At 72.9% G+C, this 53,696-nt stretch carries 55 protein-coding genes and 3 pseudogenes (1 of these 58 running past the window's edge); 30 read left to right on the top strand and 28 right to left on the bottom strand.

The window, feature by feature from the left end:
• Positions 1 to 9 precede the first annotated feature (9 nt).
• From ACWDX7_RS09705 to ACWDX7_RS09720, 4 genes and pseudogenes are all read left to right on the top strand, one after another.
• Entirely contained in the window at positions 10 to 231 is a 222-nt protein-coding gene (locus tag ACWDX7_RS09705; protein ID WP_451490808.1) for a hypothetical protein, read from the top strand.
• Positions 232 to 388: 157 nt separating this feature from the next.
• Positions 389 to 1,684: a TerD family protein gene (locus tag ACWDX7_RS09710; RefSeq protein ID WP_451490911.1), complete on the top strand. Its 1,296-nt coding sequence runs from the start codon at positions 389 to 391 to the stop codon at positions 1,682 to 1,684.
• A gap of 198 nt (positions 1,685 to 1,882) precedes the next feature.
• Positions 1,883 to 3,569 (top strand): annotated as a pseudogene (abc-f, locus tag ACWDX7_RS09715) (ribosomal protection-like ABC-F family protein).
• A 351-nt stretch (positions 3,570 to 3,920) separates the two neighbouring features.
• The gene (locus tag ACWDX7_RS09720; RefSeq protein WP_451490807.1) at positions 3,921 to 7,172 is read left to right on the top strand and encodes a TIM-barrel domain-containing protein; all 3,252 of its coding nucleotides are present in this window, start codon (positions 3,921 to 3,923) and stop codon (positions 7,170 to 7,172) included.
• A 161-nt stretch (positions 7,173 to 7,333) separates the two neighbouring features.
• Here the strand turns inward: ACWDX7_RS09720 and ACWDX7_RS09725 are convergent, their stop codons facing one another.
• A complete protein-coding gene (locus ACWDX7_RS09725) occupies positions 7,334 to 7,864 on the bottom strand; it encodes a DUF6817 domain-containing protein (RefSeq protein WP_451490806.1) in 531 nt (176 codons plus the stop codon).
• Positions 7,865 to 8,046: 182 nt separating this feature from the next.
• On the opposite strand from ACWDX7_RS09725, the gene ACWDX7_RS09730 reads away from it, so the two are divergent.
• A complete protein-coding gene (locus ACWDX7_RS09730; RefSeq protein ID WP_451490805.1) occupies positions 8,047 to 8,988 on the top strand; it encodes a LysR family transcriptional regulator in 942 nt (313 codons plus the stop codon).
• Positions 8,989 to 9,202: 214 nt separating this feature from the next.
• Here ACWDX7_RS09730 and ACWDX7_RS09735 read toward each other — a convergent pair whose 3' ends face one another.
• Entirely contained in the window at positions 9,203 to 9,688 is a 486-nt protein-coding gene (locus ACWDX7_RS09735) for a flavin reductase family protein (RefSeq protein ID WP_451490804.1), read from the bottom strand.
• A 138-nt stretch (positions 9,689 to 9,826) separates the two neighbouring features.
• Here ACWDX7_RS09735 and ACWDX7_RS09740 point away from each other — a divergent pair, with 138 nt between their 5' ends.
• From ACWDX7_RS09740 to ACWDX7_RS09765, 6 genes are all read left to right on the top strand, one after another.
• On the top strand, positions 9,827 to 10,021 hold the full coding sequence (locus ACWDX7_RS09740) for a hypothetical protein (RefSeq protein WP_451490803.1): 195 nt from the start codon (positions 9,827 to 9,829) through the stop codon (positions 10,019 to 10,021).
• A 14-nt stretch (positions 10,022 to 10,035) separates the two neighbouring features.
• Entirely contained in the window at positions 10,036 to 10,632 is a 597-nt protein-coding gene (locus ACWDX7_RS09745) for a type 1 glutamine amidotransferase domain-containing protein (protein ID WP_451490802.1), read from the top strand.
• A 104-nt stretch (positions 10,633 to 10,736) separates the two neighbouring features.
• Positions 10,737 to 11,090, top strand: a complete 354-nt coding sequence (locus ACWDX7_RS09750; RefSeq protein WP_451490801.1) for a hypothetical protein — start codon at positions 10,737 to 10,739, stop codon at positions 11,088 to 11,090.
• Positions 11,091 to 11,222: 132 nt separating this feature from the next.
• Positions 11,223 to 11,765, top strand: a complete 543-nt coding sequence (locus ACWDX7_RS09755) for a hypothetical protein (protein ID WP_451490800.1) — start codon at positions 11,223 to 11,225, stop codon at positions 11,763 to 11,765.
• 1 nt (position 11,766) lies between these two features.
• Positions 11,767 to 12,267, top strand: coding sequence for a hypothetical protein (locus tag ACWDX7_RS09760; RefSeq protein ID WP_451490799.1), 501 nt, complete (start codon positions 11,767 to 11,769; stop codon positions 12,265 to 12,267).
• 34 nt (positions 12,268 to 12,301) lie between these two features.
• On the top strand, positions 12,302 to 12,568 hold the full coding sequence (locus ACWDX7_RS09765) for a DUF6158 family protein (protein ID WP_451490798.1): 267 nt from the start codon (positions 12,302 to 12,304) through the stop codon (positions 12,566 to 12,568).
• Between the two features lie 33 nt (positions 12,569 to 12,601).
• Here the strand turns inward: ACWDX7_RS09765 and ACWDX7_RS09770 are convergent, their stop codons facing one another.
• Together ACWDX7_RS09770 and ACWDX7_RS09775 are read right to left on the bottom strand one after the other, a co-directional pair.
• Positions 12,602 to 12,796, bottom strand: a complete 195-nt coding sequence (locus ACWDX7_RS09770) for a hypothetical protein (RefSeq protein ID WP_451490797.1) — start codon at positions 12,794 to 12,796, stop codon at positions 12,602 to 12,604.
• A 37-nt stretch (positions 12,797 to 12,833) separates the two neighbouring features.
• Complete coding sequence (locus ACWDX7_RS09775) at positions 12,834 to 13,358, bottom strand: DUF6328 family protein (protein WP_451490910.1); 525 nt, start codon at positions 13,356 to 13,358, stop codon at positions 12,834 to 12,836.
• A gap of 155 nt (positions 13,359 to 13,513) precedes the next feature.
• On the opposite strand from ACWDX7_RS09775, the gene ACWDX7_RS09780 reads away from it, so the two are divergent.
• Positions 13,514 to 14,068, top strand: coding sequence for a hemerythrin domain-containing protein (locus tag ACWDX7_RS09780; protein ID WP_451490796.1), 555 nt, complete (start codon positions 13,514 to 13,516; stop codon positions 14,066 to 14,068).
• Between the two features lie 79 nt (positions 14,069 to 14,147).
• On the opposite strand, the gene rpsR is transcribed toward ACWDX7_RS09780, so the two are convergent.
• The 4 genes and pseudogenes from rpsR to rpmG all read right to left on the bottom strand — a co-directional run bounded on the left by rpsR (position 14,148) and on the right by rpmG (position 16,079).
• Entirely contained in the window at positions 14,148 to 14,384 is a 237-nt protein-coding gene (gene rpsR / locus ACWDX7_RS09785) for a 30S ribosomal protein S18 (protein WP_451490795.1), read from the bottom strand.
• A 93-nt stretch (positions 14,385 to 14,477) separates the two neighbouring features.
• Positions 14,478 to 15,625: pseudogene (locus tag ACWDX7_RS09790) on the bottom strand (CobW family GTP-binding protein).
• Complete coding sequence (locus ACWDX7_RS09795; protein WP_451490794.1) at positions 15,622 to 15,870, bottom strand: type B 50S ribosomal protein L31; 249 nt, start codon at positions 15,868 to 15,870, stop codon at positions 15,622 to 15,624. Before ACWDX7_RS09795 ends, ACWDX7_RS09790 begins: the two are co-directional and overlap by 4 nt.
• Positions 15,871 to 15,914: 44 nt before the next feature.
• On the bottom strand, positions 15,915 to 16,079 hold the full coding sequence (gene rpmG, locus ACWDX7_RS09800) for a 50S ribosomal protein L33 (protein WP_030162346.1): 165 nt from the start codon (positions 16,077 to 16,079) through the stop codon (positions 15,915 to 15,917).
• Positions 16,080 to 16,143: 64 nt separating this feature from the next.
• Between rpmG and rpmB the strand changes: the two genes are divergently transcribed.
• The 3 genes from rpmB (at position 16,144) to ACWDX7_RS09815 (ending at position 17,919) form a co-directional block, all read left to right on the top strand.
• Positions 16,144 to 16,380 (top strand): 50S ribosomal protein L28, encoded by a 237-nt coding sequence (gene rpmB / locus ACWDX7_RS09805; protein WP_355407440.1) that lies wholly within the window; start codon positions 16,144 to 16,146, stop codon positions 16,378 to 16,380.
• Positions 16,380 to 16,685 carry a 30S ribosomal protein S14 gene (gene rpsN, locus ACWDX7_RS09810; protein WP_451490793.1) on the top strand — a complete coding sequence of 102 codons (306 nt, stop codon included), beginning with the start codon at positions 16,380 to 16,382 and terminating at the stop codon, positions 16,683 to 16,685. The genes rpmB and rpsN overlap by 1 nt, the downstream gene beginning before the upstream one ends.
• 202 nt (positions 16,686 to 16,887) lie before the next feature.
• Positions 16,888 to 17,919, top strand: a complete 1,032-nt coding sequence (locus tag ACWDX7_RS09815; protein ID WP_451490792.1) for an iron-containing redox enzyme family protein — start codon at positions 16,888 to 16,890, stop codon at positions 17,917 to 17,919.
• A gap of 34 nt (positions 17,920 to 17,953) precedes the next feature.
• On the opposite strand, the gene ACWDX7_RS09820 is transcribed toward ACWDX7_RS09815, so the two are convergent.
• Positions 17,954 to 19,309, bottom strand: coding sequence for a tetratricopeptide repeat protein (locus ACWDX7_RS09820; RefSeq protein WP_451490791.1), 1,356 nt, complete (start codon positions 19,307 to 19,309; stop codon positions 17,954 to 17,956).
• A 137-nt stretch (positions 19,310 to 19,446) separates the two neighbouring features.
• Between ACWDX7_RS09820 and ACWDX7_RS09825 the strand changes: the two genes are divergently transcribed.
• Positions 19,447 to 20,808 (top strand): M64 family metallopeptidase, encoded by a 1,362-nt coding sequence (locus ACWDX7_RS09825; RefSeq protein WP_451490790.1) that lies wholly within the window; start codon positions 19,447 to 19,449, stop codon positions 20,806 to 20,808.
• Between the two features lie 158 nt (positions 20,809 to 20,966).
• On the opposite strand, the gene ACWDX7_RS09830 is transcribed toward ACWDX7_RS09825, so the two are convergent.
• From ACWDX7_RS09830 to ACWDX7_RS09845, 4 genes are all read right to left on the bottom strand, one after another.
• Complete coding sequence (locus ACWDX7_RS09830; RefSeq protein ID WP_451490789.1) at positions 20,967 to 21,158, bottom strand: DUF6381 family protein; 192 nt, start codon at positions 21,156 to 21,158, stop codon at positions 20,967 to 20,969.
• A gap of 109 nt (positions 21,159 to 21,267) precedes the next feature.
• Positions 21,268 to 22,995: a PP2C family protein-serine/threonine phosphatase gene (locus ACWDX7_RS09835; RefSeq protein ID WP_451490788.1), complete on the bottom strand. Its 1,728-nt coding sequence runs from the start codon at positions 22,993 to 22,995 to the stop codon at positions 21,268 to 21,270.
• Between the two features lie 38 nt (positions 22,996 to 23,033).
• Complete coding sequence (locus ACWDX7_RS09840; RefSeq protein ID WP_451490787.1) at positions 23,034 to 23,969, bottom strand: SigB/SigF/SigG family RNA polymerase sigma factor; 936 nt, start codon at positions 23,967 to 23,969, stop codon at positions 23,034 to 23,036.
• A 193-nt stretch (positions 23,970 to 24,162) separates the two neighbouring features.
• A complete protein-coding gene (locus tag ACWDX7_RS09845; RefSeq protein ID WP_451490786.1) occupies positions 24,163 to 25,149 on the bottom strand; it encodes an LLM class F420-dependent oxidoreductase in 987 nt (328 codons plus the stop codon).
• Positions 25,150 to 25,455: 306 nt separating this feature from the next.
• Between ACWDX7_RS09845 and ACWDX7_RS09850 the strand changes: the two genes are divergently transcribed.
• The 5 genes from ACWDX7_RS09850 (at position 25,456) to ACWDX7_RS09870 (ending at position 31,376) form a co-directional block, all read left to right on the top strand.
• A complete protein-coding gene (locus ACWDX7_RS09850) occupies positions 25,456 to 26,010 on the top strand; it encodes a 2Fe-2S iron-sulfur cluster-binding protein (RefSeq protein ID WP_451490909.1) in 555 nt (184 codons plus the stop codon).
• Entirely contained in the window at positions 26,007 to 27,020 is a 1,014-nt protein-coding gene (locus tag ACWDX7_RS09855) for an FAD binding domain-containing protein (RefSeq protein ID WP_451490785.1), read from the top strand. The genes ACWDX7_RS09850 and ACWDX7_RS09855 overlap by 4 nt, the downstream gene beginning before the upstream one ends.
• Before the next feature lie 60 nt (positions 27,021 to 27,080).
• Positions 27,081 to 29,180, top strand: a complete 2,100-nt coding sequence (locus ACWDX7_RS09860) for a xanthine dehydrogenase family protein molybdopterin-binding subunit (RefSeq protein WP_451490784.1) — start codon at positions 27,081 to 27,083, stop codon at positions 29,178 to 29,180.
• Positions 29,181 to 29,329: 149 nt separating this feature from the next.
• On the top strand, positions 29,330 to 30,430 hold the full coding sequence (locus ACWDX7_RS09865; RefSeq protein WP_451490783.1) for a glutamate--cysteine ligase 2: 1,101 nt from the start codon (positions 29,330 to 29,332) through the stop codon (positions 30,428 to 30,430).
• A gap of 94 nt (positions 30,431 to 30,524) precedes the next feature.
• Positions 30,525 to 31,376, top strand: coding sequence for a class II glutamine amidotransferase (locus tag ACWDX7_RS09870; RefSeq protein WP_451490782.1), 852 nt, complete (start codon positions 30,525 to 30,527; stop codon positions 31,374 to 31,376).
• Here the strand turns inward: ACWDX7_RS09870 and ACWDX7_RS09875 are convergent.
• The gene (locus tag ACWDX7_RS09875; RefSeq protein WP_451490908.1) at positions 31,354 to 32,103 is read right to left on the bottom strand and encodes a VOC family protein; all 750 of its coding nucleotides are present in this window, start codon (positions 32,101 to 32,103) and stop codon (positions 31,354 to 31,356) included. The genes ACWDX7_RS09870 and ACWDX7_RS09875 overlap by 23 nt on opposite strands.
• Before the next feature lie 263 nt (positions 32,104 to 32,366).
• On the opposite strand from ACWDX7_RS09875, the gene ACWDX7_RS09880 reads away from it, so the two are divergent.
• Complete coding sequence (locus ACWDX7_RS09880; RefSeq protein ID WP_451490781.1) at positions 32,367 to 32,900, top strand: GNAT family N-acetyltransferase; 534 nt, start codon at positions 32,367 to 32,369, stop codon at positions 32,898 to 32,900.
• Positions 32,901 to 32,942: 42 nt separating this feature from the next.
• On the opposite strand, the gene ACWDX7_RS09885 is transcribed toward ACWDX7_RS09880, so the two are convergent.
• The gene (locus ACWDX7_RS09885) at positions 32,943 to 33,236 is read right to left on the bottom strand and encodes a hypothetical protein (protein ID WP_451490780.1); all 294 of its coding nucleotides are present in this window, start codon (positions 33,234 to 33,236) and stop codon (positions 32,943 to 32,945) included.
• Positions 33,233 to 33,970: an HNH endonuclease family protein gene (locus ACWDX7_RS09890; RefSeq protein WP_451490779.1), complete on the bottom strand. Its 738-nt coding sequence runs from the start codon at positions 33,968 to 33,970 to the stop codon at positions 33,233 to 33,235. The genes ACWDX7_RS09885 and ACWDX7_RS09890 overlap by 4 nt, the downstream gene beginning before the upstream one ends.
• Positions 33,971 to 34,079: 109 nt before the next feature.
• Between ACWDX7_RS09890 and ACWDX7_RS09895 the strand changes: the two genes are divergently transcribed.
• A complete protein-coding gene (locus ACWDX7_RS09895) occupies positions 34,080 to 34,910 on the top strand; it encodes a hypothetical protein (protein ID WP_451490778.1) in 831 nt (276 codons plus the stop codon).
• A 47-nt stretch (positions 34,911 to 34,957) separates the two neighbouring features.
• Positions 34,958 to 35,902: a hypothetical protein gene (locus ACWDX7_RS09900; RefSeq protein WP_451490777.1), complete on the top strand. Its 945-nt coding sequence runs from the start codon at positions 34,958 to 34,960 to the stop codon at positions 35,900 to 35,902.
• A 69-nt stretch (positions 35,903 to 35,971) separates the two neighbouring features.
• On the opposite strand, the gene ACWDX7_RS09905 is transcribed toward ACWDX7_RS09900, so the two are convergent.
• From ACWDX7_RS09905 to ACWDX7_RS09915, 3 genes are read right to left on the bottom strand one after another with little or no spacing between them, the layout of a single operon-like run.
• On the bottom strand, positions 35,972 to 36,997 hold the full coding sequence (locus tag ACWDX7_RS09905; RefSeq protein ID WP_451490776.1) for an NAD(P)/FAD-dependent oxidoreductase: 1,026 nt from the start codon (positions 36,995 to 36,997) through the stop codon (positions 35,972 to 35,974).
• A complete protein-coding gene (locus ACWDX7_RS09910; protein ID WP_451490907.1) occupies positions 36,994 to 37,554 on the bottom strand; it encodes an isoprenylcysteine carboxyl methyltransferase family protein in 561 nt (186 codons plus the stop codon). Before ACWDX7_RS09910 ends, ACWDX7_RS09905 begins: the two co-directional genes overlap by 4 nt.
• A 60-nt stretch (positions 37,555 to 37,614) precedes the next feature.
• The gene (locus ACWDX7_RS09915; RefSeq protein WP_451490775.1) at positions 37,615 to 38,676 is read right to left on the bottom strand and encodes a type III polyketide synthase; all 1,062 of its coding nucleotides are present in this window, start codon (positions 38,674 to 38,676) and stop codon (positions 37,615 to 37,617) included.
• Positions 38,677 to 38,752: 76 nt separating this feature from the next.
• Between ACWDX7_RS09915 and ACWDX7_RS09920 the strand changes: the two genes are divergently transcribed.
• Positions 38,753 to 39,673 carry a UbiA family prenyltransferase gene (locus ACWDX7_RS09920; RefSeq protein WP_451490774.1) on the top strand — a complete coding sequence of 307 codons (921 nt, stop codon included), beginning with the start codon at positions 38,753 to 38,755 and terminating at the stop codon, positions 39,671 to 39,673.
• Here ACWDX7_RS09920 and ACWDX7_RS09925 read toward each other — a convergent pair.
• A complete protein-coding gene (locus tag ACWDX7_RS09925) occupies positions 39,670 to 40,704 on the bottom strand; it encodes a PHP domain-containing protein (protein WP_451490773.1) in 1,035 nt (344 codons plus the stop codon). The two genes, ACWDX7_RS09920 and ACWDX7_RS09925, sit on opposite strands and share 4 nt — an antisense overlap.
• A gap of 105 nt (positions 40,705 to 40,809) precedes the next feature.
• Positions 40,810 to 41,286, bottom strand: a complete 477-nt coding sequence (locus ACWDX7_RS09930; protein WP_451490772.1) for a MarR family winged helix-turn-helix transcriptional regulator — start codon at positions 41,284 to 41,286, stop codon at positions 40,810 to 40,812.
• Between the two features lie 127 nt (positions 41,287 to 41,413).
• Between ACWDX7_RS09930 and ACWDX7_RS09935 the strand changes: the two genes are divergently transcribed.
• Together ACWDX7_RS09935 and ACWDX7_RS09940 are read left to right on the top strand one after the other, a co-directional pair.
• Entirely contained in the window at positions 41,414 to 41,824 is a 411-nt protein-coding gene (locus tag ACWDX7_RS09935) for an organic hydroperoxide resistance protein (RefSeq protein WP_451490771.1), read from the top strand.
• A 170-nt stretch (positions 41,825 to 41,994) separates the two neighbouring features.
• A pseudogene (locus ACWDX7_RS09940) lies at positions 41,995 to 42,228 on the top strand (metallophosphoesterase family protein); the annotation flags it as partial.
• A gap of 37 nt (positions 42,229 to 42,265) precedes the next feature.
• Here the strand turns inward: ACWDX7_RS09940 and ACWDX7_RS09945 are convergent.
• A complete protein-coding gene (locus ACWDX7_RS09945) occupies positions 42,266 to 43,111 on the bottom strand; it encodes an SDR family NAD(P)-dependent oxidoreductase (protein ID WP_451490770.1) in 846 nt (281 codons plus the stop codon).
• Positions 43,112 to 43,120: 9 nt separating this feature from the next.
• Positions 43,121 to 44,920 carry a thiamine pyrophosphate-requiring protein gene (locus tag ACWDX7_RS09950; RefSeq protein WP_451490769.1) on the bottom strand — a complete coding sequence of 600 codons (1,800 nt, stop codon included), beginning with the start codon at positions 44,918 to 44,920 and terminating at the stop codon, positions 43,121 to 43,123.
• 563 nt (positions 44,921 to 45,483) lie between these two features.
• Here ACWDX7_RS09950 and ACWDX7_RS09955 point away from each other — a divergent pair.
• On the top strand, positions 45,484 to 46,665 hold the full coding sequence (locus tag ACWDX7_RS09955) for a S8 family peptidase (RefSeq protein ID WP_451490768.1): 1,182 nt from the start codon (positions 45,484 to 45,486) through the stop codon (positions 46,663 to 46,665).
• Positions 46,666 to 46,955: 290 nt separating this feature from the next.
• Here ACWDX7_RS09955 and ACWDX7_RS09960 read toward each other — a convergent pair whose 3' ends face one another.
• The 4 genes from ACWDX7_RS09960 to ACWDX7_RS09975 form a co-directional block, all read right to left on the bottom strand.
• Positions 46,956 to 49,262 carry a D-alanyl-D-alanine carboxypeptidase family protein gene (locus ACWDX7_RS09960; protein WP_451490767.1) on the bottom strand — a complete coding sequence of 769 codons (2,307 nt, stop codon included), beginning with the start codon at positions 49,260 to 49,262 and terminating at the stop codon, positions 46,956 to 46,958.
• Positions 49,263 to 49,548: 286 nt separating this feature from the next.
• The gene (locus ACWDX7_RS09965) at positions 49,549 to 50,295 is read right to left on the bottom strand and encodes a hypothetical protein (protein WP_451490766.1); all 747 of its coding nucleotides are present in this window, start codon (positions 50,293 to 50,295) and stop codon (positions 49,549 to 49,551) included.
• A gap of 174 nt (positions 50,296 to 50,469) precedes the next feature.
• Complete coding sequence (locus ACWDX7_RS09970) at positions 50,470 to 50,901, bottom strand: GNAT family N-acetyltransferase (protein WP_451490765.1); 432 nt, start codon at positions 50,899 to 50,901, stop codon at positions 50,470 to 50,472.
• 39 nt (positions 50,902 to 50,940) lie between these two features.
• Positions 50,941 to 51,138, bottom strand: coding sequence for a serine protease inhibitor (locus ACWDX7_RS09975; protein WP_451490764.1), 198 nt, complete (start codon positions 51,136 to 51,138; stop codon positions 50,941 to 50,943).
• Between the two features lie 213 nt (positions 51,139 to 51,351).
• On the opposite strand from ACWDX7_RS09975, the gene ACWDX7_RS09980 reads away from it, so the two are divergent.
• Positions 51,352 to 51,759 (top strand): YciI family protein, encoded by a 408-nt coding sequence (locus ACWDX7_RS09980; RefSeq protein WP_451490763.1) that lies wholly within the window; start codon positions 51,352 to 51,354, stop codon positions 51,757 to 51,759.
• 253 nt (positions 51,760 to 52,012) lie between these two features.
• Positions 52,013 to 52,192 carry a hypothetical protein gene (locus ACWDX7_RS09985; protein ID WP_451490762.1) on the top strand — a complete coding sequence of 60 codons (180 nt, stop codon included), beginning with the start codon at positions 52,013 to 52,015 and terminating at the stop codon, positions 52,190 to 52,192.
• Positions 52,193 to 52,573: 381 nt separating this feature from the next.
• Here the strand turns inward: ACWDX7_RS09985 and ACWDX7_RS09990 are convergent, their stop codons facing one another.
• Positions 52,574 to 53,696, bottom strand: partial view of an AMP-binding protein gene (locus ACWDX7_RS09990; protein WP_451490761.1) — the 3' portion only. The gene runs 437 nt beyond the window's last position; only the last 1,123 of its 1,560 coding nucleotides appear in the window; the start codon falls outside the window, past its right edge; it ends in the stop codon at positions 52,574 to 52,576.

Below are 53,696 nucleotides of genomic sequence, written 5' to 3' on the forward strand. Positions count from 1 at the left end.
GGAGCCTCCATGCGCGATCCGCACTCCACGCCGCTCGCGGCCGCCCCCGAGCGCCCGCCGGAACCGGGTCCGCTGCCCTGCTGTCCGGTCTGCGCGGGCGCGCCGGAACGCATCTCCTGGCGTCAGCGCCCGGGGCGCGCCGTGGTGCTGCTCTTCGACCCCTGCGGTCACCGGTGGTCCTCGCCCACCCCGCCGGTGCTGGCGGTCACCGCCCCGGCCGCGGTGCGGTAACCGCGCCCAGCCGCAGGCTGCCGGGTGCGCGCGGACGGCCGAAACCCCCGCAACTTCCCCCGGTGAAGGGGCAATCCCGGCCTTCGCGGAGGGAAGCGTGCCGAAACCTCGTACGCTTCGGGAGGGGCGAAGGTCGCGGAGGGGGAGCCACATGTCCATGCAAAAGGGTGCCAACGTACCGGTGGCGAGCAGCAGGGTGCGGGTGGAGCTCGGTTGGCAAGGAGGTCCGGGCACCCCTGATGTGGACGTGTCGGCTCTGTTGCTGACGTCGGCCGGCAAGGTGCGGTCGGACGATGACTTCGTCTTCTACAACCAGCCGGTTCACCGCAGCGGTGCCGTGCGTCACGAGGGCAGGCGCCAAGGCGGCGCGGGCGCGTTCGAAACGATCGAGGTGGCGCTGTCCGCGGTGGAAGGGGAGATCGGGACCGTGGTGGTCGCGGCTTCCACCGACGGCACGTTCGGTCAGGTGTCCGGGCTGTTCGTGCGGGTGCTGGATGCGGAGAGCGGCGCGGAGACGGCGCGGTTCGATGCCACGGGCGCCACATCGGAGACGGCGTTCCTGCTCGGGGAGCTGTACCGGCGCAACGGCACCTGGAAGTTCCGGGCCGTGGGCCAGGGATACGCCTCCGGCCTGGCGGGGCTCGCCACCGATTTCGGTATCACCGTCGACGAACCCGCCTCCCCGCCGCCGGTGCGGCACGCGGCGCCCCCGCCCCAGGCCCCGCCGCCTGCGCCGCTTCCGTCTTCGCCGCAGGCCCCTGCGCCACCCGCGCCTGCGCTTGCGCCTGTACCCGCGCCCGCGCCCGCTCAGCCGGTGCGGCTGTCGAAGATCACGTTGACGAAGGCAGCGCCCGCGGTGTCGCTGACCAAGCAGGGGGCCACCTCGGGAGCCATGCGGGTCAATCTCTCGTGGAGCGTCCCCAAGCCGCCGCGTGGCTGGATGAGGAAGGGGAAGGGCGCCGTCCGGCTGGAGGACGTCGACCTGGACCTGTCCTGTCTGTGGGAGCTCCAAAACGGCGCGACGGGGATCGTCCACCCCATCAACAACCAATTCGGTTCCTTCGACCAGCCGCCCTACATCCGGCTGGACCAGGACGACCGGACCGGCGCCAGCGAGGCCGGTGAGAACCTCATGATCAATCTTGACCACGCGGCCGAGATCAAGCGCTTGCTGGTGTTCGTGGTCATCTACACCGGGGCGTCCAGCTTCGCCGGCCTGCACGGGGTCGCCACGCTGTATCCGCCCAGCGGTCCGCCGATCGAGGTTCGCCTGGACGAGTGCACCGTTCCTTCGCCGGTCGCCGCGATCGCGCTGATCGAGAACGTGCGCGGAGAGCTGATCGTCCGGCGGGAGGCGAAGTACCTCTTGCTGCCGCCCGGCATCCTCAAGCAGCAGGCCGCGGACCTCGCGTACGGCTGGGGCATGACCTGGCACCCGGCCGGCAAGGACTGACCGACTGTCGCCTCGCCAGGGCGGGGCCTTCGGCAGGACCGGCGCGGATCACGAACCGTACGAGTTGTACGAGTGGAGACGAGACGGGTCGTCTCGCTATAGTGGGCGCATGGCTTCCTTCCGCTTTCTCTGAGTCCGGGCACGGCCGACGCCGCCGTTTCTGCCGCCCGTAGACACTCGCATCCCAGGGAAAGCCGCATGCGCGAACGCGCCCGTACCGCTGCGCCCGCCGCCGTGGCGCAGCTGTCCGTCAAGAACGTCACCAAGTCCTACGGCACCCGGACCGTCCTCGACCAGGTCTCCTTCACCGTCCGCCCGGGCGAGAAGGCCGCCGTCATCGGCGAGAACGGCTCCGGCAAGTCCACCCTGCTGCGGCTGCTCGCCGGGGCCGAGGCGCCGGACGCCGGGGAGATCACCGTCAGCTTCGCCGGCGGCACCGGGCACCTCGCCCAGACCCTCGACCTCGACCCCGACCGCACCGTGCAGGACGCCGTCGACCTCGCCCTCGGCGAACTGCGCGATATGGAGCGCCGGCTGCGCGCGGCCGAGGAGCGCCTCGGCGAGGCGTCGGAGGAGGAACTCGCTGCCTACGGGGAGCTGCTGATCGCCTATCAGGAACGCGGCGGATATGAGGCGGACGCCCGTGTCGACGCCGCCGTGCACGGGCTCGGGCTCGCCGGGATCACCCGCGACCGCGCGCTCGGCTCGCTTTCCGGCGGCGAACAGTCGCGGCTCGCGCTCGCCTGCGTACTGGCCGCCGCGCCCGAGTTGCTGCTCCTCGACGAGCCGACGAACCACCTCGACGCGGCGGCCGTGCGCTGGCTGGAGGAGCATCTGCGCGCGCACCGCGGCACCGTCGTCACGGTCACCCACGACCGAGGCTTCCTGGAGCGCATCGCCACCACCATCCTGGAGACGGACCGCGATGCGCGCACGGTGCGCCGGTACGGCAACGGCTGGGGCGGCTACCGCGCGGCGAAGGCCGCCGCCCGCCGCCGCGCGGGGCAGGAATACGCGGACTGGCTGGAGGAGGCCGCCCGTACGGAGGAACTGCTCGAAGCCGCCGCGCAGCGACTGGTCACCACCGGCAAGGACCCGCGGCAGGGCTTCGGCAAGCACCGCCGCTCGCACGAGGCGAAGCTCGGCGGGCAGGTGAGGGCGGTCCGGGAGCGGCTGGCCCACCTTCAACGCGATCCGGTCGCGTCCCCGCCGAAGCCCCTGCGGTTCAGGGCGGCGCCGTCGGCGGCAGGCGGCGAGCATCCCGTCGGCCTGCCTGCCCCCGAGCTCTCGGCTTGACTCGTACGGCGGAGGCCCCATCGCCGAGCTCGACGGCGTAGCGGTCGGCGAGCGGCTGCGGCTCGACGGGGTACTGGCGATCGCGCCCGGGCAGCGCCTGCTGGTCACGGGCGAGAACGGGGCGGGCAAAACGACTTTGCTGCGCGTCCTGGCGGGCGACCCGGAGCCCGATGCGGGCGCGGTACGCCGCCCGGCCCGCATCGGATACCTGGCGCAGGAGCTACCCGCGCGCTCTCCGGGGCTCCCGCTGCTCGCCGCCTTCGCGGCCGGCCGTCCCGGACTGCCGGAGGAGCACGCCGAACAGCTGCTGGCGCTGGGCCTGTTCCGCGAGGAGGACCTGCGCGTCCCGGTCGCCGCGCTGTCCGTGGGGCAGCAGCGGCGGTTGCAGATCGCGAGCCTGGTGACCCGGCCGGCGGATCTTCTCGTACTGGACGAGCCGACGAACCACCTCGCGCTCGACCTGGTCGAGGACCTGGAGGCGGCGCTCGCCGCGTACCCGGGAGCGGTGGTCGCGGTCTCCCACGACCGTGGCTTCCGCGAGCGCTTCCCGGGGGAGCGGCTGGAACTCCACGGTGGCCGAAGGCGCTGACCCCCCGGTTCGATACACCGGGAGGAAGCACGAGCGCCGCCCGGGGGCGCGGTCCTCCGGAGCGCCCGCACGCGTCGGACATCATCGCCAACGTGCCGACTGCCTGATGCGGGCACTCCGGTGGCGCGCCGATGCGCGCCGTGGCGGGCCCGGCGGGAGGGGGGAGTGCCACGCCGTACCGCACGAGCGCCGCCGTCGCCGTTCCCGTACGCAGGGCCGCATGTGCGCGAAGATGCGCGAGAGGCGGCGACTTCGAGCAACTTCCTTCAAAGAGCCGTGCCGGAGCGCTATCTTGCCGGGTGCATGCCAAAGCGGTGTGTCCGTGATCCGGACCGCACGAGGAGCTGCCCCATGAGACTGCCCAGCATCCGCAGGAGCCCAGCCCGACCGGCGGGGACCGGCCGGCGCCGCGTACCGGCCGCCGCCCTCCTCGCCGGCGCCCTCGCCGTCGCAGGCCTGGCCGCCGCCGGGCCGGTCGCCTCATCCGCCGCCGCAGTGGCTCCCTCCGCCCCCTCCGCCACCTCGTCCCCCTCGTCCCCGTCCGGGGCGGCGGCCACCGCCGGCAGCGTCACCGGCTTCGCCCAGTCCGGGAACACCTTCACCGTCACGGCATCCAGCGGCGCCAAGGCCCGCGTGGTGGTCGCCCGCGCCGACATCTTCCGCCTCTGGCTCTCGCCCGACGGAACCTTCACCCACGACCCGGCCGGCTCCGACCTCGCCCCCACCACCGACTTCGGCTCGGTGGCCACCACGTACTCCGACGCCGGCGGCTACTACCGCATCACCACCGGCGCCCTGTCCATCCGCGTCAACAAGGCGCCCCTCCAGTTCTCGGTCTACCGCGCCGACAACACCACCCTCGTCTGGCAGGAGACCCAGCCCACCAGCTGGACCGGCAACCGCACCACCCAGTACCTGGCCCGTGGCGCGGACGAGCAGTTCTACGGCACCGGCCTGCGCCTCGGGGAATGGGCTTTGCGGGACAAGACCGTCCCGGTCGCCGTCGACAACAAGTGGCGTGAGAACGACAACGCCAGCCCGGCCCCCTTCTACATGTCCACCAACGGCTACGGGGTCATGCGCAACACGTGGGCGCCCGGCAGCTACGGCTTCCACGCGCCCAGCACCTTCACCCACGACGAGAGCCGCTTCGACGCCTGGTACTTCACCGGGGATTCGCCGAAGGCCGTGCTCGACGCGTACACCGACGTCAGCGGCAAGCCCTTCCTGGCGCCCATGTGGGGCTTCGAACTCGGCAACGCCGACTGCTTCAATGCCTCCAACCCCGACTACCAGGGCGATCACAACCGCCCGCGGCACCAGACCACCCCGGACGTCGTCGGCTACGCGGCCGACGCCCGCGCCGCCGACATGCCGTCGGGCTGGTTCCTGCCCAACGACGGCTACGGCTGCGGCTACACCACCCCCCTCAAGTCGACGGTCGACGCGCTGAAGGCGAAGGGGTTTCAGACCGGACTGTGGACCTCCACCGGCCTCGGCAACATCGCCGACGAGGTGGGCACGGCCGGCACCCGGGGTGTGAAGACGGACGTGGCATGGATCGGCAGCGGCTACAAGTACGCCTTCGACGGCGTCCGGCAGGCCGTCGACGGGATCGAGAAGAACTCCGACGCCCGGCGCTACGTCTGGACGGTCGACGGCTGGGCCGGCACCCAGCGCAACGCGGTCGTCTGGACCGGCGACACCTACGGCACCTGGGACGACATGCGCTGGCACGTGCCCGCGATCACCGGCGCCGGCCTGTCCGCCCTCAACTACGCGGCCGGCGACATCGACGGCATCTTCGGCGGCAGCCCCAAGACGTACACCCGCGACCTCCAGTGGAAGGCCTTCACCCCCGCCTTCATGACCATGTCGGGCTGGGGCGCGACGGGGCCCACGGCGGGCTACCACGACAAGCAGCCCTGGCGTTTCGCCGAGCCGTACCTCTCCATCAACCGCAAGTACCTCCAGCTCAAAATGCGGCTGATGCCCTACCTCTACACGATGAGCCGCGTCGCCCACGAGACCGGTGTCCCCAGCACCCGGGCGATGGTCCTGGAGTATCCGCACGATCCGGTGGCACGCGGGAACCTGACCAGCGGCCAGTTCATGGCCGGTGACTCCTTCCTCGTCGCACCCGTCGTCTCCGACACCTCCGTCCGGGACGGCGTCTACCTCCCCGCCGGGACCTGGACCGACTACTGGACGGGCCGGACGTACGCGGGCCCGGGCTGGCTGAACGGCTACCACGCGCCCCTCGACACCCTGCCCCTCTTCGTCAAGGGCGGCGCGATCGTGCCGATGTGGCCGCAGATGAACCACACCGGCGAGAAGCCCGTCTCCACCCTCACCTACGACATCCACCCGCGCGGCGACTCCTCCTTCCACCTCTACGAGGACGACGGCCTCACCCGCGCCCACCAGAGCGGCGCGTACGCCCGCCAGCGGGTCGACGTCACCGCCCCCACGGCCGGCTCCGGCACGGTCGGCCTCTCCGTCGGCGCCCCCACCGGCGACTACACCGGCAAACCGGCGTCGCGGGGCTACGAGTTCAGCCTCCATGTCACCTCCGCCCCGGCCACCCTCACCGCGGACGGCGCCGCCCTGGCCCGCCTGACCTCCAAGGAGGCCTACGACGCGGCCACCTCGGGCTGGTACTTCGACGCCTCGGACCGCAAGGGGATCCTGTGGATCAAGACGGGTCCGAAGTCCGGGGCGTTCAGCGTCTCGGCCACCGGCGTCACGATCCCGTCGGCCGAAGCGCTGCCGTCCTCCGCCCCGATCGCACAGTCCGCCTGGTCCCTGGTCTCCGCCGACAGCCAGGAGACGGCCGCTGAGAACGGCGCCGCGCGCAACGCCTTCGACGGGAACCCGGCCACGCTGTGGCACACTGCCTGGTCCTCGGGCCGGCCGGCCGCGCTCCCGCACGAGGTCAGCATCGACCTCGGCGCCCGCCACAGCGTGGACGGCCTCGGCTATCTGCCCCGCCAGGACGGGGGCGCGAACGGCCGGATCGGCGGCTACGAAATCTACGTGTCCGACACGACCACCGACTGGGGGGCGCCCGTCGCCAGCGGCACCTTCGCCGACACGGCGGCCGTCAAGAACGTCTCCCTGCCCCCGAAGGCCGGCCGCTACCTGCGCCTCAAAGCGCTGACCGAAGCCGGCGGTCGCGGTCCCTGGACCAGCGCCGCCGAGATCACACTCACCGGCCGGGCCGCTCCCTTCCCGGCCGACGCCACACTCGTCAACGCGGCCTCCGCGACCTGCCTCGACCTCCCGCACAGCGCCACCGCACCAGGCACCGAACCCACCCTCTACACCTGTCACGGCGGCCCCAACCAGCGGTGGACCCTGCGCGCCGACGGCCGCCTCACCGGCCTCGCGGGCGTCTGCCTGGACGGTGCGAAATCCTCCCGCGTGACGATCCAGACCTGCGACGGCAGCGCCGGCCAGAGCTGGCAGGCGGGCCCGGAAAGCACCCTACGCACGGGCGGCCAATGCCTGACCCCGGCCGGCTCCGCCACCGCCAACGGCACGGGACTCACCCGAAGCGCCTGCGACACAGGCCCCGCCCAACGCTGGACCTTCACCTTCTAGGTCCTGTCGGGGCGATCTTCGTGGTCAGACCGCGTTGTCTGGTGCGGTGCATCGCAAGGCGGAGGGGCGCAGCTCGTACGTTGCCGTACTCGCGCGCTCCGACAACGCAGGGAGGTGCCGTGCCAGGCAGCGCGGGCCCGCGGAGATCGGCCGGGCAGGGCCTAGCCGCCGAGCACGGCCTGGCACTCCCGCCAGGCCGGCTCGCTCAGCAGCCCCCGAAACCGCCCGAACAGAGCCAGGAGTCCGGCTCCCGACGCCTGACGGAAACCGGGATCGATCCGCGCGAGGTCGAGCTCGTTGGCCGCCGACAGCTCGGCGAAGTCCCGCCGCGACCCGACGGCGGGGGAGTGGACACGGCCGGTGAACCGGTCCCGGAAGGCCGCCTCCTCGCAGGCGAGCGTCGGATACGAAGCCGCCCGGTCGCAGGCGGCGTACAGGTACACGATCCGCTCGGCCTCCTCGCCGATCACGGCAGCCAGCTCGGCCCGCCGGGCGAGCGGCAGCAGGGCGCTGGGAAATCCGTCCGTACCGTAGAAGGCGTGGCACAGCCCCGCCCGCCGGAGCGCCGGCCGCGCACCCCACGACGTGAGCAGGTGCTGTACGCGCTCCAGGTGCGCGAGGAGGGTCCCGCCAGGGTGGGCGAGATCCTCCGCACCGAGCTCCCGCAGCCATGCGACGGCGCGATCCGACACGACGTGCCCCCTGATCGTGTTGGTGGGTCGGCACCCGTCCCCGCCCGTGCCCGGGGTCCGGACCCCGTGGCGCGAAGGCGGGGACGGGTTGCCGCCCGGGCCCTGCACCGAGCTTGATCCACCCGGAATCCCAAGTCAATCCACAGATCTCGTCCGCAGATCCAAGCAATAGCTTGGGGCTCATGACTCTCGACGATCTCCGCGTGTTCGTGGCCGTCTGCCGCGCCGGCAGCCTCAGCGCCGTCGCCCGCGAGCTGGGCCGTACCCAGTCGGCCGTCAGCCAGCACATCCGCAGACTGGAGAAGCGGACCGGCGCCGGCCTCCTGGTGCGCCACGCACGCGGAGTGGTCCCCACCGAGGCCGGCCGCATCCTCCAGGCGGCCGCCGCCGAAGGGATCGCCGGCCTCGACGGCGCCCTGCGCCGCCTGGACGACCTCGTACGGGGAGCCGGCGGATCGGTACGCGTCACCACGGGCGCCACGACCGTCCGGCACTTCATGTCCGAGGCCGTCGTCACCTTCCGCCGCAGCCACCCCGGGGTGAGCCTGGAATTCCAGACCGAGAACTCCAGCCGCAGCTGCTTCGACGCCCTCGCCGCCGACGACCTCGACCTGGCCTGGATCACCATCGGCGGCCCGGTGCGCGGCATCGAGCAGCGCCCCGTGATGGAACTGCCCTGGGTGCTCGCCGTGGGCGCCGGCGACCCCCTCGCCGCCCGGACCCGCATCGAGCCGGCCGACCTCGCCGGAATCCGCCACATCCGGCTGCCGGAGCACTCCGCCTCACGTGCCCACCTCGACGCCGCCTTCGCGGAATCCGGCCTGCGCGTGCGCTCCGACACCAGCGTGGCGGACTGGGACACCGCGCTGCTGCTCGCCGAACTGGGCGTGGGCCACGCCGTCCTGCCGGCCCTGCCCGGCTGGCGGGTTCCCGGCACCGAGGGCCCGTTGCGCCTCGTCCCCATCCCAGCCCTGCCGCCCCTCGCGGTCGGCTGGGCGGTCCGCCGCTGGACCGCCCTCGCCCCGCCGGCGCGTGCCTTCGCCGACGAGGTCGCCCGCAGCTGCACGGCGCGCGCCGCCGGCCGGCGGGCTGCCCCAGGCCGCGAACCAGACCCCGACCTCTAGGGCGTGTCTTTCGGATCTTGTCGGCCGAGCCCGCGTTGCCCGGTGCCGTGCATCCCAAGGCGGAGGAGCTTGCCTCGTACTGGACGTACTTGGAAGCCCCGACAACGCAGGGAGGTGCGGTGCCGGGCAACGCGGGCCCGGCAAGATCCGAAAGACCTAGCCCCCGAGTCCCGTGCCGGACGCGGGCTCAGACTGTCCACGCGCGTCTTTCGCCTCAGGCGGGGTGGCCGGGAGACACGTCCTCCACATCGCTGTACCGGAGCAGTGCGGGCGTACTCCCCGTCGGCGGTGACTCCTCGACCGGGGCCAGCAGGAAGCCCACGTGGTCGCCTCCCTCGATGCGCCCCTCGATCCGGCCGACGAACCACGCACGGGCGTCGGCCAGCACCGGGCTGCCGTCCTGGCTGGGCCGCCAGGCGACCTGGGAGAGCTTGTCCACCCGGTCGCCGGTCTCACCGCCGAAGAGCTCGGCCAGCGCCCGCTGATCGCGGCCCAGCAGGTGCACCGCCAGGTGCGAGGCACCACGGGCGACCCGGTAGGTGTGGTTGGCGGTGGACAGCCACACCACGAAGCGCGGCGGCTGGATCGAACACTGGGAGGCGAAGGCCAACAGGCACCCCGCCCGTTCGCCGTCGGCCGCGACCGTCACCACGTACATCGGGCCGTCGAGCACATCGGTGAAGGTGTCCAGCTGCGTCACGGTGAGGCTCCCTCGGATCCAGCAGGCGGTTACCCCGCCCATCGGTGTCGAATCCTCCCCGCTTGAGGCGCGCCGCTCCGGGCAGGCGCAGGGCGTGGCCGAGAGTGGTACGAAAAGTCCACGCGAGAGGTGAACCACATGCAAGGGACCCGCGAGATCGAATGGACCACCGAGCCGGAACCGGAAGGCCCCGGCCCCAAGCCGTCACGCCCCGATCCGCTGCCTCGCGATCCCGATCCCCTGGAGCCCGGCGAGGCACCCCGCGACCCCCACCCCGCTCCGGACCAGCCGACCCCGAGCGAGCGGCCGGCGGTCCCCGAACCCCCCGACTGAAGGAAGTGACCCAGGTGCGCATCGCTTTTCTGATGGCTCCCGAGGGCGTCGAGGAGATCGAACTCACCGAGCCCTGGAAAGCCGTACTCACCGCCGGCTGGAACCCCCAGCTGGTCTCGACGAAGCCCGGCCGGATCCACGCCCTCAACCACCTCGACAAGGCGGGCACTTACCCCGTCGACCACGTCCTGGCCGGTGACACCTCGGACGCCTACGACGCGCTCGTACTGCCGGGGGGCGTCGCCAACCCCGACGCGCTGAGGATGGACGAGCGGGCCGTCGGCTTCGTCCGGAGCTTCTTCGAGGCCGGCAAGCCCGTCGCCGCGATCTGCCACGCTCCCTGGACGCTGGTGGAAGCCGACGTGGTCCGCGGCCGGACCCTGACCTCGTGGCCCAGCCTCAGGACCGACATCCGCAACGCGGGCGGCACCTGGGTGGACGAGGAGGTCCAGGTCTGCCACGCCGAGCCGGCCACGCTGATCACCAGTCGCAAGCCGGACGACCTGGAGGCCTTCTGCCGGACGCTGATCAGGGAGTTCGCCGAGGCCCAGGACGCCGAGGCCCAGGACGCCGAGGCGCAGAACGCCGAGGCCCAGGGCTTGGCGGAGTGAAGCCCACGCAGCCCACGGAGCCCGGGGACGAGACCACGGAGCCCAGACCAGAGGGCGCCCGGGCGGCTTGCGGACCCGGCGGCCAGGAAAGACAGGGAGTCCCCATGACCACCCCATCGCACCAGCCCTCCCAGGAGGTGGTGGTCACGGTCAGCGACTGCTCCGAGAAGGCCGGCCGCACCGTCCTGGACGTCCTGGAGCACGCCTTCTCCACCGATTCGCGGCCGCCCACGGGAAGCCGCGCCACGGTGTGGACGGCAACGCTCGACGTGACCAAACCGCACGTACGGGCCGCCCCGGCCCATCTCGACGGCCGTGTGAGCGTCGGCCTCCAGGGCGGCTACCGCGCGGTCGACCAGGTGCTCGCCGCACTGGCCGAGGCCTTCACGGTCGACATGGGCGGGACCGCGGCCGGAGACCAGGAGAAGGACGTCCAGCTCTGGGTCCGGTCCGGCTGACGCGGTGGCGCGCGGATCCAGGCGGGATCCCGTCGCACATCTTCTCGCGGGATCCCGCCGACCGGGTGTTTCCCCCGTCAGGTTGCGGGCAGCCGCACACCAAATCGACGAGGCCCCGGAATGGAGGCCGCCATGTCAACAGGCACGCTCATAGCCATCATCGTCCCCGCAGCGGTCGTATTGATCGCCCTCGCCGTCGGACTGTGGATGCTGTCGCGCAGACGGCACCTCCAGGAACGGTTCGGGCCGGAGTACACGCGTACGGTCGATGAGGAAGGCGGTCGGCTGGCCGCCGAGCGCGAGCTGCGCGCCCGTGAGGAGCGCCACGCCGACCTCGACATCAAGGAGCTCCCGGCCGAGCGCCGCCGCGAGTACGCGGACGAGTGGAGCCAGGTCCAGGAGCACTTCGTGGACCGTCCCGAAGGGGCCGTCGCGCAAGCCGACGAGCTGGTGGGGCGGCTGATGGGCGAGCGCGGCTACCCGACCGACGGGTACGAGAACCAGCTGCGGGACCTGTCGGTGGCACACGGCAACACCCTGAAGCACTACCGCGCCGCGCACGACGTGAGGGTGCGCAGCAGCGAAGGAAAGGCGACCACCGAGGAGCTCCGCGGGGCGATGGTGCACTACCGCGCCCTGTTCGAGGAACTGCTCAGTGAGCAAGGAGGTCGATGACATGCAGGACCATGGCGACCCTGACGCCCTCCCGGGCGAGAGCGGTCTGACCACAGAGGACCTGGCGCAGCCGGAAGCGACGGACACGACCGGGCAGAGTGCCGTCTTCCCGGGCGAGGCGACGGCCGACCGGGACGCGGAGCAGGCGGCGGCGGACGAGGAGCCGGCACAGGAGCCGGCCGGGGAAGGAGCCGCGGACAAGGAAGGGTCGGTGACCGGCTCGCAGGCCCAGGACGAGCCGCTCCTCAGCAGCAGCGAAGCGGAGGAGTACCGCAGGACGTGGGGTGAGATCCAAGGCAGGTTCGTGGACGACCCGCAGGACGCGGTCAGGTCCGCGGACACGCTGGTCGCCGAGGTGATGCAGACGCTCGCCAAGACGTTCTCGGAGCACAAGCAGGGGCTGGAGGGCCAGTGGGACCGGGGCGAGCAGGTCGCCACGGAGGACCTGCGGCTGGCTCTGCAGCACTACCGCTCGTTCTTCGACCGTCTGCTCAAGACATGAGCCGACACCTGAGCAGCAAGGAGGTACACGTGCCATGACGGAGCAGGACGGCGGGCCGGAGGCGCGAAACCTGGAGGAAGGCCGACTGCTCAAGGAGCTGGAGGCCATCCACCGCACGCGCCACGAGACCCTGCTGTACGGGTCGGACGACGCGTTGACCACCCATACGCGGCGGATGAACGAATTGGAGCACGAGTACGTACGCCGGCACCCGCAGCGGGCCACGGCACCGGCACGTACCCGCTCGGGTGCCCGCGCCCGTACGGGTGACGACGACGAAGCCGGGGGCGCCCCTGGCTAGAGAGCTCCCGGCCCGGGCCGGGAGCTCCCTGCCCTACGATTCGCCCGCCCCGCGGCCGGGCTGCTCTTCGTCCGCCGCGCTCGGGTCCTCGTCAGCGCGGCGCCGCGTGGACTCCTCCTTGCTCCGTGCGCGGTCCGGCCGGTCCGGAGCGGGGGTCGGCCGCACCTGCTCCTCGCGGCCCTTGCCCGTCCGCTGGGCCTTGTCACCCATATCGCCCGTGTTCTCCATGACACCGCTCCTCTCGGTATTGGGTGGGGCGCCGTCGTCAGTCCCCAGTGGTGTGGCGCATGCGGGCCCACAGCGGCAGGACGAACCAGCACAGCAGGTACCACAGCAGAACCCCCGCCACCAGCCAGGGCGCGACGGCGTTGTGGGTGGCCACCCGCACGACCAGGAAGAGCGCTGAGGTGAGGGTGGCCAGCAGCAGGAGCAGACCGGTGAAGGTGAGGCGCGAGGCCCAGGCGACCGCCTGCGGCTTGAGGCGGCGGCCCGACACGATGCGGTGGAAGGCCACGGGGCCTATCAGCGCCCCCGTCGCCATGGAACCGAGGACGACGGTGACGATGTAGATCGTCTTGTCGGTCTGGGGGAGGCCGTGGAAATGCGGGGTGAAGACGACGGTCAGCAGGAAGCCGAAGAGGATCTGCACGCCGGTCTGCGCCACGCGTATCTCCTGCACGAGCTCCTGCCACCGCCGGTCCGCTCTTTCGTGCGGGCTCTCGTCCCGGCCGTCGTCCGGGCCGCTGGCTCCGCCGTCGCCGCCGCTTTCGCCGCGCTGCTCCCGCCGCATGCCGGCTACCTCCCGCATGACACCTCCCTGGTAATGGTGCACCTCGCCTACCCGGGGGCCCCGCACTCATGCCACGCCGTTAACGCGGCGCTTCGCCGGGTACCCGCAGGGCAGCCGAAGGACAGGCCCCAGGCCCGAACCCCACGGAGTACGACATGGCACACGGCGGAGACGTCATCGCGGAACTGACCTCCGACCACCGGGAGGTGGACGATCTCTTCAGCAGGATCGAGCACACCACGCCGGCCCACGAACGGCAGAAGATCGCCGAGCAGCTGACGATCGAACTGGTCCGGCACTCCGTCGCGGAAGAGGAGTACCTCTATCCGACGATCCGGGAGCACTTTCCGGACGGCGATCTCATCGCGGACAAGGAACTCGCCGACCACCGCCGGGTCGAGAGGATGCTGAAGGATCTCGAAGGGGTGGACGGCGCGGGGCCGGATTTCGACCACCGGATCGCCGAGCTGAAGGCCGAGATCGCCAGTCATGTGCGGGACGAGGAGGAGAACCTCTTCCCGCGGCTGCGCAAGGCGTGCTCGCCGGAGGCGCTGATGGCACTGGGTGACAAGGTCCGTCGCGCCAAGAAGTTCGCGCCGACGCGTCCCCACCCGGGCGCCCCCGACACCCCGCCGGCCAACAAGCTGCTGGCTCCGGGCGTCGGTCTCGTGGATCGGGCCCGCGACCTGGTGACGGGCCGCGGGGAGTAGGGAGCCCCCCGGAAGCCAGAAGTCGGAAAGGCGAGGCGGGCTCCGGCGGCCGTACGGCTTCAGGCCGCCGGAGCCGGGCTCACCGGCCCACGTACGGCAGCAGGGCCATCTCGCGGGCGTTCTTGATGGCCGCCGCGAGCCGCCGCTGCTGCTGGGCGCTGACGCGGGTGACACGGCGGCTGCGGATCTTGCCGCGGTCGGAGATGAACTTCCGCAGCAGGTCGGTGTCCTTGTAGTCGATGTAGGTGATCTTGGCGGCGTCCAGCGGATTGGGACGGGCCTTGACGGGCTTGCGGACCTCTTGACGGCGAGCCATGCGGATTCCTCGGTGTCTGCGAAACGAAACGAAACCAAACGAAACGGTGCGGTACGAACCGCGCGGTGAAGCGGGGGAGTAGAGCAGGCGGTCCTACGAGACGGGGTCGAGCAGGGCGTCGAAGGCGGCCGGCAGGCGCTTCCACGCCTCCCGCCCCGCGGTGTATTCGGCGTCGGTCAGCAGGCACGACTCCAGGAGCTGCTCCAGCCCGTCCCGGTCCAGGCCGGGCGAGGTGAAGACCAGGTGCTGGCAGCAGTCACCGTGCTCCGGATGCCAGCCCAGCGCGGCTGCGGCCCGGCGCACGGGAGGCACCATCTCCCAGGCGGCGTCGGGGAGCGACGCCAGCCAGGGACCGCTGTTCTCCACGCACAGCGCGCCGCCCGCGGCGTCCCAGGCCAGCAGGGTGTCGGGACGGTCCGCGACCCAGAACCGGCCGCGGCTGCGGGCCGCGGCGCAGGTGAGGTCCTCCAGCGCCCGGTAGAGCCGCTCCGGATGGAAGGGGCGGTGCCGGTGCCAGACGAGAGTGGCCACCCCGGCCTCGTCCGCCTCCTGCGGAAGGAGCGCGCAGGCCGGGTGCTGGGCGGCGGCGGCCGCCTCGGGGTCAATCCGGCGAAGGCGAGCCGGGCCAGTTCGCCCGTCCCGGCGCCCACGGTCGCCCGGCGGGCGGTCGGGTGGAGCTGGGCGAGCAGCGCGTGGTCCTCGTCGTCCGCGTCCGCGCTGTCGACGAGCGCGAGGACGGGCGCGTATTCGAGCTGCCGGGCCCAGGTGTCGCCGACCGTCCGCTGATCCGTGGCCGCCGCGGCGAGACCGGCTTCCGCCAGGTCGTCGCCGTTGGCGAGGTAGGGCAGGACGAGGGCCGGGTCCACTGCGGTGATCACGTTGGTGAGGTCCAGCGCGTCACCGCCGTGCGCCGCGACGACCTCCGCCATGGCCCTCGGCTCGACGGAGTCCCACAGTTCCACCACGGCGAGCGGGGTGAGCCCGTCCGCGGCCAGCCGCCACAGCTCCGGTACGAGGTCCTCGCGCAGGGCGCAGCAGGCGCAGTCGTTGACCAGCGGCGCCTCGCCGGACCCGACGGGGCCGGAGGCATCGCGCACGGTGCGCCGTACGGTGCCCTCGCCCGCGGTGGAGAGGTCGTGGTGCAGGGCGACACTGCCGGGCACGGAGGCGAGCAGTTCTTCGACGGTGGACCGGCGGGCGTCGGAATGGAGCCCGCCGACGATGACGACGGCCAGGGTCACGGCTTGCTCCCGTACCGGCGCTCGAAGCGCTCGACGCGCCCGGCGGTGTCGAGGACGCGGGCGGTGCCGGTGTAGAAGGGGTGGCTCTGCGAGGAGATCTCCACGTCGATCACCGGGTAGGTGTTGCCGTCCTCCCACTCGACCGTCTTCTCGCTGGTGGCGGTCGACCGGGTCAGGAAGGCGAAGTCGGCGGCCTTGTCGCGGAAGACGACGGGGCCGTAGGCGGGGTGGATTCCGGGCTGCATGTCGGTGTCCTTCGAGAGAGGGGCAGGGCGAGGGGGAGGGGCAGTCAGCGTTCTTCGCGGAAGTCGACGTGCCGGCGGACGACCGGGTCGAACTTGCGCAGCACCATGCGGTCCGGGTCGTTCCGGCGGTTCTTGCGGGTGACGTAGGTGTATCCCGTGCCGGCGGTGGAGCGGAGCTTGACGATCGGGCGTACTTCGTTGCGTGCCATGGGGCTAGTATATGGCAATGATTTCCATTACCAATATGGGAGCCCATGAGAGGCAGGTAACACCGTGTCCGCCCACTGCCAACTGACCGGCGCTCAGCCCGGCTTCGGCAACAACATCTCCCACTCGCACCGGCGTACGTCGCGCCGCTTCGACCCCAACATCCAGCGCAAGAGGTACTGGCTGCCGAGCGAGGGGCGGCACGTCCGCCTGACGCTGAGCGCCAAAGCGATCAAGACCGTCGACGTCATCGGCATCGAGAGCGCCGTGGCGCGCATCCGGGCGCGCGGGGTGAAGGTCTGATGGCCAAGCGGAGCAAGATCGCACAGAACGAGAAGCGCAAGGCCCTCGTCGCGCGGTACGCCGCCCGGCGCGCGGAACTGAAGGAGATCATCCGGCGGCCCTCGTCGACGGAGGACGAACGGGTCGCCGCGCTCGCGCAGTTGAGGCGTCAGCCGCGCGACGCCAGTGCCACCCGGGTGCGCAACCGCGACAGCGTCGACGGGCGCCCGCGCGGACACCTGCGCAAGTTCGGGCTCTCCCGCGTGCGGATGCGCGAGCAGGCGCACGCCGGCTTCCTCCCGGGGGTCACCAAGTCCTCCTGGTGACGGGAGGGCGCCGCGCGGCTCTGCCGGTGCCGGGAATCCGTGCCCTGCTGGTGCCCGCGACCCAGGCCCTGCCGGTGCCGGGAGCCCGGCCCTGCCGGTGCCGGGAGCCCGGCCCGGCAGGGCATCTTTCCGGCCACGTGTGGTGCGGCGGGGACGGGGTAGCCGCTGGGTGATCAGTCGCGCCCCCCGATGGAGGTCCTGGATGTCGCTCGCACCCGCTCACCGGCCGACGGGCCCCGGCCGGACCGTCGCGTCGCCGCGCCTGCCCCGGCCGCGCGGCGCCCTCTCGGAGGCGGTCCTCGCGGCGCTGCGCGACGAAGCGCGCGCCCTTCCGGGGCGTGCGCTGATCCTCGCCTCGGATCCGTACGGGGACGACGCGCAGCTGGCCCTCTACGTCCTCTACGAACTGCACTACCGCGGTTTCGCGGAGGTGGGCGAAGCCCGCGAGTGGGACCCGGAGCTGCTGCGACTGCGCCGTTCCCTCGAAGACCGCTTCCTGGCCGCCCTGCGGGAGGACACCGCGCGTGACCGGTCCGTGGACGAGGCCTTCGCCGAGCTGCTGGCCGAACCGGTGGACCACACCGGCAGCGTCTCCGGCCACCTCGAACGGCACGGCGAGCTCTGGCAGATGCGTGAGTACGCGGCCCTGCGCTCCCTGTACCACCTCAAGGAGGCCGATCCGCACGCGTGGGTCATTCCGCGCCTGCGCGGCCGGGCGAAGGCCGCCATGGTCGCCATCGAGTACGACGAGTTCGGCGCCGGGCATGCCGAGCGCATGCACGCCGTCCTCTTCGCCCGCCTGATGGACGACCTGCGGCTGGACTCCGCGTACGGCCACTACCTCGAAGCGGCCCCCGCCCAGGCCCTCGCCGTCGTGAATCTGATGTCGCTCTTCGGCCTGCACCGCGCCCTGCGCGGCGCCCTCGTGGGCCACTTCGCGTGCGTGGAGATCACCTCTTCGCCCGGCTCCCGGCGACTGGCCGCGGCCATGCGCCGGCTCGGCGCGGGGCCCGCCGCGGAACACTTCTACGCCGAGCACGTCGAGGCCGACGCCGTACACGAGCAGCTCGTGCGCCACGAGGTCGTCGCGGGTCTGCTGGAGGACGAGCCCGGCCTGGAACACGACATCGCCTTCGGCGCGGACGCCACCACGCTGCTGGAGGACCGCCTCGGCGCCGCCCTCCTCGACGCCTGGGGGCGGGGCGTCTCCGCCCTGCGCGCCCCGATCGCCTGACGAGTCGGCGCGCGCCCGGCGAACCGCCGACGGCTCAGCGCACGAGGAAGGCGGGGGAGGCCGGGGCCGGGCCCAGCGTGGTGGTGCCGGGCGCGGCCCGATGGCCCAGTCCCGTGCGGTACACGTCGAGCGCCGCCTCGGTCCGGCCGGTACGCCGCAGCAGGTCACCCAGCAGCCGGCACAGATCGGCCACGTCGCCCGTGGCCCCGCTGCGCTCCAGCAGGGCCAGTGCCCGTACGTAGTGCTCCTCGGCGCCATCGTTCTCTCCGCGCTCTTCGGCGATGAGCCCGAGCAGCCGGTGGGCCCCCGCCGCGTGCACGGCGCCGTGGTGGTCGCCCAGCTCCAGTTCCAGCAGCGCGGAAAGGAGCTCGGCGGCCTCCTCCTGCCGGCCGAGCCGCCGCAGTACGTCGGCCAGCTCGACCTCCACCTGGGCGGTGTACAAGGCGGCGCGCCGGGCCGCCAGCATGTCCCGGGCCGTGCGCAGCTCCCGCTCCGCCGACTCCAGCCGGCCGTTCTGGGCCTGTACGTAGCCGCGCATCCAGTGGCAGTGCGCCAGGTCGGTCCGCAGCCGCAGCTGCCCGTAGATCGCCTGGGCCTTGGCGAGGGAGGCGTCCGCCTCGGCCACGCGCCCCTCGGCGAGGAACGTCCGCGCGACCTGCCGGTGCATGCCCGCGACCAGCGCCGGGTCGCTCACCTGCGGGGCGAGCGCGAGCGCGAGTTCGGCGGCGTGCGCGGCGCGGGCGTGGGCCCCCATGTCGATGTACGGGCCGATGACCGCGGCGTACAGCAGCACCAGCGCCTCCGGGTCGGCCAGCCCGCTCGTGCCCAGTTCGTCGATGGTGGATTCGAGCAGGTAGCAGGCGTACCGCAGTTCTCCGGCGAGCAGGTGCGCGACGGCCCGCCCGCGGATCGGGCGGGCACGGCGGGGGAGCGGCTCGTCGCTCAAAAGGCGTTCGGCCGCCTCGAATTGCCTTATGGCATCGCTTAGTTCGCCCGCCTCCAGGGCGCAGTCGCCGAGTCCGATCAGCGCCTCCGCCTGCTCGGGCGCGAGTCCGAGGCGCTCCGCGTCGCCGAGCAGGGACCGGTAGCGGGAGGCGGCCTCGTTCACTCCTCCGCCCTCACCGGTGGCCAGAGTCCGCTGGGCGCCGGTGAGGGCGAGTCGCAGCTCGGTGGCCAGATGGGCGGGGCGTCCGGTGGTCAGCTCCTCGTAGGACGTGCCGAGGCGCCCGGCGAGGAAGCGCAGAGCCGTCTCGGAGGGCCGTACCTTGCCCGACTCCAGGGTCGAGACGTATGCCGGCGTGTAGGCGGGCTCGGCCAACTGCCGCTGCGTCAGGCCGCGCTCCGTTCGCAAGCGCTGAACCCTGCTGCCGATCACGGCCGGTTCGTCCATGGAATCCCCCAGGTTGCTGGAACTCCCCAGTATTCAGGGGGAGCAGGCCATTGCGCACGCCTCGCGCGCCACCTAGTTTAAGCAGCCGATTCAGTGTGCTTATCAAGCCACTTAACTTCTTCCCGGGGGAGGACCTCATGGACTCAGCCCTGCGCGCGACCCTGCGCGCGGCCGTCGCGGCGGCCTGTGCGACCGCCGTGCTGCTGGCGGCCGGACCCGCCGGTGCGGCGGACACGGCCGAAAGGGCCGGCGCGCCCGCGGAATCCCGGGTGGAGGTCGAGATTCCCGGGCCGGAACACGGCGGAGACGCCGGCTCCGGCCACGTCCGCGTACCGGCCGGCGGCCGGGGCGGCGCGGCGCCCCGGCTCACCGAAGCCGAGCGGGCGGCCGACGGTGACGTGGTCAAGCTCGTCGACAACGGCTCCACGGCGGACCGCCTCGACGTCGTGGTCGTCGGCGACGGCTACACCGCCGGCGAACTGCCCCGGTTCCACGCCGACGCGCGGCAGAAGTGGGCCGAGGTGACGGCCGTCGAGCCGTACACGACCTATCAGAACCTCTTCAACGTCTGGACGGTGGACGCCGTGTCCGCCGCGTTCGGCGTCTCGGGCGACCCGGACGCCGGCACCGTACGCGACACCGCCCTCGGCTCGTACTTCTGGTGCGAGGGCATCGAGCGGCTGCTCTGCGTGGACCAGCCCAAGGTCGACGCGTACGTGGCGAAGGCGCCCGAGGCCGACCTCGTCATCGTCCTGGCCAACAGCGCGAAGTACGGCGGCGCCGGCTACAACGAGCCCAGCGCCACGCTCGGTTACGAGGGAATATCCACTGCTTCGTCCGGCCACCCGAAGTCCGGCCAGGTCGCCATCCACGAGACCGGGCACTCACTGGGCAAGCTCGCCGACGAGTACTTCTACACCGGCTCCCCGGAATACGAGAAGTACACCGGCCGCGAGCCGGCCGACTCCAACAGCTCGACGCTCACGGCCGACCGGATGGCCCGGCAGCGGGCCAAGTGGTACCGCTGGCTGGGTGAGGAGTCGCCCGACGGCGGCACGGTCGGCGCGTACGAGGGCGGCGGCTACTTCGTCACCGGGCTCTACCGGCCCACCGAGAACTCGATCATGCGGGGCCTCGGCAAGCCGTTCAACCTGCCCGGTACCGAGGCGATGATCGCCGGCTTCTACCAGCACGCGCGGATCGCCACCGCGCTCACCCCGACCGACCGCACGCTGCGGACGGGCCACACGGCGAAGGTCGCCGTGCCCCGGCTGAACGGCGGCGACGGGCGCCAGCCGGTGGTCCGGTGGTACCTGAACGGCAGGGAACTGAGGTGGCTGGAGGGCCGCACCGAGGTGCGGGTGGCCGAGCTGTGGCCGCTGGGGCCGCCGCGCACCCACAGGCTGTCGGTCACGGCCGAGGACCGGACCTCGTCGGTCCGCGACCCCCAGATCTCCCGCACCTTGCGGTCCACGGTCGGCTGGAACGTGCGCCGGTAGCCGCCGGGGGGTGTGAAAGACGGACGGGCGGCGGGCGCATCCCACCGCCCGTCCGCCCCTTCGCCTGTCCGTACGCACCCCGCGCGCCCGGCCGTCGTCGCCGGCGGGGTGGGAGAGGCCGCGGCAGCCGCCGGCGCCGCGCGCGGAGGGGGGCGGGGTTACATCGGGTCCATACCGCGGTCGTCGATGTCCTTCTCGCGATCGCTCTGCTCCTGGAGGCGGCGCGCCTTGTCGTGCAGCCGCTGGCGCTCGTTCGGGTCGGTGGACCGCTCGGCCGCCTCGTTCAGCTCTTGCGCCTTGGCACGCATCTGCTGGGACCGGCCGCGGGATTCATCGCCTGAAACACTCATGATCGCTCCTTGGATCAATGGGGAGAGCGGGCGGATCCAGACAAACAGCAGCGCCGCGCGGGCGCATCCGGAAGCCGCGTGCGGAGTGACCCGCCCCCCCAAGACACCGTTAGCCGACGCCCACGGCCACCAGGCAGGTGTCGTCCTCGTGCTCCTCGGGCGAGTAGGCCGCCATGATGCGGTCGAGGGTGTCCTGCGGGCTGAGGCCGCCGCAGCTCATCAGCACCTTGCGCAGCAGGTCGATGCCGTACGTGATGTCCTCGCCGCGCCGTTCGACCATGCCGTCCGTATAGAGCAGCAGCAGATCGCCGGGGTGCAGGTCGACGGTGGCGGTCGCGTACTCGTGCCCCGGCAGCAGCCCGAACAGCGGGCCCCGGTGTTCCGTGTCCAGCGCCCTGGCCACGCCGTCACGCATCAGCAGCGGCGCGGGATGGCCGGCGCACGACCACCGGAAGTGCCGCCCGGCGTCGATGTGCCCAATGATCCCGGTCGCCGTCTCAGCGGTCGGGTCCGCGCACAGCAGCTCGTTGAGCCAGGTGGTCAGCTGGCCCGCATGGGTTCCGGGCGAGTGCGCGAGGCCCGCGAGGGCGTGGCGCTGCTGCGCCATCCGGGCGACCGCGCTCAGGCCGTGACCGCACGCGTCGCCGATGGCGAGCAGGGCCCGCCCGTCGGGCAGCAGACGGCACTTGTACCAGTCGCCGCCCACCGCGGGCTCCGTGTCGGCGGGCAGGTACGAGGCGGCGACGGACATGCCCAGCTGCGCCAGTTCCGCCGACAGGCTCGGTACGAGTGCTTCCCGCAGGGCGGAAGCCACCCGCCGCTCGGCGGCCGCCTCCTCGCGCAGCTGCTCCCGCTGGCGCCGGGTCGCCGCCAGCCGCTGCCGGCTGCGCACCTGGGGCGTCAGATCCCGCGCGATGAGGTGCACCGACCACGGCAGCCCGTCCGTCGCGATGACCGGATGTCCCACCAGGTGAAGGGTGCGGACCTCGCCGAGCACGCTGAAGCGGATCTCGGCTCCGGGCGGCTCCTCCCCGTCGACCAGCGCCATCAGCAGTTTGCCGAAGCGCGGCACGTCCTCCAGGAGGACGGTGTCGCACAGCTCGCCGAGGGACAGGGGACGCACCGTATCCGTGCGGAAGATCGACGCCAGTCCCTCGGACCAGGTGATCTCCCCGGACAGCAGGTCCCAGGTGCCCCAGCCCATGGAGGCGATGTACTGGGCGTCGAGCGAAAGCAGTTCCATACGGTTGTGGGCGGGCCGCCACGTCGCCAGGACCTTGTCCCCGCAGGTCGCCGCGTAATAGAGCAGCTTCGTGCGGTGCAGGCCGTCACTACGCCGCTCGGTGTAGTCCAGTGCGTACCCCTTGAGGGCGCGCCCGGTCGTCAGCACCTCGTCCAGAGCACCGACCAGTCCACCGGCCGCCGCGCCCGGCTGGACCTCCAGCAGCCGGCGGCCGATCTGCAGATCCGGGGCGTCGAGCCACTCCGCCGAGCGGACGTGGTTGCCGGCCCTGACGATGAAGTCGACCGTCCGGCCGGAGTCGTCGCGTACGGGGACGAGCAGCGCAGCCGACAGGGGGATGGCGGGAAGCGCGGCGCAGACGCACGCCCACGGATCATGCCCCTCGGCGCCGCCGGTTCCCTCGGCGCAGGCGTGCCCCGCGCCCTCGCCGCCGCCGCACGCACAGCTCTCCCCGGCCCCGCCCGCCGAGGACCGCTTCACGTCCTCGTCCACCCGTATGCCCGCTTCGCGGCTCGCGGCCTCGCGCAAGGCCCTCACCTCGCGTGCCAGGAGCTTCTTGAGGGTTTCCGGGTCCTGGGGGATCAGCGGCGTCATCAGTCCTCACCCGTTCGAAAAGGCAGTACCGCCCGTGGCTACGCGGCGAGCATGCCCGTGCGCAGCCCGGTCAGGATGCGTGTCAGGATGCGCGACACCTGCATCTGACTGATACCCAGTTCACCGCCGATCTCGGACTGCGTCATCTCCTGCCCGAAGCGCAGGTACAAGATCCTCCGGTCCCGTTCGCCGAGCTCCCGCAGCAAGGGGCCGAGCGCGTGCATGTCCTCGAAGAGTTCGATGGCCCGGTCGCTCTCACCCGTGACATCGGCGAGCGCACGCGCCGTGCGCCCGGACGGGGAGTCCTCCTCACCCTGGGCGGGGGCTTCCAACGGCTCGGAGGAATAGCCGTTGGCCGCGACGAGTCCCTCGATGACCACCTCCTCGTCCAGACCCAGGTGACCCGCGATCTCCTTGACGGTGGGGGACCTGCCCAGGGTCGCGGAAAGCTCGTCGCGGCCTTTGGCCAGGTCGATGCGGAGTTCCTGCAGCCGGCGGGGGACGCGCACCGCCCAGGTGGTGTCCCGGAAGTGCCGCTTGATCTCACCCGTGATGTAGGGAAGGGCGAGGGTGGAGAATTCGACCTCGCGGTCGGGTTCGAAGCGGTCGATCGCCTTGATCAGGCCGATCGTGCCCGCCTGGATGATGTCCTCCATCTCCGCGCCCGCCCCGGCCCCGGTTCCGGTACGGCTGCGGAAGCCCCGCGCGGCGAACTGGACGAGGGCCATGTTCATCTCGATGAGCGTATTGCGCGCGTACTGGTACTCGGCCGTGCCCTCCGGCAGGCTCCGCAGACGCACGAAGAACAGCTTCGAGAGCTCCCGGGCGTCGGCCGGCGCCACCTGGTGGGCCCGGGTGATCCGGGGCAGCTCGCCACCGGTCGGCGGCGTGCCGGGCCGAGGCCCGTCCGTACCGGTGCGCGGGGGGACGTAGGGCCCGGTGGCGGGCTGTGCGGCTGCGGGGGAACTGGGCACGATGCCTTCCTTCCGTCGGCTTCAAGGCTGCCTGCACCTGCCCCGTTCGCCGCCGTCCAAGCACGCCGGAAAGCGGCGAGGACGTCCGGCCCGCACCCTGAGGACCTTCGCCCCGCCGAGGTGCGGCCCTTCGCCCCCTCCTGCTCCCGCGTCTTATGCCTCCTGTGCTTCCTGTGCCACCGTGCCCGCCGGTTCAGCCGGCCGGGTTCGCCGGGCGGATCTCGCGCAGGGCCGGCAGCAGGGTCGACGCGGCCCAGTCGAGGAACGGCCGCTGGTGGGCGCCGCCCACCTGCACGAGCGCGACTTCGGTGAAGCCCGCGTCCACATAGGGGCGTACGGCCTCGACGAAGGCCTCCACGTCGTCGCCGCACGGAATCGACTCGGCCACGTCCTCCGGGCGGACGGACCGGGTCGCCTGCTCGAAGGAGGCGGGACCGGGCAGCTCGGCATTGACCCGCCAGCCCCCCAGTGACCAGCGGAACTGCTCGTGGGCACGCTTGACGGCCGTGTCGCGGTCGGTGTCGTAGCAGACCGGCAGCTGGCCCACGCGCGGCTTTCCGCGGCCGCCCGCACGGTCGACGGCGTCCAGGAGATCCCCGTCGGGCTCGGTCGCGACGACCAGGTCCGCCAGCCGGCCGGCCAGCTCGCACGAGCGTTTCCCGGAGACGGCGATGCCGATGGGCGGCGGCTCGTCCGGAAGGTCCCAGAGCCGCGCGTTCTCGACGTCGAAGTAGGTGCCGTGACGGCTCACCGAACCGCCGTCGAAGAGCGCGCGGATGATCTCCACCGCCTCTTCGAGCATCTCCAGCCGGACGTGCGCGGACGGCCAGCCGGGACCGACGACGTGCTCGTTGAGGTTCTCGCCCGACCCCAGGCCCAGCCGGAAGCGCCCCTCGGACAGCAGCTGCATCGTCGCCGCCTTCTGCGCCACCACCACCGGGTGGTAACGCATCGTCGGGCACGTCACGTACGTCATCAGCGGAATGGTGGACGTCGCTTGCGCGGCGGCGCCCATGACGCTCCACGCGTAAGGGGAGTGCCCCTGGGACTCCAGCCAGGGAAAGTAGTGGTCGGAGGTGACGGAGAAGTCGAATCCCGCCTCTTCGGCGCCCACCACGTGCTGCACCAGCTCGCGGGGGCCTGCCTGCTCGGTCATCATCGTGTATCCGAATCGCACCATGCGCCGCGCCTTACCGGTCTTCCGCCCCCGAAACCCGAGGCGTCCGGAGGCGGCGCGGATGCCGTGGCACATGACATGGACGAGGCTGGACATGCGATGGGACATCCGAGGTCCCCAACAGCCGAGGTCCCGAGCCTCCGAGGCTTCGTCCATCCGAGGTCTCGGGGGACAGCCAGGTCCCGAACGGACATCCGAAAGGAGATCGCCGTGGTGCGTGGAACAGACCCCGTCGGCGACGCCACTCCGCCACGTGCGCGGGCCGCGGCCGCCCGCACGGCATCGCACACCGCCGCCGCTCCGGCCACCGTGGTCACCGTGTCCGAAGACACCGCCTCCCACACCTCGCGCGTCACCCTGCGCGTCAACGGGACCGACCACGTCCTCCTGCTGGATCACCGCGTCACCCTCCTCGACGCCCTGCGCGAGCACCTGGACCTGACCGGGGCGAAGAAGGGATGCGACCACGGCCAGTGCGGCGCCTGCACCGTGCTGGTCGACGGGCGGCGCGCCAACAGCTGCCTGCTCCTCGCGGTCGCCCAGGACGGCGCGGAGGTCACCACGGTGGAGGGCCTCGCCGATACGGCGGAAGGCGGCGCCCCCCACCCGCTCCAGCGGGCCTTCCACGAGCGGGACGCCTTCCAGTGCGGCTTCTGCACCCCCGGTCAGCTGTGCTCCGCCGTCGGCGCCCTCGCCGAAGCCGCCGCCGGGCACCCCTCGCACGCCACCTCCGCCGAGGACCTCGCCGAACCCGGCCCGGTGACCCTGACCCCGGCCGAGATCAGGGAGCGGCTCAGCGGCAACCTCTGCCGCTGCGGCGCCTACCCCGCCATCGTCGAGGCCGTCTCGGACGTGATCCCGTGAAGCCCTTCGCGTACGTACGCCCCACCACCCTGCGGGAAGCGGCCGAGGCCCACGCCGCGCACCCGGGCTCCCGCTACCTCGGCGGCGGCACCAACCTCGTGGACCTGATGAAGCTCGGCGTCGAGACCCCGGCGGCCCTGGTCGACATCTCCCGCCTCCCGCTCGACGGGATCGCGGAAGACCCCGGGGGCGCAATGCGCATCGGGGCCATGGCCCGGGGCAGCGACGTCGCCGCCCACCACCTCGTCCGCTCGCGGTACCCGGTCCTCGCGCAGTCGCTGCTCGCCGGCGCGTCCGGCCAACTGCGCAACACCGCCACCACCGGCGGCAACCTCCTGCAACGCACCCGGTGCACGTACTTCCAGGACGTGACCAAGCCGTGCAACAAGCGCGAGCCCGGCTCCGGCTGCGCCGCCCTCGACGGGGTCAACCGCGATCACGCCGTCCTCGGGTACTCCGCGCACTGCGTCGCCACCCACCCCTCCGACATGGCGGTGGCGCTCGCCGCCCTCGACGCGGACATCGAGCTGTACGGCGAACAGGGCACCCGTACGGTGGCGGCCACCGCCTTCCACCGGCTGCCCGGAGACCGGCCCGAGCAGGACACCGTCCTGCGCCCCGGGGAGATCATCACCGCCGTGCTGCTGCCCGCCCCGGCCGCCGGCGCGGTCTCCGGCTACCGCAAGGCCCGCGACCGCGCCTCGTACGCCTTCGCGCTGGCTTCGGTCGCCGTCGTCCTCGACCTCGACCGCGACGCCGGCCTGATCCGGCGGGTAGCCATCGCCTTCGGCGCGCTCGCCCACCGCCCCTGGCGGGCCGGCACCGCCGAACGTCTGCTCACCGGCGCGGCCCCGGCCTCCGACACGGTCCGCCGGGCCGTCGAGGAGGAACTGGCCCAGGCCCGGCCCCTGCGCGACAACGCCTTCAAGGTCGAACTCGCCCGCAATCTCGCCTGCGACACGATCGCCGGCCTCGCCCGGCGCGCGCACGGCCGCGCCCCCACCCCGTAGCACGGCCTGACCGTAGCCCGCCCGCACCCGAACCGCCCGCACCACGAAGAGGAGCAGGGAATGCGCCCCCACACCGCACTGGGTTCCCCCGCCGTCCGGGCGGAGGGCCTGGAGAAGGTCACGGGATCCGCGCGATACGCCGCCGACCACACCCCACCGGGCTGCGCCCACGCCTGGCCCGTACCCGCCGCCGTCCCCCGCGGCCGCGTCACGGCCGTCGACACCGGCGCCGCCCTGGCCCTCCCCGGCGTACTGGCCGTCCTCACCCCGGACAACGCCCCCCGCCTGGGTCCGGCCGACGACCCCGCCCTCCGGATCCTCCAGGACACGGCCGTCCCGCACCGCGGCTGGTACGTGGCGCTCGCCGTCGCCGACACCCCCGAGCGCGCACGGGCCGCCGCCGAAGCGGTACGCGTCACCTACGCCGCCGAGGACCACGACGTACGGCTGAGCGGCGACCACCCCGGCGCCTACACGCCCGAAGAGGTCAACGGCGGCGAACCCGCCCACCGCGAACACGGCGACCCCGACACGGCGCTGGCCGCCGCACCCGTACGGGTCGACTGCGCCTACACGGTGCCGCCGCTGCACAACCACCCCATGGAGCCGCACGCCGCCACCGCCGCCTGGGACGCCGCCGGCGGACACCTGACCGTGTACGACTCCAGCCAGGGCGCCGGGCCGGTCCGGGCGGCCCTGGCCTCGCTGTTCGATCTCCCGGAGGACCGCATCACCGTCGTCTCCGAACACGTCGGCGGCGGCTTCGGCAGCAAGGGCACCCCGCGGCCGCACGTGGTCCTGGCCGCCATGGCCGCCCGGCACACCGGCCGCCCCGTCAAGCTCGCGCTGCCGCGGCAGCACCTGCCCGCCGTAGTCGGACACCGGGCGCCCACCCTGCACCGGATCGCGCTGGGCGCCCGGCCCGACGGCACCCTCACCGCGCTCACGCACGAGGTCACCACCCACACCTCCCGCATCCGGGAGTTCGTCGAGCAGGCCGCCGTACCCGCCCGCGTCATGTACGCCGTCCCCGACAGCCGCACCACCCACCGCGTCGTCGCCCTGGACGTGCCCACCCCCTCGTGGATGCGCGCCCCGGGCGAGGCACCCGGCATGTACGCGCTCGAATCGGCCATGGACGAACTGGCCGACGCCCTCGGCATCGACCCCGTCGAGCTGCGCGTCCGCAACGAGCCCGCCACCGAACCCGACAGCGGCCGGCCCTTCAGCAGCCGCCACCTCGTGGAATGCCTGCGCGAGGGCGCGACCCGCTTCGGCTGGGACCGCGCGCGCACGCCCCGCCGGGCCGGGCCGCTCCTGGTCGGCAGCGGGGTCGCCGCCGCCACCTACCCGGTCTACGTCGTCCCCTCCACCGCCCGGGCCCACGCCCGCCCCGACGGCAGCTACCTCGTGGAGCTCAACGCCACCGACATCGGGACCGGCGCCCGGACCGTCCTCGCCCAGGTGGCCGCCGACACCCTCGGCGTGCCGCTCGACTCCGTCACAGCCTCCATCGGCCACACCGGCCTGCCCCATGCGCCCCTCGCCGGCGGCTCCTCCGGCACCGCCTCCTGGGGCTGGGCGGTCCACAGCGCCTGCACCGCCCTGGCCGCCCGCCTGGCCCGCCACCACGGGCCGCTGCCGGCCGAAGGCCTGTCCGCCTCCGCCGACACCACCCAGTCGGCCAAGCAGAAGTCCCCGTACGCCCGCCACGCCTTCGGCGCGCACTTCGCCGAGGTGGCGGTCGACACGGTCACCGGCGAGGTACGGGTCCGGCGCCTGCTCGGGGTCTTCGCAGCCGGCCGCATCCTCAACCCGGTGACGGCGCGCTCCCAGCTCGCCGGCGGCATGATCATGGGCCTGGGCATGGCCCTCACCGAGCACAGCACCGTCGACCCGGCCTACGGTGACTTTCCCCAGAGCGATCTGGCCGCCTACCACGTGCCCGTCAACGCCGATGTCCCCGCCGTCGAGGTCCACTGGATCGACGAGCACGACAAACACCTCAACCCGACCGGCGGCAAAGGCATCGGCGAGCTCGGCATCGTCGGCGCGGCGGCCGCCATCGGCAACGCCGTCGCCCACGCCACCGGGCACCGCCTGCGCGAGCTCCCCCTCACGCCGGACCGGGTCCTGGCGGCGCTCGGCCGGCCCCGGTGAGCGCGCCCCCGGTGACCGCCGCCCCGGCGACCGCGGCTCCGGCGGTGACGGGCCGCCACGCGGGCCCGCCCGCCCCGCATGGCGGCCGGTGCGGAAGGGCAGTCAAGCAGCAGTGGTACGACGTCGGACCCGAACCTGGAGGGTGGGGCGTGCGAAGCGTAGGCGTGGAGGAGGAACTGCTCCTCGTGGAAGCCGGGAGCGGGCAGCCGCTGTCGGTTTCGGCCGCCGTCCTGGCCGCGGCCGCGCGCGACACCGCCTGCGGTACGGACCACATCTTCGAGAAGGAGCTCAAGCGCGAACAGGTCGAATTCGCCACCCGTCCGGTGATCACCATGGAAGCGCTGGCCGACGAGATCAGAAGATGGCGCGCGGTGGCCGCCCGCCATGCCGAACCGGCCGGCGCGAAGGTGGCCGCGCTGGCCACCTCACCGCTGCGGGTGGTCCCCTCCACGACCCCGGGGGAGCGCTACCAGTGGATGGCCGAGCGGTACGGTCTGACGGCGCAGGAGCAGCTGACCTGCGGCTGCCACGTCCACGTGTCCGTCGGATCGGACGAGGAGGGCGTGGCGGTCCTGGACCGGATCCGGCCCTGGCTGCCCGTCCTGAACGCGATCAGCAGCAATTCGCCCTTCTGGCAGGGCCAGGACAGCGGCTACGACAGCTATCGCAGCTGCGTGTGGAACCGCTGGCCCTCGGCCGGTCCCACGGAGATCTTCGGCTCCGCCACCCGCTACCACGAGCAGGTGGCCGCCATGGTGGAGACCGGCGTGCTGCGCGACAAGGGCATGATCTACTTCGACGCCCGGCTGTCGGCGCACTATCCGACCGTGGAGATCCGCGTCGCGGACGTGTGCCTGCACCCCTCCACGACCGTCCTGGTGGCCACCCTCGTACGCGGCCTCGTGGAAACGGCCGCGCGCGCGTGGCGGGCGGGCAGACCCCCGGCGCGGACCAGCGTGAGCCTGCTGCGCCTGGCGGCGTGGCGGGCGGCCCGCTCCGGCCTGGACGGACCGCTCATCCACCCGGCGACCATGCGTGAGGTGCCCGCCCGGGTCGCCGTGGACACGCTGTACGAGCACGTCCGCGAAGCGCTGGAGGACCACCGGGACGCGGCGGCCGCCCGGCAGGGCATCGCCGAGCTCTTCGAGCACGGCAACGGGGCACGCGTACAGCGGGCACTGCACCGCACCACAGGAGACCTCGGGGCCGTCGTGCGGGAGTGCGCGCGCCTCACCACCACCGCCGCGTAGAGCGCGGCGCCACGTCAGCCGACCGGCCCGCCGACAGGGCTTCGGGTGCCTGCTGGGCTTAGGCTCGGACCAGGCTGAGAAGGGATGATCCGTCATGTGCCGCTGGCTCGCCTATTCGGGTTCGCCGATGCTGCTCGACTCAGTGCTCTACCGCCCGGAGCACTCGCTCATCGACCAGAGCCTCCACGCGCGGATGGGTGTGGAATCGACGAACGGCGACGGCTTCGGCATCGGCTGGTACAGCGCCGACGGCACCGGCGACGGCACCCCGGCCATCTTCCGCGACATCGCACCGGCCTGGAGCAACCGCAACCTGCGCGAGCTGGCCGGGCACGTCCGCTCGCCGCTGTTCTTCGCGCACGTCCGCGCCTCCACCGGTTCGGCGATCCAGCAGACCAACTGCCATCCCTTCCGGCACGGGCGCTGGATGTGGATGCACAACGGGGTCATCACGGACTTCCACCGGCTGCGGCGCGACCTGTGCATGGCCGTCGACCCGGCCCTGTTCTCCTGCATCGAAGGGTCCACGGACTCCGAGGTCATGTTCTACCTGGCCGTCACCTTCGGCCTCGACCAGGACCCGCCGCGTGCGGTGGCCCGGATGGCGGGTCTGGTGGAGCGCCTCGGCAAGGAACACGGCGTGGCGGAGCCCCTGCAGATGACGGTCGCGGTGAGCAACGGCGAGCGGCTGTGGGCCTTCCGCTATTCCAGCCAGGGCAGGTCCCGGTCCCTGTACTACAGCAGCAAGGCGAAGACCGTCCGCCACCTCTACCCCGAGCTGGAATTCCTCCGGGAGGTCTCCGACGCGACGCGGCTCGTGGTCTCCGAACCGCTGGGGAACTTCCCCGACGTGTGGAACGAGATCCCCGAGGCCAGCTACACGGTGATCCCCGGCGACCCCGGGGAAGAGGACCACCTCCCCTTCATTCCGGAACCCCCGTGGTGACGGACGTCGTCAGCGCGAACAGCGCCCCGTCCGGATCACGCAGCGTCACCCATCGCTCGGTGGCGTTCGACGTGACCTCCGTTACGGTGCTCCCGCCGAGCGCCACCGCCGCCTCGACCGCGGGCTCAAGCCGCGGCACGCGGAAGTGGACGTGCCAGCGGGGCCTGATGTGCGAGGAGTACGCGGCGATCTCGACGGGACCGCTGTTGAGACGGGCGACCGGTTCACCGGCCTGCCGCAGGACGACCTGGTCCTCTTCGTAGGAGACCTCGCAGCAGCCGGCCCGGCCGGTGGCCCACTCCAGCACGCCGCCGTAGAAGATCGCCGCGTCGAAGGCGTTCCTGGTCCGCAGCTCCAGCCAGGCCGGCGCCGGCCCCCTGCCGACACGCCAGTCGGCCGACACCGCGCCCTGCCAGACCCCGAAGACGGCGCCGTCCGGATCGGCCGCGAGAGCCCCGCGGCCGCCCGAGGCGAAGGAGACCGGCCCGACCGCGAGCGTGCCGCTGCGCTCCCGGATGCGGGCCGCCGCCACATCGGCGTCGTCGACGGCGAAGTACGGGGTCCACGCCACGGGCATCGCCAGGTCCCCGGCCAGCGCGCCGATGCCCGCCACCGGCACCCCGTCCAGCTCCGCCACCGAGAAGCCCTCGCCCAACCGGGCCGGGCGGAAGGTCCAGCCCGCGACCGCCCCGTAGAAGCGCTGCGTCATCTCCAGGTCACGGGCCATCAGGCTCACCCAGCACGGAGCCCCGAAGACCTCCCCGGTCGAAATCTCCACGCCCGATCGCTCCGTCCGTCGTGCGCCGCGGTCGGCGGCCCGTCCGAGTACAAGAAGTAGCGCCCCGCCCCCACGGGGGTACGCGCGACGCGCGGGGGACGCCGCGCGTACCCGCGCCGGTCCGCTGACCGCTCGCCCCCATGCGTCCGCCCTGCTCACGGGGAACGGCACCCCGATTACCGCTGGGCACCGGTGTTCGGCAGGATGGCCGTATGACCGAGATCCTGACCCCCCGCCTCATCCTCCGCCGCTGGCACGACGACGACCTCATCCCCCTGTCCGAGATCAACGGGGACCCGGAGGTGATGCGGTGGATCGGCGACGGCTCGGTCCGCGACCTGGAGGAGACCGCCGAGGACATCGAGCGCTGGGAAGAGGAGTGGGACGAGGAGGGCTTCGGGATCTTCGCCGTCGAACTCCTGGCCTCGGGCGAACTGATCGGCTGCACCGGCCTTTCCCTGCCCGAGTACCTGCCCGAGGTGCTCCCGGCGGTGGAGATCACCTGGCGGCTGGGCCGCTCGTACTGGGGCCAGGGCTACGCCTCCGAGGCCGCCCACGCCACCCTGGAGTTCGCGCTCCAGGACCGCGGCCTCGACCGGGTCGTGGCGATCAACCGGGCGGGCAACGACGAGTCCGAGAACGTCATCCGCAAGCTCGGCATGGTGCACGAGCGTGACGCCACGCACCCCGAGTACGGCCACCTCCTGAACATCCACAGCATCGACCTCACCGAGTACGAGGCCTGAGCGGCGGGGCGGCTCCGGACCCGGGCGCTGGGCGGCCGCCGCTCAGGCGGGGCCGGTGCCGGGGGCGCGGGCTTCGCCCCCGGCGCGGATCGCCGCGAGGGCGGCGCCGTGCAGGGCCGCCGGGTCGCCGCCGTCGGGGAGGGGACTGCCGGTGAGGGTGTACCACTCGTCGGCGTCGGTGTACTGCACGTCGAACCGGACCCGCCCTCCGGGCAGCGCGGTGGTGCGCAGGGTGAGCGGGCCGGTGATGACGCCGACCTCGTCGGTCATCGCGCCCCCCGGCCCGGCGAGCACCTGGTCCTGCCACTGCTGTGGTGAGTCGTTCCGGGAGGTCATGACGCGCAGCTGTCCAGCATGGTGGTGAGCATCTTCTTCTCCGGCTCCGTGACGGTCAGTTCGTAGGTCGACTTGACGGTGGTCCAGGCCCGGCCGTACAGGCACCAGCCGGACCGCTGCGGCGGCTGCCACAGGTCGGGGCTCTGGTCGCCCTTCGAGCGGTTCGAGGAGGCGGTGACCGCCAGCAGCTGAGGTCGGGTCAGGTCATTGGCGAAGGCCTTGCGTTTGGCGGCGTCCCAGCCGGCCGCGCCGGAGCGCCAGCCCTCGGCGAGGGGAACCATGTGGTCGATGTCCACCTTCCCCGCGTCGGTGACGACCTCGCCGTCGTACAGGCTCTTCCAGCTGCCGGAGACGGCCCGGCATTCGGAGTCCCGCGTGACGTCGGCGCCGTCGCGCTTCAGTACCGTCTCGCGCGTATCGCACTTCTCGCCCTGCTCCGCCCAGTGCGCGAACTTGGCGCGGCTGTACCCCGACATCGTGCCCACCGGCGCCACCTTCAGCGCGGCCAGCTGCGTGCGGGCCACGGCGGCGGACACCATGCCGGGCAGCGCGTCGCCGGCGGGCTTGCCCTCACCGGCCGGGGCGGGGGCGGCCGAGGAAGCCCGGCGCGAGGCGGAAGGCGGCTTCGGGTCCCCGCCGGAACCGCCCGCGTCCCCCGGACCGGAGCAACCGGCCGCGCTCAGCAGCAGCGACACCGCCAGAGCCGCACCGGACACCCGTATCTGACGCTCCATGACCCCACCCCGAACCGACTGCGCACGCTGTTCCGGGAAGACTACCCAGAACCGGATGCGATCACCGGAAGGCCAAGGAGCCGACACGTAGCGCACGTAGCATGGGGTGATGCGACCTACCGTGCACGAGCGGGACTCCGCGGGCGGGTGGGAGGTCGCGCGACCGTCGCGGCCCAGTCGGCTCGCGGGGGTGGGCATGGCCGGGTTCCGCGATCACGGGACCGGACCGGTCGCCCTGCGGGCGGTTCCGCACCCGGCCGTCACGCTGGTGCTGCAATTCGGCGACGGCTGGCTCGTGGTGGACGACACGAGCGGCTGCCGGCAGCGGGGAAGCCTCGTCGCCGGGCTCCCGGCCGGCGGGATCCGTACGCGGGGCGAGGGCATCGAGTGCGTGGAGGTGCGCCTGTCCCCGGTGGCCGCGCGGGCGGTGCTCGGCGTCTGCCCGGCGGAGCCGGACCGCACCGTGGTGGCCCTCGACGACCTGTGGGGCCGGGACGCGGCACGGATCCGAGAGCGACTGGGCGCTGCCTCGTCGTGGGAGGAGCGGTTCGCCCTGACGGACGCGTTGCTCACCCGGATCGGGCAGGCCCTGGCGGCCCGCCTGGCCGCCCGTGGCGGTGAGATGGTGCTCACCGGGCGCCGCGGCGACCTGCTGGAGGCGATGGCCGGGAAACTGGGCGGGCGGGCCGTCCCCGCGGACCTGGCCGACCGTGACGCGATCGAGGAACCTGCTGGCCGCGGCGGGCCAGATCGACGTGCTCGTGGCCAACGCGGCGCTGCGCCACAAGCGCTGAGCCCGGGCCTCTGCCACCGACGACAGGCCCGCATCGGACCGTGCGCCGCAGTGGGAGACCCCCCCCGTTTGCCCGCCCCGAATGGCGCAGTGGGAAGAAGTGGCACTAGATGTAACAAAGCGTGCGCTTCCCGTGATGCACGATGACCGGCGCGCGATGGTGCACACCCGTGCGGCGGCGAACGGAGCCTTCGATGAACGACCCCACCACGCTCGCGGCGATGGATGACGCAGACGGCCACGAGCCCCCCGATGACACCGCTCCGGGCGAAACGGGCGCGGAGCCCATACACACCCTGCTGGAAACGGTGGCCACCTGCCGTCCGCTGGAGGAGGTCACCGCGCTGGTCGCCCTCCTGAAGGAGACCGGCCAGCACCCCAACCCCGTACACGAGGCGCTGCGCACGGCCGCCGTCACCCGGCCCGTGCAGGAGGTGCGGCGGCTGGTCGCCCTGCTGGGGGAGTCCCCGCAGGAGGTGGTCGAAGCCGACATCACCCTGCGCGCGGCCGCCGTCGGACGGTCCATCGAGGACGTCGCCCTGCTGGTGAGCATCCTCGCCAAGGAGGAGCCCGAAGAGGCAGGGGCCGAGGACCAGGACTCCGCCGAGGCGGCCGGGTCCTCCCAGGAGCCGCGCGAGCAGCAGGACCAGGACCCGGACGGCGCAGCCGACGGCGCGCAGACCCCGGCGGCGGACGCCCGCACCGCGCGCCGCCGCCGCACGCCCCGCGCGCCCCGGCCCCCGCGCACCCTGCGGCAGGCCCTGCGCTGGCCCGTGGCGCTCACCCTGCTGGCCGGCGGCGCCCTCCACCTTCCCCAGGACCTGACGAGCCTGCCGCCCGCCACACCCGGCCACCTGCTCCCGCTCCTCGTCACCCTGCTGTGCCTGGGATTCGGCCTGCTGCTGGCCGTGCGGGACATCACGGCGGTGTGGCGGGCGGGCGCCCTCACCGCGATCGGCGTCGTCGCCCTGCACCTGCTCGGGGGCGCGGTGCACCGCAACCCCCTGGCCCACGCGCTGGGCTCCTCGCTGCCCTGGGCGAGCGTCGTCGCGGTGGTGTGCGCCGCGATCGGCGCCCTCCTCGCCGGTGTGGCCCTGCGCCCGGAGCCGGACCGGCAGACCGTGCCCGAGCGCACGTGAGGACCGGCTCAGGCGGCGCCCCGGGCACCGCGCGGGCCGCCGCCGCACGCCCCGGCGCCCGGACGGGGCCTACGCGAGCAGGTTCACCGCCCCGGTGAACACGCGGGGGAGGCGGGCGGCCAGCGGGACGATCCTCGGTGCGAGCCGGGGCCGGGCCCGCGCCCACAGCAACGACGCGGTGAGGGTGCGGTAGCTGCGCGACAGCTCGCGCCAGGCCCGCTCGTACGCCTGCGGCCGCCCGGCCCGCACACAGCGGACGAGTTCGCCGGCCGCCGTCACGGCCAGGGTGAGCCCCTCACCGGTGAGGGCGTCGATGTACCCGGCGGCGTCACCCACGAAGAGCACCCGGCCCGCCACCCGTACGCGGGCCTCCTGCCGCAGCGGCCCCGCGCCGCGCACCGGGGAACCGGCAGCCGGCGGCAGCCGCGCCGAGAGCAGCGGGAAGCGGGCGAGCTGTACGTCGAAGGGCGCGTGCTCCGTGGTCAGGACGGCCACGCCGATCAGGTCGGGCGCCAGCGGGGTGACGTAGGCCTCGCAGCGGTCCGACCAGTGCACCTCGATCAGATCGGTCCAGGGCGCCACCGCGTAGTGGCGGCGCAGGCCGTAGCGCGCGGGCCGGCCGGGCGCGGCCGGAGCCGACAGGCCCAGGCCCCGCCGGACGGGGGAGTGCAGGCCGTCCGCCGCCACCAGGTACCGGGCGGTGAGCCCGGCCGCGGTGACGCGGTCCTCGTCCTGCCGGACCTCGCCGACGCGCCGGGGGACGACCCGTACGCCCAGCTCGGCCGCGCGCCGCGCCAGCGCGCCCTGCAGGACGGTACGGCGGGTGCCGAGGCCGGGGCCGGAGCGGAACAGCCCCTGCGCGTGCCGGCCGCTGACGGCGTCCAGATACCGGATGCCGTCGAACGGCTGTCCGGCCACCGGAACGCCCAGCTCCAGGAGGCGGCGTACGGCCCCGGGCATCAGGCCTTCGCCGCAGGCCTTGTCGATGGGGGTGGGCCTCGGTTCCGCGACCACCACCTCCAGCCCGGCGAGGGCGCCGTGGATGGCGGTGGCCAGCCCGGCCGGTCCGCCCCCGGCGACCAGCAGGTCGATCACGGCGCGCCGCCCGATGCCGCTACGGCGGCGGGCGGGGAGGCGGCGGGCCGGCCCGCCTGCGCCAGGGCGGAGTCCTCGCAGCGGATCCGCACGCGCAGCAGCCCGAGGTTGAGCACGGTGAAGCCGAGCGCGGTCCACCAGGCGCTGTGCACCAGCGGCAGCGCGGCGCCTTCCGCCACGACCGCCACGTAGTTGGGGTGGCGCAGCAGGCGGTAGGGTCCCGCCGCCACGAGCGGCAGAGCGGGGACGACGAACACCCGCGTGTTCCAGCGCGGTCCGAGGGTGGTGACGCACCACCAGCGGAGCCCCTGGGCCGCCACGGCCACGCCGAGAGCCGGCCAGCCCAGCACGGCGACGAACGGGCGGTCAGCGGCCCACGGTTCCACCAGGCAGCCCACCAGCAGCGCGGTGTGCAGGGCCACCATGGCCGGATAGTGGCCGCGGCCGTACTCGCGGCCACCGCGCGCCAGACTCCACGCGGTATGGCGGCGAGCCATGACCAGTTCGGCGAGACGCTCGGCCACGACGAGGACGATGAGCACCAGGTACCAGGTCATCGACGTCCACGAGGTCATCGACGTCCACGAGGTCATCGACATGAGGTCACCGGTCACCGGTCACCAGCGGAGCAGGACGAGTTCGGAGGCGAAGCCCGGACCGAACGCGATCATCAGACCGACCGCTCCGGGCGGAGGCGGCCCGGCCGTCTGGATGCCGTTCAGGATGTGCAGGACCGAGGCCGAGGAGAGGTTGCCGACGGCCGCCAGGGAGCGCCTGCTCGCGGCGAAGGCGGCCTCGGGCAGCCCGAGTGCCTCCTCCAGGACGTCCAGGATCTTCGGACCGCCGGGGTGGCAGATCCACGCGTCGACGTTCGCTGGCTTGAGGTCGTGGGCGGCGAGGAACGTCTCGACCTCCTCGACCACGTGCAGCCTCACCAGCTCCGGGACTTCACGGTCGAGCACCATGCGGAAGCCCCAGTGGCCGATGTCCCAGCCCAGCAGGTGCTCGGTGCCCGGGTAGAGACGGCTGCGCGAGGCCACCACCGTGGGCCCCGCGCCCGCTGTGTGCAGCGGGTGACCGCTCCCGACCGCCAGCAGGGCGCCCGCCCCGTCGCCGAAGAGGGCGCCGGCCACCAGGTTCGCCATGGAGGTGTCGGTGGACTGGAGGGTGAGGGAGCAGAGCTCGGTGGACAGCAGGAGGGCCGCATGGCCGGGCCGGCCCGTCAGATAGTCGTGGAGATGGCCGACCCCCGCGGCGCCGGCCGCGCAGCCGAGGCCGAAGAGCGGCATCCGCTTCACGTCGGGGCGCAGGCCGGCGCGCGTGGCGAGGCGGGCTTCGAGGGAGGGCGTGGCCAGGCCCGTCACCGTGGTGGACATCACGAAGTCGATCTCCCGTGCGGTCAGACCGGCATCGGCGAGGGCCAGTTCGGTCGCCGCGGCGCCCAGCTCCAGGGCCGTTTCCACGAAGAGCGCGTTGGTGGCGCCGAAATCGTTGGACGGCCCGTACCGCGCCAGCGGGAGGGCGAGATGGCGGGTGTCCACGTGTACGGAGGCGTGAACGCGGCGCAGGAGGGCGGGGTCGGAGCCCGGCGGGAGGAAACGGGAGAGCGCTGCCGTGATCTCCGACTGCTGATGGCGATGCGGCGCCAGCACGCTGCTCACTGCCAGGACACGTGTCATTGATTCACCATAGGAAGAAACTGACACTTCATAAGGAATCACGTGAACCGGGCGCGCCGCCGCATAGCGTGGCACCGTGTCCGCCCGAACCACCGACCCCCGACGCCCGCCCGGCCCGCCCACCTCGGCCTCGGCGTCCCCCGCCCCCGCCCCCGCCGCCGCACCGTCCGTCTCCGCCGACGCACGCCGCGCCCGACTTTCCGGCCTGGTGGTCGCGTGCCACCCCGTACCCGCCGCGGCCGTCACCCTCCTCGCCGCCGCACTGACGGCCGCCGTGGGCCGCGGTCTGCCCGGGGCCGCCCTCACCGTGGGCGCCGTCGCCGTCGGCCAGCTGTCGGTGGGCTGGTGCAACGACCGGGCCGATCACCGGCGCGACCTGGCCACGGGCCGCCGGGACAAACCGCTGGTGGCCGGTACGGTGGGCCCCGCCACCGTGGCCGGGGCCGCGGCTTTGACCCTGCTGCTCTGCGTCCCCCTGTCGCTCGCGTGCGGGCCGCTCGCCGGCGCCGTGCACCTCGCCGGTGTGGCGGCCGCCTGGGCGTACAACCTCGGACTGAAGAGCACGCCCTTCTCCTGGCTCCCGTACGCCCTGGCCTTCGGCCTGCTGCCCGCTTTCGTCACCTTGGGCCTGCCGGGCGCGCCCTGGCCCCCGCCGTGGCTGACGGCCGCCGCGGCCCTCCTGGGAGCGGGTGCGCACTTCGCCAACGTCCTGCCCGACATCGACGACGACCTCGCCACCGGGGTCAGGGGTCTGCCGCAGCGGCTCGGAGCCCGGCCGGCGGCCGTCCTCGCGGGCCTCCTCGTCCTCGGGTCGACCGTCGCCCTGGTGACGGGACCGCCCGGGCGGGTGACCGCGTACGGCTGGATGCTGCTGGCGGTGACGGCCGCGGCGCTCCTCCTCGCCGCCTTCCGGCCGGGCGGTCGCCTCCCCTTCCTCGCCACGATGGCGGTCGCCGGAGCCGATGTGGTGCTGCTCCTGATGGAGCTCCGCCGTTAGGGGGTGCTTCGGGTGCGGGTCCAGGTCAGCAGTTGGTCCGCGGTCCAGGTGTTGATGACGCGATCGGCCGGAACGCCGCACTCCACCGCCCGTTCGCAGCCGAGGATCTGCCAGTCCAGCTGGCCCGGGGCATGCGCGTCCGTGTCGATCGCGAACAACGCGCCGCTCTCCACGGCCAGCCGCAGCAGCCTCCGCGGCGGATCCAGCCGCTCCGGCCGGCTGTTGATCTCCACCGCCGTACCGGACTGCGCGCACGCGGCGAAGACCTTCTCGGCGTCGAACTGGGACTCGGGGCGGCCCCGGCCGGTCACCAGCCGCCCGGTGCAGTGGCCGAGGACGTCCATGAGGGGGTTGCGTACGGCTGTGAGCATCCGGCGCGTCATGGCCGGGCGGTCCATGCGCAGCTTCGAATGGACGGAGGCGACGACGACGTCGAGCTGGTCCAGCAGCTCCGGCTCCTGGTCCAGGGAACCGTCAGGCAGGATGTCGCACTCGATGCCGGTGAGCAGCCGGAACGGCGCCCACGTCTCGTTCAGCTCCGCCACCACCCGCAACTGTTCGCGCAGCCGCTCCGGCGAGAGCCCCCGGGCGATGGTCAAGCGCGGCGAGTGGTCGGTGAGCACCGCCCAGGAGTGGCCGAGGTGGGCCGCGGCCCGGCCCATGGCCTCGATGGGGCTGCCCCCGTCGGACCAGTCCGAGTGCACATGGCAGTCACCGCGCAGAGCCGCCCGCAGCGCGGCGGCGGCCGGTGTGGCCGGCGGTCCCTCGGGGAGCGCCGCGACCTCGTCCTCCAGCTTCCGCAGATAGCTCGGGACCGCCCCGCCGAGCGCTTCGACGATGACCTTGGCGGTGGTCGGACCGATGCCCTTCACCGCCTCCAGCGAACCGGCACCGGCCCGCTCGGCCATCTCGCGCTCGCCCATTCGGACGAGGGCCGCGGCCGCCGTCCGGAAGGCCCGGACCCGGTACGTCGGCGCCTGCGCGCGCTCCAGCAGGAAGGCGATCCGGTCCAGCGCCGCAACCGGGTCCATCGCGTACCTCCTGGTCCCAGTGTGACAAGGGGCGGGGTGCCCCGCAGCGGAGCACGCGGGAGCGCGCCGACGGGTGCCGGGGCTCCGCCCGAGCCTACGGCTGGGCTACGGCTCCTGCGGGACCGCGGCGTCGAGGGCGGTGGTGAGCCGGTTCAGGCGCGCCTGGAGGTCCTGGATCTCCGAGAGGTCGAATCCGGTGGCGGTCGCGATCCGCCGCGGCACCTCCTGCGCGCGGGCGCGCAGCGCCCGTCCCTCCTCGGTGAGGTGGGCGTGCACGGACCGCTCGTCCTCGGCGCTGCGCTCGCGGCGCACCAGACCGGCCGCTTCGAGCCGCTTGAGCAGGGGGGACAGCGTCCCGGAGTCCAGCCGCAGGTGCCGCCCGATCTCCTTGACCGGCATCTCGCCGTGCTCCCAGAGCACCAGCATGACCAGGTACTGGGGGTAGGTCAGTCCCAGGTCCTTGAGGATGACGCGGTAGAGCCCGCCGAAGGCACGGCTCGCGGCGTTGAGGGCGAAGCAGATCTGACCGTCCAGGCGTAGGAAGTCCTGGTCGGGGTGGGTTTGGGCCGGCTTCTCGCTCATGGGGTCCAGTGTACCCGTGGTGCGCTTGTGCGGCATTGAATTGTGCACAACTGAATTGCGTGCTCTACTTGTGAAGCGCGGTCGGGCCACGGCCGCACGCCTGGACCACCGTGTGAGAGGAACCCCGATGGACGCGCTGTACACCGCCACCGCCACCGCCAACGGCCGCGAGGGCCGCACCGTCAGCTCCGACGGCCAGATCGACCTGGCGCTGGCCATGCCCCCGGCCCTCGGCGGCAACGGCCAGGGCACCAATCCCGAGCAGCTCTTCGCGGCGGGGTACGCGGCGTGCTTCGCCAGCGCGCTCGGCCTCGTCGGCCGGCAGGCGAAGGCCGACACGAGCGAGGTGTCGGTGACGGCGGAGGTCTCCATCGGCAAGGACGGCGCCGGCTTCGGCCTGGCCGCCACCCTGCGCATCGAGCTCCCCGAGTCCCTGGCGGGCGAGACGGGCGCCCTGCTGGTGAAGCAGGCGCACGAGGTCTGCCCGTACTCGAAGGCCACCCGCGGCAACATCGCCGTCGAGCTCGTCATCGAGTAGTCATCCCGGCAGGGAGGTGTCCGGTCGATCGTGCGCGCACCGGCCGGACACGTCCCGCACCCCGGCACGCTGCGGCCGTCGGACGGCAAGACGGCGCCTCCGCACCGCGACGCGGCTACGCGCGCGGCGAACGGCCCCCCTCCAGCCGTGCGTCCTTCACCGTAGGGAGCATGCTGAGCCGAGTCGCCGTCCTCTCCGACATCCACGGAGTACTGCCCGCCCTGCAAGCAGTGCTCGACGAACCAGAAGTGCGCGCCGCGGACCGCGTCGTGCTCACCGGCGACATCGCGGCCGGTCCGCAACCGCCCCAGGTACTGGACCTGTTGACCCCGTTGGGGGACCGCGCCGTCCGGATCAGCGGGAACGCCGACCGGGAGCTGCTCGAATACCGCCGCGGCCAACGCGTCCGCTCGACGGCCCTTGACGTACTGGTCCCGGCCGCTAAAGGTGGCTGCGGCTGCCGTGGGGCTCGGCCCAGCGGCGGTGCAAGGCCGCCCGGGCGCTCTCCGGGAGCGTGCGGGTGATCAGCTCCATCGCCTTCGTGCGGGGGGAGCCGGCCACCTTCCGGGGCCGGCCCGCCATCATCGCCGCGTAACCCTGCCGGGCCACGACGGCCGGATCGTCCTTCTTCATCCGGCCGACCCGCGTGTCGAGCAGGCCCGCCCGTACGAAGAACCGCGTATCGGTGGCGCCCGGCATGAGGGCGGTGACGGTGACACCCGTGCCCTTCAGCTCGCCGCCCAGCGCGCGGGCGAAGGACTGCAGGAAGGCCTTCGAGGCGTTGTAGACGGCGTGGTGGGGACCCGGTATCTCCGCCGCGACCGAGGAAGTGATCAGCAGGCGGCCTTCCCCGCGTGCGGCCATGTCCGCCAGCAGACGCCTGGCCAGGTGCACCGTGGAGGAGATGTTGACGTCGATGACGCGCGCCTGATCGGCGAGGTCCGTCTCCAGGAAGGGCCCGCCCAGCCCGATGCCGGCATTGAGGACGGCGGCGCTCACCGGCCGGCCGAGGGCCCGCAGGTCGCCGTAGAGGGCCTCCACGCCGTCGTAGGTGGCCAGGTCGGTCCGCACCGCCCGCACCTGCGTACCGTGGACGCGCAGCCGCCGTGCCGCCTCGGACAGGAGCTCGTCCTCGGCGGCCACCACCAGGTCGTACCCGTGCCGCGCGCATTCCCGGGCCAGCTCGAAGCCGATGCCGCTGGAGGCGCCGGTGACCACGGCCAAGGGCCGCGAGGAGTCCGGCCGTGAGGTGTCCAGCCTTGAGGCGTCCGGCCGCGAGGTGTCCATACGCTGCCGCTACCCGCCCGGCGTCGCGTCACCGCCGCCGGGCAGGAATTCCTGGATTTTCGCCTTGACGCCCTGGCGGACCATGGAGGCGCGGTCACTGTCCCCGCGCAGCACGGCCGAGGCCGCCGCTTTGACCTGGTCGAAGGTGGAGTGCGGCGGGATCGGCGGCACGGCCGGGTCGGTGCGGAAATCGATGACGAAGGGGCGGTCGGCGGCCAGCGCCTTGCGCCAGGCCGGTTCCACGTCCTCCGGGCGTTCCACCCGGGTCCCGTACAGACCCAGCTGGGCGGCGAAGTCGGCGTACCGCACATCGGGCAGCGCCTGCGACTGCTCGAACTGCGGGGCCCCCTCCATGGCCCGCATCTCCCAGGTGACCTGGTTCAGGTCGTGGTTGTTCAGCACGGCCACCACCAGGCGGCGGTCGGACCACCGCCGGTAGTACTTGGCGATCGTGATCAGCTCCGCCATGCCGTTCATCTGCATCGCACCGTCGCCGACGAGGGCGATGGCCGGGCGGTCGGGATGGGCGAACTTCGCGCCGATGACGTAGGGCACCCCGGGCCCCATGGTGGCGAGGGTGCCGGAGAGCGAGCCGCGCATGCTGCCCCGCATCCGCAGGTGGCGCGCGTACCAGTTGGCGGCGGAGCCGGAGTCCGCGGCCAGGATGACGTCGTCGGGCAGCAGCGCGTCCAGCGTGTGGACGACGTACTCCGGGTTCAGTGGATCGGCGGGGACCGCGGCCCGGCGCTCCATCACCTCCCACCAGCGTTCGGTGCCCTGCTCGATCGTGTCGCGCCAGGACCGGTCGGTCTTGCGCTCCAGCAGCGGGATCAGCCGCTTGAGCGTCTCGGCGGCGTCGCCCACGACGTTCACCTCGAAGGGGTAGCGCAGTCCGACCAGCGCCGGCTCGATGTCGATCTGCACGCCCCTGGCCTGGCCGAACTCGGGGAGGAACTGGCTGTAAGGGAAGCTGGAGCCGATCACGAGCAGGGTGTCGCAGTCACGCATCAGCTCGTACGAGGGCCGGGTGCCGAGCAGGCCGATCGAGCCGGTGACGAAGGGCAGCGTGTCGGGCAGCACGTCCTTGCCCAGCAGCGCCTTGGCCACGCCCGCGCCCAGCAGCTCGGCCACCTCCTCCACCTCGCCGCGAGCGTGCCGGGCGCCCTGGCCGATCAGCATCGCGACCTTCTGGCCCGCGTTGAGGACCTCCGCGCAGCGCGCGAGCTCCTCCTCGGCCGGGACGGGCGCGAAGCGCCCCACGCCCTGGCTGGAGGGGACCATCTTGAAGGAGTGGGAGGGCGGCTCGTACGGCAGGTCCTGCACGTCCCCGGGAATGATCACCGCTGTGACGGTGCGCCGGGCCGTGGCCACGCGCATGGCCCGGTCCAGGACGTTGGGCAGCTGCTGCGGGACGGTGACCATCTCGCAGAAGTCCGAGGCCACGTCCTTGTAGAGGGAGAGCAGGTCCACCTCCTGCTGGTAGGAGCCGCCCATCGCGGTGCGGTCGGTCTGGCCGACGATGGCGACCACCGGGACGTGGTCGAGCTTGGCGTCGTAGAGGCCGTTGAGGAGGTGGATGGCCCCCGGGCCGGAGGTGGCCGCGCACACGGCCGTCCGGCCCGAGAACTTCGCGTACCCGACGGCCTCGAAGGCCGACATCTCCTCGTGCCGTGACTGGATGAACCGCGGATCGTCATCCGCCCGGCCCCAGGCCGCGAGAAGGCCGTTGATCCCGTCTCCGGGGTAGGCGAAGACGTACTCCACGCCCCACTCCCGCAGCCGTTCCAGCAGATGGTCCGAGACCTTCATCGCGCGGACTCCGTCCGTAGCCGTTCGTATCCTTCTTCTGGTCGCCCGTATGCGCCCATATCTGGCTCGCATCCGCTCGTATCCGTTCGCATTGCGTCATATCCGGCTGCTCCGGACCGAGCGGGAGCGGCGGCGCGCTGCGCACCGTACCCCGCGGCTAACCCGTCCGCCGCCGCACAAACGTCCCCGTGCCCGGGGGCGGCCGTGTCCGTACCGCAACAGGTCCACTCCAGCCGCGGCATTGCTCCACCAGGTGCCGTCCGCGCAGACGTACGGGTGATTCGTGCGCGAGGGTGAAGGAGCGGGCGGCGGGACCCCCGGGTGGCCGCGGCATGCGTTGCGACCGGCGAGGCCAATCCTTTCTGCGGAGTCCGCGAACCGGTACTCCACACGGCGCCGACCCGCCCTCCGATGGCCGTGCGGGGTGGGTGGGCCGAATGAGCCATGCCCTCTCAAGCCCCGGCCGAGGGCAGTCCGATGGAGGGGGAGGCCGCCCCCGGAACGAACACCTGAGTGGGAGCGGCCGTCCTGTGACGACTGCCCAACCCGAGGGAGTTCTCTCCATGCGCATGCTCGTGCGTCTGACCACCGCGGCCCTGATCGCGATGACCCCGGCGCTCGCCGGTACGGCGTCCGCGGTGCAACCGTCCCCGGAGCCCGCGCCGCTGCACACCTCCGCCAACGCGGTGCCCGGCAAGTACATCGTGACGCTCGACAAGACGGTCGACGCGGTCAAGCTGGCCGAGAGGCTGAAGCTGAAGCCCAGCTTCGTCTACAAGGCGGCGATGAACGGGTTCGCCGTTCCGCTCAGCCCGGCGCAGCTGACGATCGTCCGCAACTCCCTCGGCGTGAAGGCTGTGGAGGAGGACGCGAGCATCACCGCCCTGCCGAGCCCGGCCACCCCGAGCACCCTGCGGGGGCCGGCCTCGACGTGGGGCCTGGACCGGATCGACCAGCAGAGCCTTCCGCTGGACAACAGCTTCACTCCCCGGGGCAACGGCGCGGGCGTGACCGCCTACATCCTGGACACCGGCATCGACTACAAGCACGCGGAGTTCGGCGGCCGTGCCGTCCCGGGCTTCGACGCCATCGGCGACGGCAAGAACGGCCTGGACTGCCAGGGCCACGGCACGCACGTCGCCGGCACGGTCGCCGGCGCGACGTACGGCGTCGCCCGCAAGGCCAACCTCGTCAGCGTCCGGGTCCTGGGCTGCGACGGCAAGGGCACCTGGTCGGGGATCATCGCCGGCATGGACTGGGTCGCCAAGAACGCCAAGCAGCCCGCCGTCCTCAACGGCTCCCTCGGCGGAGCCAAGTCGGAGGCCGTCAACAACGCCGCCGACGCCCTCTCCGACGCGGGCGTCCTCCCGGTCGTCGCGGCCGGCAACGAATCCCAGGACGCCTGCAACGTCTCTCCCGCCTCCGCCCGGAGGGTGCTCACCGTGGCGGCCAGCAACAAGTGGGACGAGGAGACCTCCTTCTCCAACTACGGGCAGTGCGTCGCGGTCTACGCACCCGGTCAGGCCATCGACTCGGCCAAGCTCGGCGGCGGTGCCATCGCCCTGAGCGGCACCTCCATGGCCGCCCCGCACGTGGCCGGCGTCGCCGCGCTCTACAAGGCCAACCACCCGGCGGCGACCCCGGCGGACATCTACACGTTCATCGCCAACCAGGCGACGAAGGACGTCCTGCACAGCGTCAGCAACTCGTCCCCGAACCAGATCCTCTTCACCAACGGCCTCTAGGTCCTGTCCGGGCGGTCTTCGTGGATCAGGTCGCGTTGTCTGGTGCGGTGCATCGCAAGGCGGAGGGGCGCAGCTCGTACGTGGCCGTACTCGCGCGCTCCGACAACGCAGGGAGGTGCCGTGCCGGGCAGCGCGGGCCCGCGGAGATCCCCGGACAGGGCCTAGCAGACCGGACACCCCTTTGACCCCGTGCGGGGGCGCATTCGGTGCGCCCCCGCACGGCGGACGTACGGGACGGCCGACGGTGCGGAAGGGGCCACGGCGTTCCCGGAACTGCCGGATCGCGTCCGCTAGCCGAGCCGGGTGAGCCGGGTACCGAGCGAGGGCTCGGACAGCTCGCCCCGCACCGCGACCGGCACGCTCTTGGCGCCTTCCCCCTCGCCGACGGTCAGTACGCCCACTTCTGTCCCCGCCTTCGCGGTGCGCGGCGCCGGCTTCCTGCCGGTGTCGAGGGAGAGCCGCAGGGTCTGGCCCGGTACGCCGACCACCTTCAGGTCCGCCGTGGCCACCAGCGCGGTACGGCCGCCGAGTCCGTCGTCCACGTAGCCCACCGTCTGGCCCTTGCGGGCGGCGGTGACCTGCGCCAGTGCCTGCCGTACGGCCTCGATGACCTTCTTGCTGTTCTCCTTCACCAGGAGCAGGCTGTTCGCCGCGTTGGGGTCGGGCCCGTCCACGCGCTGATCCATCATCGTGCCGAGGATCAGCGGGGTCTCGTCGCCGACCGACTTGTACGCCGCCCACATCAGCGTGCCGCCGGCGGGCGAACTCGACCCCGTCTTGATGCCCTTGATGCTGAGACCGGGCGCCGTCAGCAGATTGCCGTTGTTGTTGTAGATCGGCTTGGGCAGTCCCTTGATCCTCGCGTCGGGCAGGGCGACGATCGCGCGGAAGGCGTCGTCCTTCATGACCGCCTCGGCGAGCTTCAGCTGATCCACCGCGGTGCTGACGGTGCCCGCGTCCAGACCGCTGGGGTCCGTGTACGTGGTGTCCTGCATCCCGAGCTCCCGCGCGGCGGCGTTCATCTTGGCCACGAACGCCGTTTCGGAGTCGGTTCCGGTGTCCCAACGCGCCAGCAGGCGGGCGATGTTGTTGCCCGACGGGATCATGAGCATTTTGAGCATGTCCTGCTGGCTGAACCTCGTCCCCACGCTGAGGCCTTCGATCCGGGACTCGTTCTCGGACGTACCGTCCGCCACGGTCTTCGCGTCGACCTCGATCTCCGGTCCCGGATCGTTCTTGCGCAGCGGATGGTTCTTGAGGATCACGTACGCCGTCATCACCTTGGCCACGCTGGCCGTGGGCACGGGCTTCTGTTCGCCGAAGGTGCCGATGTCACCGGAGCCGGAGACGCGGACGGCCCCCTGGCCATCGGCCGGCCAGGGGATGGTGAACTGCCCCTCCACGGTGTGGACGGGCGCGGCGGCGACGACCTGCGGCGCGGGCAGGGGACGCAGCAGCTGGGCGCCCGCGAGGGCGCCGGCCAGCAGGAGTACGACCGGCGTCCACAGCTTCAGCCGCCGCACCGCGGTGCGGCGCGGAACCTGCGGCGGCGCGGGGGTGTTGGTGAGCTCGGTCGGCAACTCCAGCGGGGCCAGCGGCGCCTGCAGGGCCGGTTTCACGACGGCGGACGGCGGCCGCGCCGCCGCGCCGGCCGGGGACGCGGCCGGGGCGGGGGCGGGGGCGGGGGCGTCCAAGGCATCGAGGACTACGGACGGACTCGTCCGGTCCGCAGCCGACTCGGACTGCACCCGCTCGGCCGGCCGCGTACCGGCGCCCGCCGCGCCCGATCCCGCGCCCCTGGCCTCCGGTCTCGCCGCAGGGCCGTCCTCCGCAGGGCCGTCCTCTATCCGGGGAGACTCCGCCTGAGGAGACTCCGTGCGGGGCGGTTCCGATCCCTCGGGCTTGGGCTTGGGCTCGGGTTCGGGTTCCGACTCCGGTGCGGGCTCGGGCTCCGGCCTCGGCTCGGGCACCAGCTCGGGCCGGGATTCCGGCTCGGGCTGCGGCTCCAGCTCCGACTTCGACTTCGGCTCGGGCTGCGGCTGCGGCTCCGGTTCCGGCTCGGGCTGCGGCTCCAACTCGGCTTTGGGTTCCGGTTCGGGCTCGGGCTGCGGCTCCAGCTCGGCCTTCGGTTCCGGTTCGGGCTGCGGCTCCAGCTCCGACTTCGGCTTCGGCTCGGGCTCCGGCTTCGGCTGGGGCTTGCGCTGCGGCTGGGGTCCGGCTTCGGCCGGCTGTGCGCGGGGGTCGGCCTTCTCCGTGCTCGTGGTCCTGGTCTTGGTCGCGGATGCGGGAGCCGCCTCCGGTTCGTCACCTTCCGTCCCCGGCGGGTCCATGTCCGCAGGCCCGGCCTCGGCCTCGCGCACAGCCACCGGGCCGGTGTCTTCCCCCGTGCCCACGGTCTCCGCACCGGCCTCCCCCTCCCGTGCGTCGGAGCCCGCGGGCCGTTCCCTCAGATCGGCCTCAGTGCCGGGACCGGCCCCCGGCTCGGGTACGGGTTCGCTCCGGGGAGCCTCCGCGGCCGCCGCCCCCGCCCCCGGTTCGTCCGTCCGGCCGCGCTCCGGAGTGCCGGAGGGTCCGTCCGTCACCCTTACCGCTGTCATCCCATCCCCGCCTTGCTCTTAACACCCGGCCGCCAGCGCGCCGGTTCTTGCCGATGAGGTGCGGCGACGCTCCCCCGGAACCTCGCCGAACCTCTAGATGACCGCCGTGCTCCCGCCGTTCCGTACGCGGGAGGCTGTGACCGTTCGGTCATATTTCCCGGCGCGGTCAGCGGCGGGGAGTCCTGGACGGCTTAGACAGTACCGATTCATCCCGCTACGTCCTGGTACGGCGCGCATGGCAGGCAGCCGTAGCCCCGCACCTGCCGGTGTCGCCGGTTCGCCGCTCTCAGTGGGTGGTGTGCGGCAGGGACACCCGCGTCGCGACGGACCGGTCGGCATCGGTGTCGATGAAGGACACCATCAGCGGGCTGCTGCCCGTGGCTCCGCCTGCGGTCGCGCGCAGACGGTACCGCTCCACTCGGACCGCCTCGCGGCCCAGCGCCGTGCCGCCCGTCAGCAGGGACGCCGGTGTGACGTCGTTGGCGATGCGCAGCGCGGTCGCCCGCCAGGTTCCCGATGCCTGGTCGAAACGTTCCAGCAGGAAGCCCGGTCCGCTCCCGGGCCGGTCACCGGGCTCGCCGACCAGCGATTCCATCTGGAAGGCGACCAGCAGGTGACGGTACTCCTCCGTGTTCCCGTTGCGCAGGGTGACGGTGAACTCCTGTGCCGCGCCTCCGCGTCGGAGGGCGAGCCCGCCGTCGCGGGTCTGGACCGCCGGGGTGAGGCGAGTGGGAGCGGGCGGCGGCGTCGCCGTCCGGCTCGCGGGCGGCCCCGGTACGGCGCCCTGGGCGGCCGGTGTCCCGGCCACGGACGCGGCCACGGACGGCGAGGCGGAGCCGGGAAGGGAGGGGGAGGGAGAGGGGGTCGCCGACGCGGAAGGGGACGCGGACGCGGAAGCCCCTGCCGTCGCCGGGACGGAGGCGCCGCTCACGCCCGCACCGCCCTTGTCGGAGCACCCGACGGCCCCTGCCAGCAGTGCGGTGGCTACGACGGCGATGGACAGGACCCGGCCGGGTCTGATGTGCGTGGGCATGCGTGTGGTTCCCCAAGAGTCGACTGAGGCAGGAACCTAGCAACCACGTGCGGGGGCGAAGAGTCCGAGCGGGCTTCGGACCGGCGACGGTTCGGTAACGGCAGGTGGGCAGCCAGGTGGCCAGGGGGCCAGGTGGGCGGGCCTTACGCGGACGGCAGGCGGCCCGCCACCGGGTCAGTCGAGCGGCTTGGAGAAGTTGAAGGCGGTCACGGCCATCCGCTCCCGGAAGTAGAAGCGGTGGGCGTCGGTCCGCTGGGTGCCGGAGTCGAGGGTGAGGTCGGTGCAGCCCGCGGCCCTGGCGTGCTGCTCCAGGTGGGCCAGGAGCGCGTGGCCGACGCCGGTGGAGCGGGCGGTGGCCGTGGTGACCAGGTCGTCCACGTACAGCTTGCGCACCTGGAAGGTCGTGGCGACGATCCGCCAGCCGGCCGCGCCCACGCAGGCGCCCTCGGCGTCGTAGGCGGCGGTGAAGCGCAGCCCCTGGCTGTGCCCCTCGGCGAGGATCGCCCGGAACAGGTCCTCCGTGAGGTGGGGGCGCAGTTCCTGGAGTACGGGAAGCAGGTCGTCGGTCAGACGGGAGTCGGCCGGCTCAAGGTCAATGATCTTCATTGGTTCAGCCTAAAGGGCGGCCATGCGCACCGGCGGCGGTCAGCTGACGCGCGGCACCCGGGTGACCCTGTCGCCGGCGTCCACGAACAGCCGTACGCGCTTCTCGTTGAAGTCCATCGTCACGGCCGCGTCCTCGGGGACCACGTGCACGACCAGCGTGGGGTCGGCCCTGTGCAGCGTCGCGCGCGCGGCCTGCGCGTCCATGCCCATCAGCGCGGGCCACTCGGAATCCGCCATCGCCCCTCCCCGGGAAACAAGACTTCTGACGGACGGTATCAAAGGCCGCCGCGCACCGGACCCGCCGTAGCGCGGACGGCCCTCGCCCGCGTCCTCGCCCGCGCCCTCGCGCCGCCACGCCCGACGTGTCGAAATGGGAGGGGGCTTGCGATGCGTGATGCGAGAGGCCCCTCCACGGGGGTGCGAACAGAAGTGAGGTGCACGATGAAGTACATGCTCATGCTTCTCGCGAAGCAGGCCGACTACGACGCCATGGGCGGCAAGGCGAGCGACGGCAACCCGGCCTGGTCGGAGGCGGACCTCAAGGCCATGTTCGACTACATGCGCGCGCTGAACGACGAGCTCACGGAGGCGGGCGAGATGGTCGACGGCCAGGGCCTCGCCGAACCGAAGCAGGCACGCCTGGTCACGGCCGGACCCGACGGATCCCCGGTGGTCTCCGACGGAGCGTACGGGGAGACGGGGGAGGTGCTCGCGGGGTACTGGATCGTCGACGTGCCCGACTTCACCCGAGCCGCCGAAATCGCCGCCCGCGCCTATGCCTGTCCCATTCCGGAGGGTTCGCCGAACTACCCGGTCGTCGTGCAGCCCGTCGGAGAAGAGCCGGCGACCGAGGCGTGACGGTCCACCCACCGCCGCGCGAGGACCCGCCGCGCCGGCCGGCGCCGGAGGTCCTCGGGTGCGCTCATCCGGTGTTACGGAGCCTCGACACGCCGCGCTTGTGGACGCCGTACGGGAAGCCCGGCCGGGCGGCCGGGCGGCGATCGAGGTCGACCGGGGCCGGACCAGCTGGACCGCGCCGCTGGCCGCTGCCGGGCGTCCGCATGACGGACAACGGTCACGGCTGTCAGACCGCGCGCTTACCCTTGATCACGTGAGCCCGACCCACGACAACGCGACCGGTGAACGCCCCCTGTCCGAGATCAACGCCGACATCCGCGGTCTCTTCGCCCGCGCCAGCGGCCGCCTGACCGACGCGGAGCGCGTCCGCCACGCGGTCTTGCTCCAGGAATGGGCCGCGGCGATAAGGGCCTCGGTCGTACCGGCCGCATAGGGCGCGTCTTTCGGATCTTGTCGGCCGGGCCCGCGTTGTCCGGTGCCGTGCATCGCAAGGCGGAGGAGCTTGCCTCGTACTGGACGTACCTGGAAGCCACGACAACGCGGGGAGGTGCGGTGCCCGGGCAACGCGGGCCCGGCAAGATCCGAAAGACACGCCCCCGGTTCTGTCCGGGCGGTCTTCGTGGATCAGGCCGCGTTGTCCGGTGCGGTGCATCGCAAGGCGGAGGGGCGCAGCTCGTGCTTGGCCGTACTCGCGCGCTCCGGCAACCCGGGGGTCCCTCCCAGCGGTAGCTGGGGGAGAGGTGCCGTGCCAGGCAGCGCGGGCCCGCGGAGATCGCCCGGACAGGGCATAGACGACCTGCGGGTCCCGCCCCGGCTACGCCGGAGCGTCGGCACCGGACTCCGCACCGGGCCCCGCACCCCCACCCCCACCGGACCCCGGACCCGCGGCGGCGGCCGCCGCTTCCGCCCGCAGCCGCCGCTTGTCCGGCTTTCCCCGGCCCGTCAGGGGGATCTCCCGCACCCAGAACACCGCGGTCGGCCGGTAGGCGGGAGCCAGCGCCTCCGCCACCAGGTCACAGGCCTCGGCAGCCGCCGCGGCACCGGGCGTGCGGCCCTCCGCCGGCACGAGGAAGGCGCACACCTCCTCGCCCGTGCGGTCGCTGTGCCGGCCCACCACCGCGGCCCGCGCCACGGCCGGATGCCGGGTGAGCGCCGCCTCGACCGGTACGCAGTACACGTTCTCGCCGTCGACCATCACCACGTCCTTGACGCGGTCGTCGAGGTAGAGGTACCCGTCGGCGCCGACGTGTCCGAGGTCCCCCGTCCGCAGCCACCCGTCGCGCAGCACCTCGGCCGTCAGCGCGGGCTGGTTCCAGTACTCCGCCATCATCGCTGCCGACCGGATCCACACCTCCCCGGTGCGGCCCGCGGGCACCTCCGTGCCGTCCGCGTCCCGCACCCGGACCTGCACCCCCGCTACCGGCCGCCCGACCGACGCCAGCAGCTCCGGGCGGCCGGTGACCGCCGCCGCGTGATCGGCGGGGGTGAGGCGGCAGATGACCGCGGCCTCGTTCATGCCGTACCCCTGCTGCCAGCGCCCGCCCCAGCGGGTCACGGCCTCCCGCAGCCGCTCGGCGTGGACGGGGGAGTCGCCGTACGAGATCAGCTCCAGCCCCGGCACGCCCGCGGCGGTGGCGGGATGGTCCAGCAGCCGGTACACCATCGAGGTCGTCAGGTACGTGGACACCCGGCCCAGCCGCCGGCACGCGGCGGCGAACTCACGGGGCCCGAAGGGTTCGAGGATCTCCACCCGGCCGCCCGCCCGCAACTGCTCCAGGCATCGTCCGCCGGACCGCTGCGCCAGCGAGGTGACCGACAGGTAGACCGCCTCGGCCCAGCCCGCGCCGCGGACGTCGTTGCGCGCCGCCATCGCCCCGAAGGTGGACGCCACCCCCTTGGGCCGTCCCGTGGTCCCCCCGGTGTAGGTCACCCGCGCC

The organism is Streptomyces sp. NPDC003034, from assembly GCF_053591375.1.

Bases quoted from the DNA above. Each gene is read 5' to 3' on its own strand.
- ACWDX7_RS09965 (WP_451490766.1), bottom strand. From the start codon at position 50,295: ATGCCCACGCACATCAGACCCGGCCGGGTCCTGTCCATCGCCGTCGTA.
- ACWDX7_RS09895 (WP_451490778.1), top strand. From the start codon at position 34,080: ATGCGACCTACCGTGCACGAGCGGGACTCCGCGGGCGGGTGGGAGGTC.
- ACWDX7_RS09950 (WP_451490769.1), bottom strand. From the start codon at position 44,920: ATGAAGGTCTCGGACCATCTGCTGGAACGGCTGCGGGAGTGGGGCGTG.
- ACWDX7_RS09825 (WP_451490790.1), top strand. From the start codon at position 19,447: ATGGACTCAGCCCTGCGCGCGACCCTGCGCGCGGCCGTCGCGGCGGCC.
- ACWDX7_RS09835 (WP_451490788.1), bottom strand. From the start codon at position 22,995: ATGACGCCGCTGATCCCCCAGGACCCGGAAACCCTCAAGAAGCTCCTG.
- ACWDX7_RS09935 (WP_451490771.1), top strand. From the start codon at position 41,414: ATGGACGCGCTGTACACCGCCACCGCCACCGCCAACGGCCGCGAGGGC.
- ACWDX7_RS09815 (WP_451490792.1), top strand. From the start codon at position 16,888: ATGTCGCTCGCACCCGCTCACCGGCCGACGGGCCCCGGCCGGACCGTC.
- ACWDX7_RS09925 (WP_451490773.1), bottom strand. From the start codon at position 40,704: ATGGACCCGGTTGCGGCGCTGGACCGGATCGCCTTCCTGCTGGAGCGC.
- ACWDX7_RS09980 (WP_451490763.1), top strand. From the start codon at position 51,352: ATGCTCATGCTTCTCGCGAAGCAGGCCGACTACGACGCCATGGGCGGC.
- ACWDX7_RS09885 (WP_451490780.1), bottom strand. From the start codon at position 33,236: ATGACCTCCCGGAACGACTCACCACAGCAGTGGCAGGACCAGGTGCTC.
- ACWDX7_RS09930 (WP_451490772.1), bottom strand. From the start codon at position 41,286: ATGAGCGAGAAGCCGGCCCAAACCCACCCCGACCAGGACTTCCTACGC.
- rpsN (WP_451490793.1), top strand. From the start codon at position 16,380: ATGGCCAAGCGGAGCAAGATCGCACAGAACGAGAAGCGCAAGGCCCTC.
- rpsR (WP_451490795.1), bottom strand. From the start codon at position 14,384: ATGGCTCGCCGTCAAGAGGTCCGCAAGCCCGTCAAGGCCCGTCCCAAT.
- ACWDX7_RS09910 (WP_451490907.1), bottom strand. From the start codon at position 37,554: ATGACCTGGTACCTGGTGCTCATCGTCCTCGTCGTGGCCGAGCGTCTC.
- ACWDX7_RS09820 (WP_451490791.1), bottom strand. From the start codon at position 19,309: ATGGACGAACCGGCCGTGATCGGCAGCAGGGTTCAGCGCTTGCGAACG.
- ACWDX7_RS09955 (WP_451490768.1), top strand. From the start codon at position 45,484: ATGCGCATGCTCGTGCGTCTGACCACCGCGGCCCTGATCGCGATGACC.
- ACWDX7_RS09915 (WP_451490775.1), bottom strand. From the start codon at position 38,676: ATGACACGTGTCCTGGCAGTGAGCAGCGTGCTGGCGCCGCATCGCCAT.
- ACWDX7_RS09945 (WP_451490770.1), bottom strand. From the start codon at position 43,111: ATGGACACCTCGCGGCCGGACGCCTCAAGGCTGGACACCTCACGGCCG.
- ACWDX7_RS09970 (WP_451490765.1), bottom strand. From the start codon at position 50,901: ATGAAGATCATTGACCTTGAGCCGGCCGACTCCCGTCTGACCGACGAC.
- ACWDX7_RS09960 (WP_451490767.1), bottom strand. From the start codon at position 49,262: ATGACAGCGGTAAGGGTGACGGACGGACCCTCCGGCACTCCGGAGCGC.
- rpmG (WP_030162346.1), bottom strand. From the start codon at position 16,079: ATGGCACGCAACGAAGTACGCCCGATCGTCAAGCTCCGCTCCACCGCC.
- ACWDX7_RS09845 (WP_451490786.1), bottom strand. From the start codon at position 25,149: ATGGTGCGATTCGGATACACGATGATGACCGAGCAGGCAGGCCCCCGC.
- ACWDX7_RS09730 (WP_451490805.1), top strand. From the start codon at position 8,047: ATGACTCTCGACGATCTCCGCGTGTTCGTGGCCGTCTGCCGCGCCGGC.
- ACWDX7_RS09900 (WP_451490777.1), top strand. From the start codon at position 34,958: ATGAACGACCCCACCACGCTCGCGGCGATGGATGACGCAGACGGCCAC.
- ACWDX7_RS09720 (WP_451490807.1), top strand. From the start codon at position 3,921: ATGAGACTGCCCAGCATCCGCAGGAGCCCAGCCCGACCGGCGGGGACC.
- ACWDX7_RS09760 (WP_451490799.1), top strand. From the start codon at position 11,767: ATGCAGGACCATGGCGACCCTGACGCCCTCCCGGGCGAGAGCGGTCTG.
- ACWDX7_RS09975 (WP_451490764.1), bottom strand. From the start codon at position 51,138: ATGGCGGATTCCGAGTGGCCCGCGCTGATGGGCATGGACGCGCAGGCC.
- ACWDX7_RS09765 (WP_451490798.1), top strand. From the start codon at position 12,302: ATGACGGAGCAGGACGGCGGGCCGGAGGCGCGAAACCTGGAGGAAGGC.
- ACWDX7_RS09890 (WP_451490779.1), bottom strand. From the start codon at position 33,970: ATGGAGCGTCAGATACGGGTGTCCGGTGCGGCTCTGGCGGTGTCGCTG.
- ACWDX7_RS09710 (WP_451490911.1), top strand. From the start codon at position 389: ATGCAAAAGGGTGCCAACGTACCGGTGGCGAGCAGCAGGGTGCGGGTG.
- ACWDX7_RS09870 (WP_451490782.1), top strand. From the start codon at position 30,525: ATGTGCCGCTGGCTCGCCTATTCGGGTTCGCCGATGCTGCTCGACTCA.
- ACWDX7_RS09780 (WP_451490796.1), top strand. From the start codon at position 13,514: ATGGCACACGGCGGAGACGTCATCGCGGAACTGACCTCCGACCACCGG.
- ACWDX7_RS09705 (WP_451490808.1), top strand. From the start codon at position 10: ATGCGCGATCCGCACTCCACGCCGCTCGCGGCCGCCCCCGAGCGCCCG.
- ACWDX7_RS09755 (WP_451490800.1), top strand. From the start codon at position 11,223: ATGTCAACAGGCACGCTCATAGCCATCATCGTCCCCGCAGCGGTCGTA.
- ACWDX7_RS09770 (WP_451490797.1), bottom strand. From the start codon at position 12,796: ATGGAGAACACGGGCGATATGGGTGACAAGGCCCAGCGGACGGGCAAG.
- ACWDX7_RS09750 (WP_451490801.1), top strand. From the start codon at position 10,737: ATGACCACCCCATCGCACCAGCCCTCCCAGGAGGTGGTGGTCACGGTC.
- ACWDX7_RS09830 (WP_451490789.1), bottom strand. From the start codon at position 21,158: ATGAGTGTTTCAGGCGATGAATCCCGCGGCCGGTCCCAGCAGATGCGT.
- ACWDX7_RS09875 (WP_451490908.1), bottom strand. From the start codon at position 32,103: ATGGCCCGTGACCTGGAGATGACGCAGCGCTTCTACGGGGCGGTCGCG.
- ACWDX7_RS09860 (WP_451490784.1), top strand. From the start codon at position 27,081: ATGCGCCCCCACACCGCACTGGGTTCCCCCGCCGTCCGGGCGGAGGGC.
- ACWDX7_RS09775 (WP_451490910.1), bottom strand. From the start codon at position 13,358: ATGCGGCGGGAGCAGCGCGGCGAAAGCGGCGGCGACGGCGGAGCCAGC.
- ACWDX7_RS09740 (WP_451490803.1), top strand. From the start codon at position 9,827: ATGCAAGGGACCCGCGAGATCGAATGGACCACCGAGCCGGAACCGGAA.
- ACWDX7_RS09795 (WP_451490794.1), bottom strand. From the start codon at position 15,870: ATGCAGCCCGGAATCCACCCCGCCTACGGCCCCGTCGTCTTCCGCGAC.
- ACWDX7_RS09880 (WP_451490781.1), top strand. From the start codon at position 32,367: ATGACCGAGATCCTGACCCCCCGCCTCATCCTCCGCCGCTGGCACGAC.